This window comes from Inquilinus limosus (genome assembly GCF_051487185.1).
Taxonomy (GTDB): Bacteria; Pseudomonadota; Alphaproteobacteria; order DSM-16000; family Inquilinaceae; genus Inquilinus; species Inquilinus limosus_F.
In genome coordinates, this window is the sequence record NZ_JAHVDK010000028.1 from 57036 (window position 1) to 113418 (window position 56383).

Genomic DNA, 56383 nt, shown 5'->3' on the forward strand with positions numbered 1-56383 from the left:
GCGTGCCATGGGCCCAGGCTGTCGATGAGGCCGCGATGCCGGACACGGCGAGCGCCGCGATGGACAGAATTCTCACTCGAACATCTCCCCCATAAGACAATGCAAGGCGAGGGCCCAAGCGCCGTGGGAACGGGATCCGCAGCCCCGCCGCGCCGGAAATGCGTGCCGGAGGAACAGGTTCCAAATTGTTTTTTCGGAGTACGAAAATTTTTCTGGGAATAAAATGCTCGCTCCTCACGGACCGAGGATGAAGGCGGTCAAGAGGTGCGCATTTGTTCTCCCGGCCGAACACTTGTCAATTTGTCTGATCAATCTCATAGTGCGGCCCGCCGGAGGTGATTCCGGACAGAAAATTTCGGGAGGATCTGGTCCATGGGTGGTGTGAGAAGCTGGGCTCTGGCCGCGCTCCTGTGCGGCGTCGCGGCAGTGCCGGCCCAGGCGGCGGAGGGCGCCGCCACCGGCGACACCTCGGGCAAGACGATTGCGCTCAGCAACAACTACGCCGGCAATTCCTGGCGCCAGGCGATGCTGAAGAGCTGGGACGAGGTCGGCAAGACCGCGGTCGAGAAGAAGCTGGTGGCCGAGGCGCCGGCCTTCACCACCGCCGACAATTCGCCGACCGACCAGGCGGCGCAGATCCAGAACATGATCCTGCAGGGCTATGACGCGATCGTGGTCAATGCGGCGTCGCCGACCGCGATCAACGGCGCGGTCAAGGAGGCCTGCGACGCCGGCATCGTCGTCGTCTCCTTCGACGGCATCGTCACCGAACCCTGCGCCTGGCGCATCGCCATCGATTTCGAAGGCATGGGCCGCGCCCAGATGGACTATCTCGCCGGCAAGATGCAGGGCGGCAAGCTGCTGGAGATCCGCGGCCTGGCCGGCGTCTTCGTCGACGACGAGATCCACAAGGGCATCGAGGCGGGGGTGAAGGCCCATCCCGGCTTCTCGATCGCCGGCTCGGTGCATGGCGACTGGACCCAGACCGTGGCGCAGCGCGAAGTCGCCGGCATCCTGCCGACCCTGCCGCAGATCGACGCGGTGGTGACCCAGGGCGGCGACGGCTACGGCGCGGCCCAGGCCTTCCAGGCGGCCGGGCGCAAGGTGCCGCTGATCATCATGGGCAACCGCTATGAGGAGCTGAAGTGGTGGAAGGAGCAGACGGCGAACGGCTATGAGACGATGAGCCTGTCGATCGCCCCGGGCGCCGCCCAGGTCGCCTTCTGGGTGGCGCAGCAGATCCTGGCCGGCAAGGAGGTGCCGAAGGACCTGCGGCTGCCGACCGTGGTGGTGGAGCAGGCGAAGCTCGACTACTGGCTGGCGCAGACGCCGGAAGGCGGCGTCACCAACGCCACCTATCCGCAGGACTGGGTGGTGAAGCTGATCGACGCCGTCGCCGCCGGCAAGGAGCTGCCGCCGACCCCGACCGCGGGGTGAGCGGAAAGGCCGAGTGATCCTCATGCAGCCCGATCGTGTCGCCGTACCGATCGTCGACTTCGCCGGGGTGGCCAAGAGCTTCGGGGCGGTCAAGGCGCTGGACGGGGTCGACCTCGCGGTCGCGCCCGGCGAGTGCCTTGGCCTCGCCGGGCATAACGGCGCCGGCAAGTCGACGCTGATGAACGTGCTGGCCGGCACGCTGGCGCCGGACCGGGGGCGGCTGACCGTGCTGGGCGAGGACCGCACCGGCCGCTACGCCATCGGCCCGGCCCAGGCGCTCGGCATCCGCTGCGTGTTCCAGGAGCTGTCGCTCTGCCCCAACCTGACGGTGGCGGAGAACGCCCGCATCAGCCATCCCGGCCTGACCGGGCCGGGATGGCGGCGGCGGGCCGGCGATCTGATCATCGGCACGCTCGACCGCATCTTCCCCGGCCACGGCATCGCGCCGGAGGCGGAGGTGGCGGATCTCTCCATCGGCCGGCGGCAGATGGTGGAGATCGCGCGCGCCTTCAGCGTGACGGACGCGCCGCTTCACTTGGTCATCCTGGACGAGCCGACCTCCTCGCTCGACGTGGTCGCGGCCGGGCAGTTGCTGGATTTCGTACGTCGGCGGGTGGCCGAAGGCCTGTCGGTGATCCTGATCACCCATATCCTAGGCGAGCTGTTGTCGACGGCCGGCCGCATCGTGGTGATGCGCGACGGCCGCGTCGTCGGCGCCTGGAGATCCGGCGAGATCGACAAGCCCGGCCTGGTCGCGGCGATGGGCCATGCCGCCTCCACGGCGGCGGAAGCGGCGAGGGCGGCGGATCGCTCGGCGCCGGTCCGGGTGCGCGTGCCGGCCGGGCCTGCGACGGGGCTGGAGCTGGTTGCGCGGGAGGGCGAGATCATCGGCCTCGCCGGCCTGGCGGGGCACGGCCAGAGCCGGCTGCTGCAGCGGGTCTACGACACTGCCAGCGGGTCCCGCTTCGGCCTGCGGCGTGGCGGGGCGGAGGTGCGCGGCCGCGTCGCCTTCGTCGCCGGCGACCGCCAGACCGAAGGCGTGTTCCCGCTGTGGTCGATCGAGCGCAACATCACCATCCGCTCGCTTTCGGCGCTGCACCGCGGCGGCCTGATCTCGCCCACCGCCGAGGCGGCGCTGGGGCGGGAGTGGAGGGAGCGGATCGGCATCCGCGCCCCCGACCTGTCGGGTGGCATCCTGACCCTGTCCGGCGGCAACCAGCAGAAGGCGCTGTTCGCCCGCGCCCTCGGCTCCGACGCCGAGATCGTGCTGATGGACGATCCGATGCGCGGTGTCGATGTCGGCACCAAGCACGAGGTCTACGGCCTGATCCGGGCCCAGGCGCAGCAGGGCCGCAGCTTCCTCTGGTACACGACGGAGATGGAGGAGCTGGAGCACTGCGACTATGTCTACGTGTTCCGCAACAACCGCATCGTCGCCGACCTCAACCGGTCGCAGCTGACCGAAGCCGCCGTCCTCCAGGCCTCCTTCGCGGAAGAAGAGCGCCGCGCCTCATGACCGATCTCGCCTTGACCCGCCCGCGGCCGAACTGGACCGCGCCCCTGACCCGCGCCTCCACCTGGCGGGCGCTGCTGCCCTTCCTGTCGCTGGCCGCGATCCTGCTGCCGATCTTCCTGATCAACCCGAGGACGATGAGCTATCTCGGGCTGAACCTGATGCTCGGCCTGGCGATCCCGATCGTCTTCGCCACCTTGGCGCAGATGTGCATGCTGACGGTCAACGACCTCGACCTCGGCATCGGCGCCTATGTCGGCTTCGTCACCTGCGTCGCCGCCACCTGGCTGGTCGAGACGCCCTGGCTCGGCGCCGCGGTGTTGCTGGGCGGCATTCTCGCCTATGCCGCGGCGGGCGCGCTGATCCATTGGCGCAACGTGCCGTCGCTGGTCGTCACGCTGGGCATGAGCTTCGTCTGGCTCGGCCTCGCCATCCTTGTCCTGCCCTCGCCGGGCGGCGCCAGCCCGGCCTGGCTGCGCGCGGCGATGGGCTGGAAGCCGCCCTTCGTGCCGCTGCCGATCCTGGTGGCGGTCGCGCTGGCCCTGCTGGTGCATCTGTTCCTGATGCGCTCGGCCCTCGGCGCCGTGCTGCGCGGTGCCGGCGGCAACCCGAAGGCGATCGCCCGGGCCGGCTGGTCGCTGCTCAAGATCCGGGTCGGGCTCTATGCGCTGGCCGCGGTGTTCGGCCTCCTCTCCGGCCTGTCGCTGCTCGGCCTCTCCAGCTCGGGCGACGCCAACATCGCCCAGCGCTACACCTTGCTGTCCATCGCAGGCGCCATCCTCGGCGGCTGCGACTTCGTCGGCGGCCGGGTGTCGCCGGTCGGGGCGGTGGCCGGCGCGCTGGTGCTGACGCTGGCCGGCTCGCTCCTCACCTTCCTCCGGATCTCGCCCGACTGGCAGATCGGCGCCCAGGGCGCGATCCTGATCATCGTCCTGGCCCTCAGGGCACTGACCAGCCGGAGGCGGCCGCGATGACCCGGATCTCGAGTTGGACCACGGACCGGCCCTGGCTGTGGTCCTGGGCCGGCGCCGTGCTGCTGTGGCTGGCGGTGGTCGTCCTCGCGGCGGGCGAGGGGGCGGGGCAGGTGCTCTCCGCCGCGCTCAGCTTCGGCGTGTTCTTCGTCGTGGTCGCGATCGGCCAGATGTTCGTGATCGCGATGGGGCCCGGGAACATCGACCTGTCGATCCCGTCCAACATCGCCCTCTCCGGCTCCGTCGCCATGATCGTGATGGCCGGGCAGGACGGCATGATCCTGCCGGGCCTGGCCGCGGCGCTGGCCGTCGGCCTCGGCGTCGGCATCGCCAACTGGGCGCTGATCCGCGGCTTCGCCATGCCGCCGATCATCGCCACCCTGTCCTCCAGCCTGGTGTTCCAGTCGGTTGCCATCGCCTATGGCCGCGGCCTGCGGATCTCGCCGCCCGAGAGTTTCGCCGCCTTCACCACGGCGCAGGTGGCGGGCGTGCCGGTGATGGCGGTCGCGGGCTTCGCCCTGGCCGCGATCATGGCCGTGGTGCTGCAGCGCACGATCTACGGCCGGTCGGTGCTGGCGGTCGGGCAGAACCCGCGCGCCGCCCATCTGGCCGGGGTGAAGGTCGAGCGCACCCGGTTCGCGACCTACGCCCTGTCCGGTGGCTTCGCCGGGCTGGCCGGGGCGCTGATGGCGGGCTATTTCGGCGGCGCCTCGCTCGACATGGGCAAGGACTACCTGCTGAACTCGATCGCCGTGGTGGTGATCGGCGGCACCAGCGTCGCCGGCGGCCGGGCCAACCTGCCCGGGCTGTGGGGCGCGGCGCTGTTCCTGTTCCTGCTGGTGACGATGCTCAACACGCTCGGCACCGGAACCGGGTTGCGGCTGGTGCTGACCGGGCTGATCATCATCGCCGTGATCGTCGCGGCGGGCGGCGAGAAGTCGCGCTGAAGCGAGCTCTTGGAGGAGAGACCCTGTGGCTAAGCACAAGATCGCCGTCATCGGCCTGGGCAAGATCTCGCAAGACCAGCATCTGCCGGTGATCGACAAGAGCGGCGAGTTCGAGCTCGCGGCCGTGGTCAGCTCGCGCGGCCTAAGCCACGGCGGGGTGCCGAGCTTCCGCACCCCGGCCGAGCTCTACGCCGCGCGGCCGGAGATCGGCATCGTCGCCATCAACACGCCGCCGGAAGTGCGTCACGCGATTGCCCATGAGGCCCTCCTCGCCGGCAAGGACGTGCTGCTGGAGAAGCCGCCGGCGGCGACGCTGACCGAGCTCGCCGATCTCGAGGCCCTGGCCGCCGATCGCGGCCGCGTGCTGTTCGCCACCTGGCATTCGCGCTTCAACCCGGCGGTCGAGGCGGCGCGGGCGCTGCTGGCCGAAGGCGGCGTGCGCTCGGTCCGGATCGAATGGCGCGAGGATGTCCGCAAATGGCATCCGGGCCAGGACTGGGTGTGGCAGCCAGGCGGCTTCGGCGTGTTCGACCCCGGCATCAACGCCCTGTCGATCTTCACCCGCATCCTGCCGTTCACGCCCTTCGTCCGCAGCGCGGAGCTGACCTATCCGGCGAACCGGCAGACGCCGATCGCGGCCCAGCTCGTCTTTGCCAGCGCCGAGCCGGCGGCGCCGACGCTCACCGCCGATTTCGACTGGCGCGAGCAGGGCGACGAGAAATGGCACATGACGATCGAGACGGCGGACGGCCGCTCGGCCCGCCTGTTCAAGGGCGGCGCGGCGCTGTCGGTCGGCGGCACGGTCGTGGCCGAGGCACCGAGCGAGGAGTATGAGCGGATCTACGCGCATTTCGCCGAGCTGCTGGACGCCCGCCGCAGCGACATCGACGGCTCGCCGCTGCGCCTGGTCGCCGACGCCATGCTGGTGGGCAAGCGGCTGACGACCGATCCTTTTGAGTGGTAGGGGGTCGGGCGATTGCCTGGCCATTCCCCCAACGGGACCGTTTCAGTAATGCCTCGCCGTCATTGCGAGGAGGCGAAGCCGACGAAGCAATCCAGGGGCCACGTCAAACGGCCCTGGATTGCTTCGCTGCGCTCGCAATGACGATATTGGGGATTCCAAGAAGGGCTCCGCGCTGGCCCGGCGACCGGCGCGGAGCTGTCCATCAAGCCAGATCCGTCTCGCCCATGGCAGGGTCGGAGACGCTGGGCACGCCGTCCTCCATCCGCCCGGCGAAGCGGCGGGTGAACAGGGCGTCGCCCTCGATCCGCGCGGTGAAGTCGTACCACTTGCCCTGCAGCAGCAGCGGCAGATAGGCGGTAGTCCGGCCGTGCGGCGGCACCATCTGCCGCCAGGGCAGATCGAACAGCTTGTAGGCATTGGCTTTGAGCGTGAACACGCAAGGCGCGTTGCCGCTGTTGGTCAGCCGCACGATCAGCCCGCAGGCGCGCTTGTCGTAGAAGACCGCGATCTCCGGCACCGGCTTGCGGCCGCCGGCGACGACGGTGCCGGTGAAGTGCCGATGGAAGCCGTTCGGCCCCAGCACCCACAGGTCGTATTTGCCGAAATCGGGGGCGGTGTTCCATTCGCCCTCCAATTCCTTGCCGGCCTCGACCGAATAGCGCCGCGGCACCCGGTCGAGATGCAGCCGGTCGTAGACATGGAACACGGCGCCCGCCTTGCCGGTGTTGGCGAAGTTCAGCCGGATGCGGTTGCCGGCGGCATCGGTCTCGGCGCCGACATTCAGCTCGTAGGGCAGGGCCCGCGACGGGCGGATGCCGCGTGTCTGGCGCGGCGCGGCCTGGGTCGTCTCCGCCGGCACCGGCACCTGCGGCAGCGCTTCCTGCTGCGCCCGGATGGCATCGGCCGAGGCCTTGGTCCGGCTCGGCAGCCGCGGCGGCTGCTCGCTGTTCGGGTTGAAGAAGTTGAAGGCCGAGGTCAGGTCGCCGCAGACCGCGCGGCGATAGGGCGGGATGTTCGGCTCCGCCACCTCGAAGCGCCGCTCCAGGAAGCGCAGCACCGAGGTGTGGTCGAACACCTCGGAGCAGACCCAGCCGCCGCGGCTCCAGGGCGAGACGATATAGCAGGGCACGCGTGGGCCGGGGCCGAAGACGCGGCCGTCCGGCTTCGGCTGGCCGGTGGTGCCGGGCGGCACCGGGTAGTTGAAGCGCTCGAAGGCGATCGACTGGTCCGGCAGGGTCGAGGCGCCGGCCGGGCTGCCGTCGGGGTTCAGCGAATGCACCGTCGGCGGCGGCACATGGTCGAAGAAGCCGTCATTCTCGTCGAAATTGACGATCAGGGCGGTGCGGCTCCACAGGTCCGGATCGGCGATCAGCGCCGCCAGCACCTCCTGGATGTACCAGGCGCCCTGCACCGGGCTGGACGGGCCGGGATGCTCGGAATACGTGGCCGGTGCGATCACCCAGGACACCTGCGGCAGCTTGCCGGCCTGGATATCGGCCCGGAACTCCTCCAGCCGGTTGCTGGCCGGGGTGGTCAGGCCGCTGCGCGGCATGGTGTTGCCGACGCCCTTGTAGAGGGGCTGGGCCTGGTCGTGGGCTTCCTGCCAGGGGATATAGGGCTGGCCGTTCGGGCCATTGCCGATCGCCTCGCTGGCGCGGCGGTACTGCCGGAAGCCGACCAGCGCATTGTCGCCGAAATTCTCCGGCAGGTTCTGGTAGACCTTCCAGGTGACGCCGGCCTTCTGCAGCCGCTCCGGATAGGTCGTCCAGGTGTAGCCCTGGCTGGACGGGCCGAAATCGTCCCACTCGTTCACCACGGCGGCGACGCCGGCGCCGGTCGGGCCGTTGGTGCCGGTCGCGTGGTACAGCCGGTTCGGGTTGGTGCCGCCGTGCAGCGAGCAGTGATAGGCGTCGCAGAGGGTGAAGGCGTTGGCGAGGGCGAACTGGAAGGGGAGTTCCGCCTCCTTGTAGTAGCCCATCGACTGGTTCTCTTTGTAGCGCGGCCATTCGAACATCCGGCCGTTCGCCCAGGCGTCCTGCGCATCGTTCCAGCTGTGCGGCGTGCCGGTCACGCGCTGGGCGTTGCCCTTCCTGGCGTCGAGGTGATAGGGCATCACCACCCGGCTGCCGTTCGACTGCTGGAACACCGTTCGCCCGTTCGGCAGCGGGATGGTGAAGCGATCGCCGAAACCGCGGACGCCTGGGAAAGTCCCGAAGTAATTGTCGAAGGACCGGTTCTCCTGCATCAGGATGACGACATGCTCGACATCCTTGATCGAGCGGGTGGCGTTGTGCGCCGGGATCGCCAGGGCCTGGCGGATCACCGGCGGGAACACCGACATCGCCGCGGCCGCACCGGCCAGGGCGCCGGCGGTCTTCAGGAAGTCGCGCCTGCTTTCGGATGTCATCTCGGATCCTCGAAGAGAAACTCGACGCTCCGGTCGCGTCGGGGCAGTGGTCGCCGGACATGCACAAGGGACAGCGCCACCCTGCACCATGAATCATTGGGATTCCGGCGTGTGGTAATGCGCTGATCAAAAAGATGGCCGGACCCTAATCGAGGTTTGTTGCAGGCAGATGTCGCTTCGCTGGGTTTTCTTGAGAATGTTGTGGACGATTTCTCTTGCCGAAGGCGCGAAAGGTTCCGTGGAAGCTTTTCGAATCTGATTTCGTGCTGAAAGAGATGAGATTGAGAATTATTTGCAGAATATTGTTGACGTTCGGTTTCCGCTGCGGATAACTCACAGCCGGATCGGGCGGCGCCGAGATCAGTCGGACGCCGCGCCGTCCAGTCCCGGTTCAGCCAGGTCGGATCGCCCCCAGCCGCCGGAATCCATTCGCGGAGCGGGGGTTCATTCATGGTTGATGGGTATCGCGGTGCGCTACGCCTGGGCGTGGCGCTGGGCGCCCTGAGTCTCGGCGGCGGGGCCGCTATCGCGCAGTCGGCGCCTGCCGTCACGTCGGCTTCGCCGGCCGCGCCTGTCCAGGCGCCGCCGTCCGAGCCGACGCTGCAGCTCGATCCGATCCCGGTCACCGGCGCCGCCGTCGAGGACCAGCCGGCCTGGACCGACAGCACCGACCGGCAGGAGCTGGACCAGCGTTTCGTGCGCAGCTGGCAGGATCTCGGCCGCCGCGTCGATGCCGGCGTCAACTTCAACCGGCAGAACGACAGCATCAACATCCGTGGCCTGGACGGCGACCGCGTCCTGACCACGATCGACGGCATCCGGCTGCCCTATCTCGACGACGGCGCCCGTGACGTGCGCGGCGGGCTGCGCAGCTTCGATTTCGACTCCCTGGCCAAGATCGACATCATCCGTGGCGCCGATTCCAGCCGCTACGGCTCGGGCGCGCTCGGCGGCGTGCTGGCGCTCCGCACCTTCGATCCGGAGGATCTGCTGAGCGACGGCCGCGACTATGGCGGCCTCGCCAAGTTCGGCTATCAGGGCGACGACGACAGCGTCGGCGGCAGCGCCGCGGTTGCCGGCCGCATCGGCGGCGACACCTATCTCATGCTGCAGGGCGGCTTCCGCATCGGGTATGAGCTCGACAACCGCGGCACTATCGGCGGCTATGGTGCCGACCGCACCAAGCCCAACCCGGACGACTACGACCAGCAGAACATCCTGGTGAAGCTGGCGCATCATTTCGAGGGCGGCCACCGCCTGTCCTTCACCGGCGAGTATTTCCGCCGACAGGACAACATCGACATCAAGACCGACCAGGGGCCGGGCGAGAGCTACCTGATCGGCCACGATGACGGGCTCGAGCGCAGCGAACGCAAGCGGGTCTCGCTCGACTACGACTACGAGGCGCCGCAGCCGGGTGGGCTGCTGGACCGGGCGCATCTGACGCTGTACTGGCTGGAGACGGAGCGGGTCGACGGCAATGACGGGCTGCGCAGCGTCGATTCCCGCGCCTTCATCATCCCCGGCGACCCCTTCCTCTACGGCTATCCGAGCGGCCTCTACAAGCGCAAGAACCGGATCGAGGAGACGCTGTGGGGCGCGACCGGCGAGGCCGAGAAGACGGTCGACATGGCCGGCCTGCCCAACCGCCTCATCCTCGGCGGCGAATACTATCATGTCGGGATCGACCAGCATTCCAGCGGCGTCGACAACTGCCCGACGACGACAAGGCGGGCGATCTTCGGCCCGCGGCTGTGCGATTTCCTGCATTCCAACCAGGCCGACATGCCGGAGGTGCGCGGCAACACCGTCGGCCTCTATGCCGAGGACGAGATCGCGGTGCTCGACGGCCGGGTCAAGATCACGCCCGGCCTGCGCTTCGACTGGTACGAGCTGACCCCGCATGAGACCGCCGCCTATCGCGATAATCCGAATGCCGGCGACCTGCCGTCCTCCTCTTCCGACAGCGCGCTGTCGCCGAAGGTGCTGGTGTCGTGGCAGGCGCTGGACCAGATGACGTTCTACGCCCAGTGGGCCAAGGGGTTCCGGGCGCCGAGCGCCTATCAGCTCTATCTGAACTATGGCGGGCCCGGCACCTATCTCAGCCTCGGCAACCCCGACCTGAAGCCGGAGACCAGCAGCGGCTACGAGATCGGGGCCCGGCTCGGCGACGATGATCTCGGCGGCTCGATCACCTGGTTCGACACCTGGTACCGCAACTTCATCGACCAGATCGGCGTCGATCCTGAGAGCGTCGGCGCGCCGTCGGGCAGTTATCCGCTTGGCGTCACCTCCTATGTGAACCGCGGCCGGGTGCGGATCTACGGCATCGAGGCCGCGGCGCATTGGCGCTTCGGCGACGGCTGGCGCAGCTGGGCGTCGCTGGCCTGGACCGTCGGCCGCGACGAGGGGGCGGAGACCTGGCTGAACTCGGTGCCGCCGCTGCGCGCCATCCTCGGCCTCGGCTACGACACAGCGAGCTGGGGCGCGGACGCCTCGGTGACCATGGCGACGCGGCGGGACAAGGTCGAGGACCCGGCGGTGGACTTCAAGGCGCCGGGCTACGCCATCGTCGACCTGACCGGCTGGTGGGAGCTGGAGCGGCTGAACGGTGTGCGCATCCAGGCCGGGGTGTTCAACCTGTTCGACCGGAAGTACTACGACGCGCTCAACGTGCCCGACAACCCGACCCAGCCGCTGCGCTACTACACCGAGCCGGGCCGCAGCGTGCGGCTGAACCTGACCTATCAGTTCTGAGATGAAGGCCTGGGACGACGCCGTTTGGGCCGGCGTCGTCCCTTGGGTCAGAGGATGAAATCGGCGCCGACAAGGGTAGGGGCGCCAGTGAGGCCAGTGAGAAGGATCTGGAGATCCGCCGTGCCGTCACCATTGGTGTCGGCCTCGACCAGCGTGTCGGCGCCGGAGGCCGCCGCGCGCAGCTCGCCAGCCTTGTGCGAGAAGGCTGCGGCGCCGATGAAGGTGAAGGCTTGGTCGCCCGACAGAGCGGCGTTCGCGTCGATCCGCGCCAGGTCGATCCGGTCGCCCTGGGCATGGCTGAAATCGGCGATCCGGTCCCGCGCCGCCCCGGCGCTGTCCGTCGCCGCGGCATAGACGAAGCGGTCGGCCCCGGCGTCGCCGTACAGCGTATCGGCGCCGCCGCGGCCGGAGAGAACGTCATTGCCGCTGTAGCCGCGTAGGATGTTGACTTGGCCGTCACCGGCCAGGCTATCGGCAAAATTGGTGCCGGCGACATTCTCGATCGAAATCAGAGCGTCGCCCTGGGCGGTGCCGCCCGTCGCGGTGCCGGCGGCGAGATCGACCGAGACGCCCGTGGTGCTGTCGGTGAAGTAGACGGTGTCGTTGCCGTCGCCGCCGTCCAGCCGGTCCGGCCCGGCGCCTCCGATCAGGGAATCATTGCCGGCATCGCCGTAGAGATAATCGCTGCCGCCCTCGCCCCGCAGCATGTCGCCGCCGAGATAGCCGCGCAGGATGTTGTTCTGGCCGTCGCCACGCAGCGTGTCGCTCAGATTGCTGCCGGCCAGGCGCTCGATGCCGATCAGCGTGTCGCCCTCGGCGTCGCCGCCCGCGGCGGTGCCGGCGGTCAGGTCGATCCGCACCCCGGCGCTGCTGCCGGTGTAATAGGCGGTGTCCACGCCGGCGCCGCCGTCGATTCGGTCCGCGCCCGCCCCGCCGATCAGGGTGTCGGCCCCGTCGCCGCCGGCCAGGCCGTCCAGGCCGCTGCCGCCGTTAATCAGGTCGTCGCCGGTGTCGCCGAAGAAGTAATTGTCGTCGACGCTGCCGGTGAGGCGATCGTTCCAGTGGCTGCCATAGGCGATCTCGATGCTGCGAAGGACATCCCCTTCGGCCTCGCCGCCGCTGCCGGTGCCGGCGGCGAGATCGACCGTGACGCCGCTGGCCGAGCCGAAATAGTAGACGGTGTCGCGCCCGGCGTCGCCGTCCAGGATGTCGGCCCCCAGCCCGCCGGTCAGGGCATCCATCTGGTCGCCGCCTTCGAGGACGTCGTCGCCCGCGGCACCACTGAGGGAATCGACGCCGCCGCCGCCCTGCAGCCAGTTGGAGAGAGCGTCGCCCTGAAGAGTGTCGTTGAAGCCAGATCCGACCAGCGCTTCGATGCCCGTCAGGATGTCGCCCGCCGCATCGCCGTCATTGTTGGGAACGACCGCGGAGAGGTAGACCCGCACGGCGGAGGCGCTGGTGCCGTAGTCGGCGGTATCGTATCCGGCGCCGCCGTCGATCGTGTCGGCTCCGGACCCGCCGCGAAGCACGTCGTCGCCGTCGCCGCCGGCCAGCAGGTCGGCCTCGGCGCCGCCATCCAGCCGGTTGGCTGCGGCATCGCCGGTGATCTCGTCGCCATAGTCGCTGCCAACGACGTTCTCGATGCCCTGATAGGTGTCGCCGGTGTCGTCGTAGAACCCGCCGCCGCGACCGGCCGAGAGGTCGACCAGAACATTGCCGACCGAGGCCGCGTAGCTGACGGTGTCGCTGCCGGCGCCGCCATTGATCGCGTCGGCGCCGAAATCGCCGTCGATGACGTCGTCGCCGTCGCCGCCGATCAGCGTGTCGATGCCATTGCCACCCTCCAGCCGGTCGTTGCCGGCACCGCCGTCGAGAACGTCGTCGCCATGCAGGCCGGCCAATCCGTTGGCGGCGGCATTGCCGGTGATGATGTCGGCGCTCCAGGTGCCGGTCACATTCTCGATGTCGATCAGCGTGTCGCCGGCTGCCATGCCGCCCTGGCCCTGGCCGGTCAGGAGGTTCACAGTGACGGGAAAGCCCGCGGGGCTGTCGGCATAGGAGACCGAATCGATGCCGGCCCCACCGTCGAGCACATCGGCCCCCGTGCCGCCGTTCAGCATATCGTCGCCACCGGCACCGACCAGGACATCATTCCCGCCGCCGCCGGTCAGGGAATTGGCCGCGCCCGTGCCGGCAAGCCGATCGTTCCACTCGCTGCCGACCAGGTTCTCGATCGCGGTCAGCTGGTCGCCTTCCGCATCGCCGCCGGACGCGGTGCCCGCGGCCAGATCGACGACGATGCCTGCGGCCGAGCCATAATATCGGGCCGTGTCGATGCCCGCGCCGCCGTCCAGCGCATCGGTGCCCGCGCCCCCGGTCAGGCCGTCATTGCCGTCACCGCCGAATAGCGCATCGTTGCCGCCGCGGCCGTCGAGATAATCGTCGCCCTCGAGGCCGAGAATGGTGTCCGCCTCGTCGTTCCCGTCGATGACATCGTGATCCGGCGTGCCTTCGAAATAGCCCATATCGAAATCCTTCCCGGCCCCAGGCCGCAGTCCTTTTCAATGCGGCAGGCGTATAGGCAGGGACGGGGGCAACACTGTGGCCGCATATCGGGCGAATTGAGGCGGCCGGCTAAGGCTGGCTCGTCTGTTCCAGCAGGATGACCGGGTGGTCCTTGTAGGTGAGGCGGCGGATCTCGCGATAGCCGCAGGCCTCCGCCAGGCGCAGTGACGGGGTATTTTCCGGGTCGATGATGCAGACGCTGCGGGCCCAGCCCCGGGCGTCGCCCCAGGCCAGGGCGGCGCGGACGGCCTCGCCGGCCAGGCCGCGGCCCTGGGCCCAGGGGGCCAGGATCCAGCCGGCCTCCGGCGCGCCGTCGAAATCCGGCCCCAGGCCGCGCCGGAAGTCGGCGAAGCCGACCTCGCCGACGAAGCGGCCGGAGGCGCGGTCGCGCACCGCCCAATAGCCGAAGCCGAGCAGCGACCACAGCCCGGCATAGCGCAGCAGCCGCGCCCAGCTCTCTTCGGATGTCGAGGGGCGGCCGCCGATGAAGCGGGTCACCTCCGGATCCGCCCACATCGCGGCGAGATCCTCGAAGTCCTCCGTCCGGTGCGGGCGCAGGACCAGGCGTTCGGTCTCGATCGTGCTGTCGGGCATCACTTCTTGGTCACCAGCCGGTAGTAGATCTGGTCGCTGGTGGCGCCGTTGACGTAGCCCTGCACGGACTTCGCCATCGCCACCTGGCTGACCGCCTGGAACATGATCACGATCGGCGAGGACGCCTGCACCTTGCGCTGCAGGTCGATGTACATCGCGTCGCGCTTGGCGGCGTCGCGCTCCTGCAGCGCCGCCTGGGTCTCGGCGCTCAGCTCCGGCACCAGCCAGGCGTTGCGCCAGGTGGCGGTGCTCTGCGGCGCGTCGTCGGCGTTGTTGACGTTGTAGGCGAAGGCGCCGGCGTTGGAATGCGGGTCCATGAAGTCCGGGCCCCAGTACAGCAGCACCGCCTCGTGGTTGCGGGCGCGGTACTTGGTGATCACCTGGCTGCCGGTGCCGGGCACCAGCTCCAGCGTGATGCCGGCCTGGGCGAAGGTCGACTGCAGCGACTGCGCGATCTCGGTGAAGGGCGGGCTGGAGATCACGTCCATCTTGATCGTCAGCCCCGGCTTCACCCCGGCTTCGGCCAACAGGGCCTTGGCCTTGTCGATGTCCAGCTTGAACGGCGTGTCGTTCAGCGCGCCGGGGAACCCTTCGGGCCAGAAGGCCTGGTGCACCTTCATCTGGCCGCGCAGGAAGCTTTTGGTCATGCCGTCATAGTCGACCAGATAGCGGGCCGCCTCCCACAGCTTCGGGCTGCGCAGCGCCTCCACCTTCTGGTTCAGGGCGAAGAAATGCACCGCCGCCTGCGGGTAGGTGCCGATGGCGATGCCGTCCTTGCCCTCCAGCGCCGCCACCTGGTCCGGCGTCAGGTCGCGCGCCAGGTCGGCGTCGCCGGCCTCCAGCAGCAGGCGCTGGGTCGCCGGCTCGGCGACGTGACGGTAGATCACTGACGTCATCGCCGGCGCGCCGCGGAAGTAATTGGGGTTGGCACGCAGCGCGATCGACTCGTTCGGCTTGTAGGCGCGCAGCGAGAACGGCCCGGTGCCGGCCGAGTTCTGGCCCAGCCAGGCATTGCCCAGGTCCCCGTCCCTGGCGTGCTGCATCACCGTCTTCTCGTCGACGATCGAAGCGGGACGGGAGGCCAGGACGTTGAGCACGAAGCTGGGGGAGAAGCCGCCGGTGGTGGTGATCGTGACCTCCGCCTCGCCGGTCTTGCGCACCACCTGCTCGACATTCTCCGGCGTCCAGCCCAGCTGGGTCAGGATGAAGGCCGGCGCCTTGTTCAGCCGGACCGTGCGGGCGAGGGAGAAGACCACGTCCTCGGGTCGCACCGGGTTGCCGCTCTGGAAGGTCACGCCCGGCCGCAGCGTGAAGGTGATGCTCTTGCCGTCGTCGGACACGGTCCAGCGCTCGGCCAGGGCGCCGACCAGTTTCTGCATGTCCTCGGCCTCGTACTGCACCAGCCGGTCATAGGTGTTGGTGACGATCTCGCCGGATGTGAACTCGTAGGCCTGGGCAGGGTCCAGACTGACGATGTCGTCGATGTTCTTGGCCACCACCAACGCGTCGGACGGCGTGGCGGCGACGGCGGGGGCCAGCGGCGCCAGCAAGGCCGCGGCGAGGAGGACGGACGATAGGATGCGCATTCTCTGTCTCCCTGTTCGTCGTTTGCGGTTTCGTCACACGGCGAGGAGGGCCGGGACCAGCAGCGGGGTCAGCCAGCGGCCACGCCCGGCGGCAGCCTCGTCGTAGCGGCCCTCGGCGTCGAGCACATTGACCGTGCCCAGAACCCGCCCGTCATAGACCACCGGGAAGTTCAGCACGGCGCCGCAGCCGAGCGAGCCGATCAGCGCATGGTCCGGGAACACCTCGGCGATCTCCGCGAGGGTGCGGCCGAGGAACACCTCGCGCCGCCCGATCACCTGGGCCGACCAGCGGTTCTCCTGCATCGGCTTGCGGCCGGTGACGGGGTAGGACGCGGCGTCGCTGGTATAGACCCGCTCCGCCTCCGCCGTGTCGGCGCGCAGCGCCATGATCGTGAACAGCCGATGCCCGATCAGCGCCCGGTAGGCGGCGTCGGCGGCGCGGAACAGCGCCTGTGGCTGGCCCGGCTCCGCCTGGGCCGCGATCAGCGCCGCCGCGGCTGCGGCCACCTCCGGCTCGGCCAAGCCGGCCGGTACGACATCACCGGATCGTCCCACCATATCCCCCGCCATGGTGTCGTCATCGCCGGCGAGCCTAGGCGGAATCCCGTCGGCGGCAAACGTCTTCCGGCGGACACCGGCCGTGCGGGAACGTTCCCGGGGAGCGGCTTGACTCCAGCCGGACACGGCTCGGAAGATGGGTCGACCTCGGGCGCCGATGCAGGTCCTGCTGGATGGGATCCGGCGGGGCCGTCGGGCGCCCGGTTCCGTTCCATGGTCGGGAAAAAGACAACAGGGAGGGGTAGACGTGTTGAAGCGTTTCACCCGCAACATTCTCGCCGCGACGATCCTCGCTTGCGCCAGCCTTCCGGCGATGGCCGAGACGCCGAAGGACACTCTGGTCGAGGCCTGGCAGATCGACGACATCATCTCGCTCGACCCGGCCGAGATCTTCGAATTCTCGGCGGCCGAGTACCAGGCCCAGGTCTATGAGCGGCTGATCGGCTACGACGTCAAGGACGTCAGCAAGCTCCTGCCCGGCGTGGCCGAAAGCTGGACCGTCTCCGACGACGGACTGACCTACACCTTCAAGATCCGCGACGGGGTGAAGTTCCACTCCGGCAACCCGCTGACCGCCCAGGATGCGGCCTGGTCGCTGCAGCGCGCGGTGAAGCTGAACCTGTCCCCGGCCTTCATCCTCGGCCAGTTCGGGCTGACCGCTGAGAATGTCGACCAGATGGTCACGGCGCCGGACGACCGGACGCTGGTGTTCAAGACCGACAAGGCCTATGCGCCGACCTTCGTGCTGAACTGCCTGACCTCGGGCGTCGCCTCGGTGGTCGACAGCAAGCTGGTCAAGGAGCACGAGGCGAACGGCGATTTCGGCCATGAATGGCTGAAGACGCATTCCGCCGGCTCCGGCCCGTTCAAGCTGGTCTCCTGGAAGCCGAACGAATCCGTGGTGCTGGAGCGCAACGACGACTATTGGCAGGGCAAGCCGGCCTTCCGCCGCGTCTTCATCCGCCATGTCGCCGAGCCGGCGACCCAGCTTCTGCTGCTGCAGAAGGGCGACATCGACATCGCCCGCAACCTCAGCGCCGAGCAGTTGAAGTCGCTGGACGGCAACCCCGACATCAAGCTCGAGAATTCACCGAAGGGCTCGGTCTGGTACGTCAGCTTCAACACGCTGCACCCGCCCTTCGACAAGCCGGAGGTGCGGCAGGCGCTGAAATACCTGATCGACTATGACGGCATGGCCAACAGCTTCATGCGCGGCATCGGCGTCAAGCATCAGGGCTTCATCCCCGAGGGCATGCTGGGCGAGATCGACGACGCGCCGTTCAAGCTCGATGTCGCCAAGGCCAAGGAGCTGCTGGCCAGGGCCGGGCTGCCGAACGGCTTCAAGACCACCTTCGACGTGTGGAATGCCTCGCCCTCGATGGACATGGCGCAGTCGATCCAGTCGACCTTCGCCCAGGCCGGCGTGCAGGTGGAGATCATCCCCGGCGACAACAAGCAGACCCTGACCAAGTACCGGGCCCGCAACCACGACATGTATATCGGCCGCTGGGGCACGGACTATCAGGATCCGAACTCCAACGCCGAGACCTTCGCCATCAATGTCGACAACGGCCCCGACGCCAAGTCGAAGACGCTGTCGTGGCGCAATGGCTGGCAGGATCCGGAGCTGACCAAGATGGCGCAGAGTGCCGTCACCGAGCGCGACGGCGCCAAGCGGGCGCGGATCTATGAAGATCTGCAGCGCAAGCACATGGAGGTCTCGCCCTTCGCGGTGATGTTCCAGGTCACCGAGGTGCCGGCCATGCGCAAGAATGTCGAAGGCATCACCTGGGGCCCGGCCTTCGACAGCAACTTCTACTGGACCGGCAAGAAGTCCTGAGCGCGTGACTGCTCCCACCACTCTTCAGCCGGTTCCGACCCGGCCCGGCGGCATCCGCCGCCGGCGCCGGCGCGGGCTTGCCCTCCGCGTCGCCGGAGTGGTCGTCTCGCTGGCGACCACCTTCTTCGGCCTTCTCCTCGTCACATTCCTGATCGGCCGGGTGGTGCCGATCGACCCGGTGCTCGCCGTGGTCGGCGACCGGGCGCCGCGCGACGTCTATGAGAAGGCGCGGCTGGAGCTCGGCCTCGACAAGCCGCTGTGGGACCAGTTCGGCCGCTATGTCGGGGACGTGCTGTCGGGCGATTTCGGCACCTCGGTGCTGACCTCGCGGCCGGTGCTCGAGGATATCGGCCGGGTGTTCCCGGCGACGCTGGAGCTGGCGACGCTCGGCGTGTTGTTCGGCGTGCTGATCGGGGTGCCGGCGGGGGTGTTGGCGGCGGTTTATCGCGGCCGATGGCCCGACCATCTCGTCCGGGTGGTCGGGCTGATCGGCTATTCGGTGCCGATCTTCTGGCTCGGCCTCGTCGGCCTGCTGCTGTTCTACGCCAAGCTCAGCTGGGTGGGCGGGCCCGGGCGGCTCGACGTGTTCTATGACGGGCTGGTCGAGCCGGTGACCGGCGTGATCACGCTCGATGCTGCCATGGCCGGCGAATGGGAGGTGTTCTGGAACGCGATCGACCACCTGATGCTGCCGGCGGCGCTGCTTGGCTATTACAGCCTCGCCTATATCAGCCGGATGACGCGGTCCTTCATGCTCGACCAGCTGCGCCAGGAATACGTCACCACGGCGCGGGTCAAGGGCGTGTCGGAGCGGGCGGTGATCTGGCGCCATGCCTTCCGCAACATTCGCGTGCCGCTCCTGACCGTGGTCGCACTGTCCTATGCCGGCCTCCTGGAAGGGGCGGTGCTGACCGAGACGGTCTTCGCCTGGCCCGGCCTCGGCCAGTACATCACCAACTCCCTGCTCAACGCCGACATGAATGCGGTGCTCGGCGGCACCATCGTCGTCGGCACCGTCTACATCGGCCTCAACATGCTGTCCGACCTCTTGTACCGGGTGCTGGACCCGAGGGCGCGATGATGAGGTGCCTGGGTTTAGCGAGATCGCACCTTCCTTGTCCCCCCTCCCCCCGCGGGAGGGGGGTAGGGGGAGGGGGTTGTCGACTTGGCAGCCGGCCTTCCAAGAATTGTAGGGATCGATCCGCTGTGACGGGGGATCGCAGACGACTGTCAATGGCTCTGCGGCGCGAACCCCCTCCCCCTACCCCCCTCCCGCGAGGGGAGGGGGGACTCAGAGTGCCGGGCGGAGGCGAGCAATGACGCAATCCTTCGAGATCCTGCCGAAACCCGACACCTGGCGCGCCTGGCTTCTTTCCGACACGCCGCGGTCGCGCGGCCAGGCGCGGCTCGGGCGGCTTTATCTGCTGTGGCTCGGCCTCGTCCGCAACCCGCTGGCGATGATCGGGCTCGTGATCGTGCTGGCGCTCCTGGTCGCCGCCGCGATCGCGCCGCTTCTGGCCCATCAGTCGCCGATCGAACAGAACCTTGCCGCCCGGCTGCAGCCCTTCAGCGCCGAGCACTGGCTCGGCACCGACGAGCTCGGCCGGGACATCTGGTCCCGCATCATCTACGGCACCCGGCTGACCCTCCTGATCGTCGTGCTGGTGGCGGTCACCGCCGCACCGGTCGGGCTCCTGATCGGCACCGTGTCCGGCTATCTCGGCGGCTGGGTCGATGCGGTGCTGATGCGGATCACTGACATCTTCCTGGCCTTCCCGAAGCTGATCCTGGCGCTGGCCTTCGTCGCCGCGCTCGGCCCCGGCATCGAGAACGCGATCATCGCCATCGCCATCACCTCCTGGCCGCCCTATGCCCGCATCGCCCGGGCGGAGACGCTGACCATCCGCAACGCCGATTTCATCAGCGCGGTGCGGCTGCAGGGCGCCTCCAGCGCGCGCATCGTCGCCCGGCACATCGTGCCCTTGTGCCTGTCCTCGGTGATCGTCCGGGTCACGCTCGACATGGCCGGCATCATCCTGACCGCGGCGGGCCTCGGCTTCCTCGGCCTCGGCGCCCAGCCGCCGCTGCCGGAATGGGGGGCGATGATCTCCAAGGGCCGCAGCTTCATCCTCGACCAATGGTGGGTCGCGACCATGCCCGGCATCGCCATCTTCGTGGTCAGCCTGGGCTTCAACCTGCTGGGCGACGGGCTGCGCGACATCCTCGACCCGAAGCAGGAGGGGCAGTCTTGAACCGCCCCCTGCTCGAGGTCGAGAACCTCTCGGTCACCTTCGATACGGCCAAGGGGCCGGTCCGGGCGGTGCGCGGCCTCGGCTTCACCCTCGGGCGCGAGAAGCTGGGCATCGTCGGCGAAAGCGGTTCCGGCAAATCGATGACCGGCCGTTCGATCCTGCGGCTGGTCGGCCCGCCCGGCCGGGTCCAGGCCGACCGGCTGGTGTTCGACGGCATCGACCTGCAGCGGCAGAGCGAGCGGCAGATGCGGGAGATCCGCGGCCGCCGCATCTCCATGGTGATGCAGGACCCGAAATTCTCGCTGAACCCGGTGGTCACGGTGGGCGAGCAGGTGGCCGAGGCCTACCGGATCCACAAGCGCGCCTCCGGCCGCGAGGCCAAGCGGCGGGTGCTGGAGATGTTCGAGGCGGTGCGCATCCGCGACCCGGAGCGGGTGTGGGGCCTGTACCCGCACGAGGTCTCGGGCGGCATGGGCCAGCGCATCATGATCGCGATGATGCTGATCCCCGACCCGGACCTCTTGATCGCGGACGAGCCGACCTCGGCCCTCGACGTCACCGTGCAGATGCAGGTGCTGGCGATCATCGACGACCTGGTGACCAAGCGTGGCATGGGGCTGATCTTCATCAGTCACGACTTGAACCTCGTCGCCAGCTTCTGCGACCGGATCCTGATCATGTATGCCGGGCGGGTGGTGGAGAGCTGCCGCGCGGCGGAGCTGCACCAGGCGAAGCACCCCTACACCCGTGGGCTGCTCGAATCCCTGCCGCAGATCGGCGACACCCGGCCGTTTCTGCCGGTGCTGCAGCGCGACCCGGCCTGGCTGGAGGCGTGAAATGGACGCGATGATCGCGATCGAAGGTCTGGACGTCGTCTTCGGCGACACCCATGCGGTGCGCGACGCCTCGCTGGCCGTGGCGCGGGGCGAGAGTTTCGGCCTGGTCGGCGAAAGCGGCTCCGGCAAGTCGACGATCCTGCGCGCGCTGTCCGGCCTGAACCCGGAGTGGACCGGCCGGATCGCGGTCGACGGACGGGAGCAGGGGCGGCATCGCGACAAGGGCTTCTTCAAGCTGTGCCAGATGGTGTTCCAGGACCCCTACGGCTCGCTGCATCCGCGCCAGACGGTCGACGCGACGCTGATGGAGCCGCTGGCGATCCACGGCTTCGACAACCGTGATGCCCGGGTCGAGCGGGTGCTGAAGGAGGTCGGGCTCGGCCCCAGCTTCCGCTTCCGCTACCCGCACCAGCTTTCGGGCGGGCAGCGCCAGCGCGTCGCCATCGCCCGGGCGCTGATCCTGGAACCGCGAGTGCTGCTGCTGGACGAGCCGACCTCGGCGCTCGACGTCTCGGTGCAGGCGGAGATCCTGAACCTGCTGAAGCGCCTCAGGGCCGAGCGCGCGCTGACCTATCTGCTGGTCACCCACAACCTCGCCGTTGTGTCGGTGATGTGCGACCGGCTCGCGGTGATGAACCGCGGCCGTATCGTCGAGACGCTGACCGCGGCGCAGCTGCATGACGGCACCGTGACCCAGCCCTACACCGCCCAGCTGCTGCAGGCCAGCCGCGGCTACGACCGCGCCGCGGCCGACCGGATCGAGGATTTCGCCGCGTAGCGGAGCGTCACGGGGAGAGCAGGCCGAGGCTGAGGGCGTTGGCCACGGCCTCGCTGCGGCTGTTTGCCCGCAGCTTGCGCCTGGCCGAGGCGACGTATTCGTTGACGGTGTGGACCGACAGGGCCAGGCCGCGGGCCGCCTGCTTGCTGGAGGCGCCGCGGGCGATCCAGGCCAGGCAGTCGCGCTCGCGCGGCGTCAGCAGCGGGGCCGGTGCATCGGGGCCGCGGGCCGAGGCGGCAGCGAGCCGGAGCTGGATCTTCAGCGCCCGGCCGAAATGCGGGCCGAGATGCTGCAGCAGCCGGATCTCCTCCTGCCCCCATTCGGGGCGGCGTCGCGACCGCCACAGCGACAGATGGGCGGCGAGGCCGCGCCGGTCGACATCGACCCAGTAGAGACCGCTGTGCCGGCCCTGCGGCTTGGCATAGTCGTTGTAGAACTCGGTGCGGGTGAACTCGGCCGCCGGCACCAGCATGCGGTCAACGAAGACCGAGCCGGCCGTCAGCCCCGGAAGCTTCGGCAGCACCGGCCAGGCCTGGTGGTAATAGGCGTTGTAGAGCGGGATATAGGCGGGGTCGGACTGGATCCGGATCGCCGCGTCGGTCGGCATCGGCGCGCCGGTGGGATGCAGCGTGACGGCGGAGTCGCTGGCGAGCAGCCGCGACAACCCACCCATCACCGCTTCCCAGTCATCCTCGCCCAGCGCGGCGTCGTAGATCCGGCTGATCAGGTCGGACAGCTCGCGCCCGCCGGCCGAGGGACGAAGCTCAGGCATCGAGCAGGCCGAGGCTGACGGCCGTGGCGACGGCCTCGCTGCGGCTGGTCGCCCGCAGCTTGCGCATCGCCGAGGCGACGTATTCGTTGACGGTGTAGACCGACAGGGCCAGGCGCTGGGCGGCCTGCTTGCTCGAGGCGCCGCGGGCGACCCAGACGAGGCAGTCGCGCTCGCGCGGCGCCAGCAGCGGCGGCGCGGCGCCGCTGCGCGCTCCGGCCGCGGCCAGCCGGTCCCGGATCTTCAGGGCCCGGCCGATATGCGGGCCGACAAGCTGCAGCAGCCGGACCTCCTCGTCACCCCAGTCGGGGCGGCGCCGCGACCGCCAGAGCGAGAGATGCGCCCCCAGCCCGTGCTGGTCGAAATCGACCCAGTAGAGGCCGCTGTGGCCGCCCTGCGGCCGGGCATAGTCGTTGTAGAATTCGGTCCGGATGAACTCGGATTGCGGCACCACCATGCGGTCGATGAAGACCGGCCTGGCCTGCAGCTGCTGCACCATCGGCAGGATCGGCCAGGTCCGGTGGTAGTGGACGTTGTAGAGGGGGATGTAGGCGGGGTCGCAGCCGACGCGGACCGCGACATCGGTCTGCATCGGGGCGCCGGTCGGGTGCAGCGCCGCGGCCTCGCCGCCGACCAGCGCCAGAATCCGGCGCAGCACGACCGCCCAGTCCTCGTCGCCGAGCGCGGCGTCGTAGGTCTGGCCGACCAACTCGGCAATGGCGCGGTCATCCGGCATGGCGAGGCGGGGCAGAAACACGACAAGACCGCCAGCGCAGCGCCGGCGGTCAGGGTGGACTGTACCAGATTCGTGGGTTTTGGGGAGCGGCCGGTGGATCGGGGACCCGAGGCGGGCCGACAGGCCGGCACGCCGTCGCCCGGCCGCGGGGATCAGTGCAGGGTCAGGAGGAGCGCCGCCGCCGACAGGGCTGTGCCGCCGGTGACGGCGGCGAAGCCCGGCCCGGCGCGCCAAAGCAGCACCGCGATCAGCCCGAAGGCCGCGATCAGAACCGGATTCATCTATCTACCTCCCCCGATGGCGTCCCGCGACGCACCCGGCCGCCGTCTTCACAATGAAACGGAATTTGCGTCGAATTGTTTCCTTCTCGACGCAGAAAAGCCGGAATCGCCGCGGGCACGCCGCGTGACTCTCCGGGTCGGAGAGTCACGTATCGCGGGTTGCGCCTCAATCCCCGAGGATTAGGGGATCAGTCGCGGAGCAGGGGCATGGTTGCAGCGCGGCCGCCATTCCCGGCGGCGGGGGCAAGCCCGGATCGCAGCCGCGCCCTGCCGAAGGCGACGCCGCGCTGCTCCGGCCCGAAGGCGATCAGGAGCGCGATCACCACCGCCACCACCCCGGTCACCAGCGCCATGGCGAGGGCATAGTCGTTGCCGTTGGTGACGGCGATGTGGGTTTGCACCGTCAGGTTTATGGCGGCGAGCAGGTTCCCGGTCTGGTAGACGAAGCCGGGGAAGGTGCCGCGCGCCTCCTCCGGCGACAGCTCGTTCAGATGCGCCGGCAGAGCCTCTGCGATCCCCTCGGCCGGAGCCGCCCCCTCACCCGAAATCGCTGCGCGATTTCGACCTCTCCCCAAGGAGAGGTATGGAGGTACAGCTCCTATTTCCCTCTCCTCAGGGAGAGGGAGGGGCCGACGCCGAAGGCGGCGGGAGGGTGAGGGGGAGAGCCGCCCATCAGTCCGTCGGCATCTTGTCGATGCCCCCATGCGCGGCCGACCAGGAGACCGGGTCGTGCAGGAACTTCTCGACCTCGTCCAGCGTCTTCGGGTCGAAATGGTTGCCGGACTTGCAGAACTCCAGCACGTCCCACCAGGTGGCGAGCGCATGCAGCTCGACCCCGATCGATTCGAAGAACTTCGGCGTGTCCTTGAAGATGCCGTAGTTGAAGACGACGAAGACGTGCTCGACCACCGCGCCGGCGTCGCGCAGCGCCTGGCAGAACTTGGCCTTGCTGCGGCCGTCGGTGTTCAGGTCCTCGACCAGCAGCACCCGCTGGCCCTCGGTCAGCACGCCCTCGATCTGGGCGTTGCGGCCGAAGCCCTTCGGCTTCTTGCGGACATACTGCATCGGCAGCGCCAGCCGGTCGGCGATCCAGGCGGCGTAGGAGATGCCGGCGGTCTCGCCACCCGCCACCGCGTCGATGCGCTCGAAGCCGATCTCGGAGAGGATCACCGAGGTGGCGAAGTCCATCAGCGTGCCGCGGATGCGGGGGAAGGAGATCAGCCGCCGCGTGTCGGTGTAGACCGGGCTGGCCCAGCCCGAGGTGAACTTGTACGGCGTCTCGGCGTTGAAGCTGATCGCCCCGGCCTCGAGATACGCCTTGGCGGTCAGGCGGGCGATGGTCTTGCGGCCGGGGAAGCTGGTCGAGAGGATCATGGCGGGCTCCGCAGATTTGAGGCGTCTTAGGGCGGGGCCGACGATCTGGCAAGCAAGCTTGCGTCCTAAAGGACGCACGGCCATGATCCGCCCGCCGCTGCAGGACACCGCCATGACCGATCGCCTCACCCTCCGCCGCCCCGACGACTGGCACCTGCATCTGCGCGACGGCGCCATGCTGCGCGCGGTGCTGCCGCACACCACGGCGCATTTCGCCCGCGCCATCATCATGCCGAACCTGACGCCGCCGGTCGTGACCACCGCCGATGCCCGGGCCTATCGCGACCGCATCCTGGCGGCGTTGCCCGAGGGCGCGCGCTTCACCCCGCTGATGACCGCCTATCTGACCGAGGGCACCGACCCGGACGACCTCGCCCGCGGCAAGGAGGAGGGCGTGCTGACCGCGGCCAAGCTGTACCCGGCCGGCGCCACCACCAACTCGCAAAGCGGGGTGAAGGATCTCGCCAGGATCGGCCCCGTGCTGGAACGGATGCAGGCGATCGGACTGCCGCTGCTGGTGCATGGCGAGGTGGTCGATCCGGCGGTCGACATCTTCGACCGCGAGGCGGTGTTCATCGAGCGTCACCTGCAGCCGATCCGGGCCGAGTTCCCGGAGCTGCGCATCGTGTTCGAGCACGTCACCACCCATGACGGGGTTGATTTCGTGCTGGACCAGGAGGACGGCCGGGTCGGCGCCACGATCACGCCGCACCATCTGGTGCTGAACCGCAACGACCTCTTGGTCGGCGGGGTGCGGCCGCACTACTACTGCCTGCCGGTAGTGAAGCGCGAACGGCACCGTCAGGCGCTGCGCCGCGCCGCGATCTCGGGCGATCCGCGCTTCTTCCTCGGCACCGATTCCGCGCCGCATCCGGTGCATGCGAAGGAGGCCGCCTGCGGCTGCGCCGGCGTGTTCAACGCCCGGGCCGCGGTCGTCTGCTACGCCCAGGTGTTCGAAGAGGAGGGGGCGCTGGACCGGCTCGAGGCCTTCGCCTCGCTGAACGGCCCGGCCTTCTATGGCCTGCCGGTGAACGCGGAGACGATCACCCTGGTCCGCGGCATGGAGGAGCTGCCGGAACGGCTGCCGGTCGATGGCGGCGACGACGTCCATGTCTTCCGCGGCAAGACCGCGCCGGGCTGGCGGGTGGAGGGCTGAGCCCCGCCCGCCGGTCTCATCGCGGCCAGAAATCCAGCCCGACATCCTCCCTGAGGCTGTCGGGAAGCGTCTCGAATCGACGTGACTTGCGGGTCGGCCCGGACCGCCGGTCCGATCGCCAGCCCAGGATGGCGCGCAGGCACGTCAGGCTGGTCATGCGCGCTGCAGCCAGGATGAACATGATCGTACCCATAAATGCGGCCGGGCCGCCGAAGCGCCGGCCCGGCCGCGATGCGTTCGAGGACATCCCGATCGCTACAGGTGGAAGTAGGGGTCGAGCACGCGCACCTCGGTGATGCGCTCCACCGGCAAGCCATTGCGGATCGCGGCCTGGCGGATCGCTTCCGGCGAGGGGGCATCGTAGATGCAGTAGGTCCGCTTCCGGTCGGGGGTCACGTAGGAATTCACCCAGGTGACACCTTCGCGGGCGTTGTTGGCGATGACGGTGGCGGCCGCCTGGCGACCCTCCTGGTTCGGGACCAGGCCGAGGCCGTCGGGGAACTGGCGTTCGATCAGATAGCGCGGCATGGCGTCGTTTCTCCCTGTGCGGTCTGAAACGGTTTCACTTCGCCACGCTATGCGCTGCGCGAGTTCCGCGCATCGGGAGGACTGCCCTATTTTGCGGCCGGCGCCTCCCCATTTTTCGCCAGCAACTGCAGCTCGAGAGCCATACGGGCGGCCTCGCCGCGCGTGCAGGCGCCGAGCTTGCCCAGCACCGACGACACATGGTGGTCGACGGTCTTGGGCGAGACATGGAGCCTGGCGCCGATCTGGCCGTTGCTCAGCCCCTGGGTCAGGCAGCCCAGGATCTCCACCTCGCGCGCGGTCAGGCCGAGCGGGTTGCGGCGCGTGGCGGTCCTGGGGCCGCGCGGGACACTGCGAACCCCCTCGCTACGCATGCGCTGGCGCAGCGCCGCGGCGGCCGGGGCGGCGCCGAGCCGGTCGAAGATCTCGAGCGCCGCCAGCTTCGCCGGCATGTCGCCATCGGCCAGGGCGCGGGCCTGCTCATAGGGGCAGCCCAGCCTCTCCCAGATCTCGGCGGCGCCCCGCCAGCCGCCCCTGATCTGCAGCAGGAAGGGTCGCGCGGCCCAGCTTGGCGGATCACTGCGGTCGCCAGCCCGCCAGCGCCAGAAGGAGAACTCGCCGGCATGCCAGCGATGGCCGTGCCGGATCGCGAGGTCGTAGGCCGCGGCCGCCTCCGCCATCGTGCGTTCGGGCTGATCGGCCAGCCAGGCGGCCTCCGCCCGGGCGGCCCGGGCCGGCGCCAGGCGCTGCAGCGTGTCGGTCTGCAGCACCAGGTCGAGAGCCTCATCGAGCACCGCGACCGCGCCCGGATCGCCGCGCCGGGCACGCACCCGTCCGAGGGCGACCAGGGCCATGATCCGGCTGACGGTGGCGACATGGGGGCGCTGGACCAGCGCCGTCGCGATCTCGGCGGCCTCGTCCCAACGACCCTGATAGAGCCGCGTCAGCGCGAGCCAGGACCGCATGTAGTGGTTGGAGTGGTCCAGGTCGCGTTCGGCGGTATAGGCGATGCCGGCCGCGAGATGGCGCTCGGCCTCGGCGAAGCGGTACTGCTCGCCATAGCAGGACCCGAGATCGGAATAGGACAGTCCGGCCAGCGCATCCAGCCCGGCCTTGCGGCCCAGGGCGAGGCCGCGCTCCAGATGCAGCCGGCCCCGCTCGTTGCCGAAGACCAACATGGCCGCGCCGACGACGTTCTCCGCCGCGGCGACGATCGCATCGTCGCCGAGCCGGGTGGCCAGCTCGATCGCCTTGCGGCCCCAGCGCACGGCCGGCCGGCGGTCGCGATGCAGCATACGCAGATGCGCCTGGATCCGGTAGGCATTGGCCAGTTGCTGGCTTGGCGGCATCGATTCCAGCACCTCGATGGCGTGCCGGCTGGCCTCCTCGGCGGCGGCATTCCGGCCGCTGCGGACCAGAGGCCAGGCCAGAGCGGCCAGGTTCTCGCCTTCCTTCAGCCGGTCTCCCGCCCGGCGCCACAGCGCGATCGCTTCGTCGCGGGCCCGGCAGGCCTCGGCGAGGTCGTCGATGATGGCGCATTCCTCGGCATAGGCCTCGAGCAGCTGCGCCCGGCCGATCGGAGCCTGGTCCGTGGCAAAGGCCAGCACGCGCCGATACTGGTTGGCCGCCGTGCTATGGGCGCCGGCGGCGGCCGCGGCGCGGGCGGCGGCCGGACCGAATTCCAGGACGGCCGCGCGATCCTCCGCACCTTCGGCGAAATGCGCCAGCTGGGCCAGGTCGCCGCGCCCGGCACCGGCAGCCCTCATGCGGTCGAGGGCCGCCCGGCAGATCTCCCGCCGTCGGCCGGGATCGAGGCCGGCCAGCACCGCGTCCCGCACCAGCTCGTGCCGGAAGGCGAGGCCGCTGTCGACCGGCGCCAGCAGCCCCGCCGCGAGACAGTCGCCCAGGCCGTCGGCCGCACCGCGCTGCGCCTGCTCCAGCATCGCGGACTCGACCCGGCTGCCGATCACGGCGGCGGCCTCCAGCACCGCCTGGGCGGCCGGCCGCAGCTTCGCCACGCGCGCTCGCACCGCATCGCACACGGTCTGAGGGACGCCATGCCTGGCATGGGCCAGGACCTCGGCCAGGAAGAACGGGTTGCCACCGGTCTGCCGGTGCAGCGTCGCGGCGTCGAACGGGCGATCCGCGATCAGCCGCCGGACCGCATCGACCGTCAGGCTTCGCAGCTCGATGCGGCGGACCGCCCGCGACGTCGCCAAGTCGCCCAGAAAGAGGCGGAGAGAATGCCGGGCACCGATCTCGTCGTCGCGATAGGTCAGGAGGACCAGGACGGGGTTCTCGGCGATGCGGCGGCAGAGATATTTGATCAGGTCGAGCGTCGCTTCATCGGCCCAGTGGATGTCCTCCACCAGCAGGATGACCGGCTGCGGCTGGCCGCGCAGCAGGTCGAGCATGGTGGAGAACAGGGCGGCGCGCGGCGCCTCGGCTTCGAGCTGGGCCAGCAGCCGGCCGCCGGTCTGGCGGGCGATGTCGTAGAGCGGGCCGAGCGGCGACGGGGTGAACAGCGAATCGCACTGGCCCTTGAGCAGCCGCGCCGTCCGGCCGGCGGTGGCCAGGAAGCGATCGACGAAGCTGGTCTTGCCGATGCCGGCCTCGCCGCTGACAAGCACGATGCGGCCCTCGCCGGAGGCTGCCCCCTCGAGGGCGGCCGCCAGCGCCTGCAGCTCGTGGTCGCGTTCGAGCAGTTCCATGGGCACGGCCCCAATCGCGGGAATGGGCCACTGTGCTGGAGCATCTGGGCGAGAAGATGTTGATGCTGCCCGATACCCGCCGCAAACTTGTCTATGAGCGTCGCCGCTCAACCGTAGGTTGGGCTCGCGGAACGCCGATCCAACAGCAGGCCGCTGCCTCCATGTCGGGTTCTCCTGCCGGCGAACCCACCTTGCCTTCGGGTTCGGACATCACGCGGAGAACGCCCATGCCTCGCGCCACGATCGATGGATGCCGCCTGCACTACCGCCTGCGGGCCGGAGGATGGGCCGCCGCTGCTGCTGCTCCACGCGCTCGGCGTCGATCTCGACATGTGGGCGCCACAGGTGCCGCGCCTCGCACGGCGCTTCCGCGTGCTGCGCGCCGATCGTCGCGGCCATGGCGGCAGCGACGTGCCGCCCGGGCCTTATACCCTGGACCGGCTGGGGCGCGACGCCGTCGGGCTGCTCGACGCACTCGGGATCGCTCGCGCCGATGTCGTCGGCCTGTCGATGGGCGGGATGGTGGCGCTGTGGCTGGGCATCCACGCGCCGGATCGGGTCGGCCGGCTGGTGCCCTGCTGCACCACCGCCTATGCCGGCGGCCCCGAGATCTGGGACCCGCGGATCGAAGCGGTGCGGCAAGGCGGCATGGCGGCGCTGGCCCACGGCATCATCGACCGCTGGTTCACCCCGGGGTTTCGCGAGCGGTCGCCGGAGGCGGTCGACGATATCCGGCGCAAGCTCCTGGCCGCGTCGCCCGAAGGCTACGCCGCCTGCTGCGCCGCGATCCGCGACATGGACCAGCGCGGCGCGATCGGCCGGATCCGGGCGCCGATGCTGGTGCTGTCGGGCGCGCAGGACCAGGGCACGCCGCCGGAGCGGGGGCAGGAGATCGCCGCCGCAGTGCCGGGCGCGCGCTTCCTGGCCCTCGACGCCGCCCATATCGCCAATATCGAGCAGGCGGACGCCTTCACCGCGGCGGTCGAGGGCTTCCTCGGTTAGCTTGCCGGCCGGCGGGAGGCGGCGAGCAGCAGGCCGAAGCCGATCATCAGCCCGCCGGAGATCCGGTTGAACCAGCGGAACGGCCGGGCGCCGCGGAAGAAGCGGCCGAGGCGGGCGCCGATCAGGGCATAGATCGTGATCGCCACCCCCTCCAGCACCAGGAAGCTGGCGCCGAGCAGGGTGAAGCTGGCGGTGTAGTCTTGCGGCACCACGAATTGCGGGAAGAAGGCGGTGAAGATCAGGATCGCCTTCGGATTGCCGGCCGCGACCCAGAATTCCTGCCGGATCAGCGTTGTCAGCGGCTGCGGCCGCAGGGCCGTGGCCTGGTCCGGCGCCGGGGCGTCGGCGCGCAGGAGCTTGATGCCCAGCCAGATCAGATAGGCGGCGCCCAGCCACTTCACCACGGCGAAGGCGACCTCCGAAGCAGTCAGCAGCGTGCCGAGGCCGAGCCCGGCGATGGCGATCATGATGGCGAAGGCGACCAGCCGGCCGGAGGCGGCGGCCACGGCGCGCAGGGTGCCGTCGCGGGCGCCGTTCGACAGCGACAGCAGGTTGTTCGGCCCGAACGCCATGTTCAGCGCGAAGCAGGCGGGCAGGAAGAGGAGGTAGTGGTCGAGCGTCATGGTCCGGTCTCCGCCGGCGGCGCCGGCGGACGCAGCCTGCCAGAGATCGGGCGTCGGCGGAACCGTCGGAAACGGCGGTCCGCGCAGGCGCAGCCGTCCCTTGGGTTTCGCGGATTCGAAGAGTTTATGGCGACTCCGAAAGGATTTAATCTCGGATACGTTGATCGGAGGCGGAATTGGTTGCCATAATCGGAACCATCCAAAAGGTTTCGAGGTGAGGTCCCGTGCCGATCTCTGTTTCCGCCATCGCGATGCGGGCCTATCTCGGCAGTGTCGAGCCGGTGCTGTTCCGGCTGCGGAAGGAGCAGCGGCTGCGCATCTGGGGGCTGGGCGCCGCCGACCTGCCGGAGGCGGCGCTGCGGCTGGAGGGCGAGGGGTGCTCCGGCGGCGAGCTGTGCCGCCACATGGTATCGGCGCATCGCGACTATCTGGCGAAATACACCAGGCGCGGTCCGGACGGCATCGCCCGGCTGTGGCAGGGCACGCCCTGCCTGCTCGACCTCGGCGCCTTCGCCGACGCCGAAGCCTATGAGAAGGAGATCCGGAAGAACTCCTTCGGCTACATCCTGCGGGAGACGCGCAAGGCGGCCAAAGCCGGCTATCATTGTCGGATCTTCGACCGCTTCGCCCAGGGCGACGACATGCGCGACATCGAGGCGTCGAAGCTGTTCCGTTCCGGCGGGCCGGTGCCGCAGGCCTTCGCCCAGCGCTTCGGCCGCGGCAGCAGCGTGAAGGGCGACCCGTGGCTCGACGCCGAATGCCCGGAGCATTGGGCGGTCGACTGGGGCGTGTTCATCGAGGATGGCGGGCGGGACCGGATGGTCGGCACCATCGTGCTGCGCCGGATCGGCAACATCATCCGCATCGTCAGCTTCCTCGGTCATGCCGACCACCTGTCCGCCGGTGCGATGAAGCTGCTGTTCGTCGAGATCGTGCGCTGGCTGCTGCGCCGCGAGGATCCGCGGGTGCGGGGCGTGCGCTTTCTGCTCTACGGCGCGCTGGAGCAGGGCGGGCTGGGGCTGCTGCACTGGAAGCGGCGGCTGCTGGTCCGGCCCTTCGTCTTCGCCGACCCCGCCTCCGCCGAGGCCGCTGAGTAACGCCGGGTCGATGCCACGATTGTGGCGGCGGGCGACCCCGGATCGGCCCGATGACGCCATCTTCTCCGGTTGAACTGGCTGCGACCGATATCACCGGGGAATGATCATGGATCAGGACAGCTCGGCTGCCGTGCGGCCAGGCTTGGATGACGAGACCTCGCGGGCGCTGTCCCGGCCGCGGCCGGTCAGCCGCTCGGCCGAGAACGAGGCGCGGATCGTTGCCCATCTGCGCTCGGTCCTGCTGAGCTGCGACCGCTCGCCGGTCTGGGGCTAGCTCCGCCCCAGCACCGCAGCGCTCGGCCGGGCGGCGATGCGGTCCCACCAGGCGGCCAGCTTTCCATGGCGCGCCAGCAGGTCCCGCCCCTCCGGCGCCATGCGGAAATAATCGAGGATCGGCGCGGCATGCAGGTCGGCGAGGCTGAGCGCATCGCCCAAGAGCCAGGGGCGGTCGCCGAGAAAGCCCTGCAGCACCTCGAGGCAGAGTTCGGCCCGGGGCAGGGCCGCGGCGATCCGGGCCTCGTCGCTGGCGCCGCCCTCCCGCGGCTTCGACACCCGCTCGACATAGATGTCCCAGACCAGCGGGCGGTAGGCGTAGCTGTCCAGGATGCCGATGATCTGGGTCAGCCGGGCCCGGCCGCGGGCGTCGGCGGGCTGCAGCGCCGGCCCCGGAAACGCCTCGTCGACATAGCGGGTGATCGCCGCGGTCTCGTAGAGCGCGAAGCCGTCATGCTCGAAGGCCGGGATGCGACCGAAGGGGTGGCGCTCGAGATAGCCCGGCGGCGGCCCCTCGGCCGCGAAGATGTCGACCTCGACCAGGTCGAAGGCCACGCCCTTCTCTTGCAGCGCCAGCAGGGCGGTGCGGACATAGACGCTGTAGCGGGCGCCGTAGAGGACCGGTGTCATGGTCACGGAATCTCCATGAGTCGCTCGGTGTCGATCACCACGCCGCCTCGGCGTTCCAGCCGATAGCGACCGGTATAGATGCCCGGGCTCCAGCCGCCCCCCGGCGCACGCCGGCCGCTGAACGCGAACCAGAGGTTTTTCGATTCCACCAGCGCCTTCTGGTCCTGGTGCACCGGTTTGCCGTCCGGACCGGTGATGGTGAAGGTCTGGATGTCGCCGGCCCGGCCGCCGAAGCTTTCGGCCCACAGCGCCAGCGGCGCTCCACGGTCGCCCTTGGTGTCGATATAGTCACCGCGTCGTGCAGCCTCCCAGTCGGGCCGGCCGGCGGTGAAGCCGGCGATCAAGAGCCCGGTCGGGATGTAGGGCACCTCCACGGCCCAGAGCGGATGGCCGGACGCCTGACAGCCCGAGCCGATCGGGAGGGCGGTGAACGGGTCGATCCAACTCTCGCCTTTATGGACGCTGAACTCCAGGGCGGAGAGCACAGTCCTGCCGGACAGGCCGATTTGGCCCAGCGGCTGACCGGTCCGGACCGTGTCGCCCAGCTTCACCCTGATGCTGCCCCGCTTCAGATGGGCGTAGCGCGTCTGCCAGCCGCCGCCATGGTCGATCATGACGCCGTTGCCGGCCTCGCGACCCTCGATCGCGTCGGCCCCACGCTTTTCGACCGAGATGTCCGGCTCGCCGTCGCGGACGCCGATCACGGTCCCGTCGGCCGCCGCGAGCACGCTGACACCGCGACGCATGGCTGCGAGGTCGCGCAAGCGGATGTCGATGCCGTTGTCGCCGTCATAGCCCAGACGGTCGCAGCGGAAATTGGCGAAGCCCGGACCGGGGTCGGTATCGACGTAGTTCTGGATGAAGCAATCCCGGCTCAGAGTACAGGCCACCGGCCAGGCGAAGCGCGGCTCCGGTTCCTGCGCCGATGCGGTGGGTGCGACGAGCAGGATGAGTCCGATCAACCGCCACCGCATCGTCCGCCTCCCAAGGATAGCGCCACTATCCGGCCCCACCGGCCCACGCGCTCACGGCATCTCCACCTTGCGCTCGGCGTCGATCACAATGGTGCCGGAGCGCTCCAGCTGGAAGCGGCCGGTGTAGGTGCCCGGCTTCCAGCCCTCTTGCGGCGCACGCCGGCCGCTGAACATCGACGCGAGATTCTTCGATTCCGGCAGAACCGTCCGGGTCTGATGCACCAGTTTGCCGTCCGGGCCGGCGATGGTGACGATCTGGATGTCGCCGCCACGCACGCCGAAGCTCTCGGCCCACAGCACGAGCGGGGCATTCCGGCCGCCCTTGAGGTCGGCGTAGTCGCCGCGCCGGGCGGCCTCCCAATCGGGCTCGCCGGCGGCGAAGCCGGCGGTCAGCAGGCCGGTCGGGATATAGGGCACGTCCGCCGCCCACATCGGATGGCCGGCGGTCCGGCAGCCCGAGCCGATGGGCAGCGCGGTGAAGGGGTCGAAGAAGGTCTCCCCCTTCATCACGCTGAACTCGACATGCGGGAACACGGTGTTGCCGGACAGGCCGATCTGGCCCAGCGGCTGGCCGGTCTTGACCGTGTCACCCGGCTTCACCCGGACGCTGCCCTGCTTCATATGGGCGTAGCGCGTCATCCAGCCGCCGCCATGGTCGATGGTGACGCCGTTGCCGGCCTGGCGGCCCTTGACCGCCTCGACCCCGCGCTCCTCGACCGAGATGTCGGGCTCGCCGTCCCGGACGCCGATCACCGTCCCGTCGGCTGCCGCCAGGATGTCGACGCCGCGGCGCATGGCGGCGAGGTCCTGCAGGCGAATGTCGGTGCCGTTGTCGCCGTCATAGCCCAGGCGGTCGCAGCGGAAATTGGCGAAACGCGGGCCGGGGTCGGTATCGATGTAGTTCTGGATGAAGCAGTCCTGGCCCAGGGTGCAGGCCGCCGGCCAGGCGAAGCGCGGCTCGGTCTCTGACGAGGAGGTGGTAACGGGAGGCGGCACGGTGGCCGGCGGCGGCTCAGTCGCCGGTGGGCTTGCGGGGGCAGGCTGAGCCTGCGGTGCCGGGGGCGGCACGGCCTCGGGCTGAGGGGATGGCGGCGCTGGTGCGGGCTCGCTTTGGACGGCTGGTTCACCCGGCGGTGGCACCTCGGCCTCCCGAGTGGACAGCAGCAGATACGCGCCGACCGCAACAAGCGCGCCGACGGCAATGACGGTCGCGACGGTAACAACCCACCATGCGCGTCGCATCTTTCCCCCTACAGCGTCACCACCCGGATCCGCCGGCCCTGCACCGCCAGCGCGATGCCGCCGCGCTTCAGCGCCAGCGCATCCTCGCCGAACAGCTCGCGCCGCCAGCCGTGCAGCGCCGGCACCTGGGCTTGGTCGTCCATGGCGATGGCCTCCAGGTCGTCGCTGCCGGCGACCAGCTTCTGGGCCACGCCCTCATCCTCGCATTTCATCTTCAGGAGCACGCGCATCAGCTCGACCAGCGGCGCGATGCCGGGCGGGGTCGGCGGGCGCTGCACCAGCTTCGGCGCCTGGTCCGGCGGCATCGCCAGGCCGCGCTCGACCGCCGCGATCAGCCCCTGGCCCTGCCAGCCTTCGGCCATGTTGCGGCTCATGCCGCGGATCCGGGCCATGGCCTCGATGTCGCGCGGGCTGTGCGCCGCGATCTCCAAGAGGGCCTCGTCCTTCAGGATGCGGCCGCGCGGGATGTCGCGCTTCTGCGCCTCGCGCTCGCGCCAGGCCGCGACCTCGCGCAGGATCGACAGGAACTTGGCCGAGGCGTTGCGCGGCTTCAGCCGCAACCAGGCCTGCTCCGGCTCGGTGCGGTAGGTGGCGGGATCGCACAGGATCCCCATCTCCTCGTCCAGCCAGGATTCGCGGCCGGATTTGGTCAGCTGGCGGCGCAGCGCCTCATAGGCCGGGCGCAGATGGATGACGTCGGCCAGGGCATAGTCGATCTGACGCTCGGTCAGCGGCCGGTGCGACCAGTCGGTGAAGCGCGACGACTTGTCGATCCGGGCGTTGGCCAGCTTGCCGACCAGGTTCTCGTAGCTGACCGATTCGCCGAAGCCGCAGACCATGGCCGCGACCTGGGTGTCGAACAGCGGCGTCGGCACCCTGCCGGTCAGATGGACGAAGATCTCCACATCCTGGCGGGCAGAGTGGAAGACCTTCAGCACCTTCGGATTGTGGACCAGCGTGAACAGCGGCGCCAGGTCGATGTCGGGCGCCAGCGGATCGATCGCTGCCGCTTCGTCCAGCCCGGCGATCTGCACCAGGCACAGCTTCGGCCAGAAGGTGTGCTCGCGCATGAACTCGGTGTCGATGGCGATGTAGTCGGCCGCTGCCATGCGGTTGCAGAAGGCGGCGAGCTCGGCGGAGGAGGTGATCAGAGTCATCTCCAGCGTTGTAGCGGATGGCCTCTCTGTTGCCGAGTGCTTTGCACCGAGCGTGAAGCGAATGTCACTCGTAGCGAATCCGGCTAGTCTCGGGCCGGGAACCGGGGGTGGGGCCGGCTCCGAACGAGGCCATGCTTTTGCCATGGCCGTCCGGGAGCGTGGAGGCGACGGCAAGGAGGGCCGCATGAGACGATCCCTGGCATCCACAGCGGTCGCCGCGGTGCTGGCGGCGACGGCGCCGCTGGCCGGCGCGGCCGCCCAGGAGGAGGCGCCGTCCAGCCTGTTCCGGGTCGGCGACACCGGAATCCGCTGCCTGAAGCAACCCTGCCCGTGGCGCGGCGTGGTGCCCGTCGATGACGAGAGCGTCGCGGCCGGGACCGTGCCCCCGGCCTATGCCGGCGACGCGCCGCCGGCGATCGCGGCGCCGCCGGATCTCCTGGACCAGGCCCGGAACGAGATCTGGCGCGCTTGGGCCTCGGGCGGCTGCCTCTTGGTCCGCGGCCGGTTCGACCGCCGCGGCGCAACTGCGGCGCCGGTGCTGTCGGTCGACCGGATCATCGGGCCGTGCGGCCGCTGAGGGCCGGACCCGCCATCACCCCTCCCAGTCGAGGCCGAGGTCGAGGATCGGGGCGCTATGGGTGATCCACCCGGCGGAGATCAGGTCGACCCCCGCGGCCGCGATCGCCGGCACGGTCTCCACCGTCACCCGGCCGGAGGCCTCGGTCACCGCCCGGCCGCCGACCCGGCGCACAGCCTCGCGCAGCTGGTCCGGCGTCATGTTGTCCAGCAGCACGGCGTCGACGCCCTCGGCCAGGGCCTCGTCGAGCTGGTCGAGCGTGTCGGCCTCCACCTCGATCTTCACCAGATGGCCGACCGCGGCCCGGGCCCGGGCGATCGCCGGCCGCACCCCGCCAGCCACGGCGATGTGGTTGTCCTTGATCAGCACCGCGTCGTCCAGGCCGAAGCGGTGATTGACGCCGCCGCCGGCCCGGACCGCGTGCTTCTCCAGCGCCCGCAGCCCCGGCGTGGTCTTGCGGGTGCAGGCGATGCGGGCGCGGTGGGGCCGGGCGGCGGCGACCAGTGAGGCCGCGGCGGTGGCGACGCCGGACAGGTGGCACAGCAGGTTCAGCGCCACCCGTTCCGCCGCCAGGATCGGCCGGGCCGGTCCCTCGATCCGGAGCACCGCGTCGCCCGGCGCCACCCGGCTGCCGTCGGGCTTCAGGATGGTGACGGCGATGGCAGGGTCGAGCAGCCGGAAGGCCAGCGCGGCGGCGTCGGTGCCGGCCACGGTGCCGGGCTGGCGTGCGGCGATCACCCCGGCCATGCGGGCCTCCGCCGGGATCACCGCGGCGCTGGTGATGTCGCCGGCGCGGCCGAGATCCTCGGCCAGCGCGGCGCGGACGATCGGCTCGACCAGCAAGGTGGGGAGGGGCGGGAGTTCTTCCATATTCGGCCTCATGGGCGGGCAACGCCGGCGCGGGGCGCGTCGCCCTCCAGCACGTCGGCGAGGGTGAGGAAGGAGGGCGCGGAGGCCGGGTCGGCCTCGGGGACATCGCTGCGGCATTGCGCGCCGCGGCTCTCGCGCCGGCGCAAGGCGGCGGTCGCGATCAGGAGACCGGCGAGGGCGCGGTCGGACAGGGCCGAGGGCGCGGCATCGGCCAGGGGGCGCAGCGCCGCGATCGCAGCGACCAGGCCGGCGCCGTCGCGGACCACACCGACATGGCGCTCCATCAGTGCCCGCAGCCCGGCGACGATCCCGGCGTCGGGGGTGGGGCGGTTGGCGGAGCCGAGCGGCAGCGGGCGCAGCGGCGGCCGGGTCGTTTCGTTCCGGATGTCCTCGGCCATCCAGCCGGCATAGGCCAGCGCCTCCAGCAGCGAGTTGCTGGCCAGGCGGTTGGCGCCGTGCAGTCCGGTCGCCGCCACCTCGCCCGCGGCCCAGAGGCCGGGCACGGAGGTGCGGCCGCTGCCGTCCACCGCCACGCCGCCCATGTGGTAATGCGCCGCCGGCCGGATCGGGATCGGCTGCCGGGCCGGGTCCAGCCCGTCCTCGCGGCACAGCGCCGTCACCCGGGCAAAGCGCTCCAGCCTGTCGCCGAGGCTGCGCGCATCCAGGAACACCGCCTCGCCGGATGCGACCCGGCGCCAGACGGCGCGGGCGATCACGTCGCGCGGGGCCAGGTCGCCCTGCGGATGGTCCGCCATCACCCGCTCGCCTGCGGCCGTGACCAGCACGGCGCCTTCGCCACGCAGCGCCTCGGTCGCCAGCGGCATCGGATCGCGGCCGACCGCGATGGCGGTGGGATGGAACTGCACGAATTCCAGGTCGCGCAGCACCGCCCCGGCCCTGGCTGCCAGGGCCAGGCCGGTGCCCGCGGCGCCGAGCGGGTTGGTGGTGTGGGCGTAGAGGCCGCCGATGCCGCCGGTCGCCAGCACCACGACCCGGGCCGGGATCGCGATCGAGGCGCCGTCCTGCCGCGCCAGCACGCCGGCGATGCCAGCTTCGTCGCGCAGCAGGGCAGTGGCGCGAGCGTGGCGGACGGTGATCCGGGATTCCGCCTCGACCGCACGGGCAAGGCTGCGCAGCACTGCGGCGCCGGTGCCGTCGCCGCCGGCATGGACGATCCGGCGGCGGGAATGCGCGGCTTCGAGGCCGAGGGCGAAGCGGCCATCCTCCGTGCGGTCGAAGGGCGCGCCCAGCCCGGCCAGCCAGGCGATGCAGCCCGGCGCCGCCTCGGCCACGCGGCGGGCCACCTCCGGGGCGCCGAGGCCGGCCGCGGCGGCCAGGGTGTCGGCGGCGTGCAGCGACGGCTCGTCGTCGGGTCCCAAGGCTGCTGCGATGCCGCCCTGGGCCCAGCCGGTGGCAGCCTCGGCCCCGACCGGGGCGGCGGAGAGCAGCAGGACCGGCAGCGGCGCCAGCTTCAGCGCCGTGGCCAGGCCGGCGATGCCGGCGCCGATCACCACGACACGATCCTGTGGGCGAGGGGAGATCGCATCCATCACCGGACCTCCAGCATGCGTTCGACCGCGGCGCGGGCGCGGGCGGCCACCGCCGGGTCCAGCACCACCTCGTCGGTCATCGTCTCCAGCGCGTGCCGGATCTTCGGCAGGGTGATCCGCTTCATGTGCGGGCACAGGTTGCAGGGCCGGACGAAGTCGATCTCCGGGAACCGCACGGCGACGTTGTCGCTCATCGAGCATTCGGTCACCAGCACCACGCGGCCAGGCCGCTCGCGCGCCACATAGTCGCTCATCGCCGCGGTGGAGCCGGCGAAATCCGCCTCCGCCACCACCTCGGGCGGGCATTCCGGATGGGCCAGCACGACCACGCCCGGATGGGCGTCGCGCAGCCGGCGGACATCGTCCGGGCCGAAGCGCTCATGCACCTCGCAAGCACCTTGCCAGGCGATGATCTCGACCTTGGTCTCGGCCGCGACATTGGCCGCCAGATAGCCGTCCGGGATGAAGATTATGCGGGGCACGCCCAGGCTCTCCACCACCTTCACGGCGTTGCCGGAGGTGCAGCAGATGTCGCTCTCCGCCTTTACCGCCGCCGAGGTGTTGACATAGGTGACGACCGGCACGCCCGGATAGCGTCGGCGCAGCAGGCGCACATCCTCGGGCGTGATCGAAGAGGCCAGGGAGCAGCCGGCCGCGGCATCCGGGATCAGCACCGTCTTGCCCGGGTTCAGCAGCTTCGCGGTCTCGGCCATGAAATGTACGCCGCAGAGCACGATCACCGAGGCCTCGACCCGCGCCGCCTCGCGCGCCAGCGCCAGGCTGTCGCCGGTGATGTCGGCGACGCCGTGGAAGATCTCCGGCGTCTGATAGTTGTGCGCCAGGATCACCGCGTCGCGTTCCCGCTTCAGCCGCAGGATGGCGTCGATGTCCGGGGCGAAGCCCGGCCAGTCGAAGGCGGGGATGACGCGGGACAGCCGGTCGTACAGCGGCGCGGTGCGCGCGGCGATGGCGGGGGTGTAGTCGGTCAGGACGGACATCGGGTTCTGCTCACTTCGAGAATTACGGGAACAGGGCGGCCCCGAATCGGTGTCGCTCCGGTTACACTAATTCTCAGAATAAGAAAATCAAGGCCAGCGATGCTGTGCCGGCGCTGCGCGAGGTGTTGCCGCCGGCCTCCCGCGTGATCATCTCTCCACGAGCCTGCACGAGACGAGCCGGCGAGGCTTCGAGAGAAAAGGCGCCATGATCTCGACCAATTCCTTCGCCGGGCCGATTCCCGTCCGCCGGCCCCGATGCCGATGACAGCCGCCCCAATCGCCGGGCTTCGGCCGAGTCTCGTCTCGCGGGCCCGGACCGGGCGCGTGCGGCTCTTGCCGCTGCTGACCGCGGTCCTCGCCCTCGCCATCTTCCTGTTCGACACGTTCAGCTCGATGAAGATCGCGGTGGCGGTGCTGTACGCCATCGTCGTCTTCATGTCGGTCGGCTTCCTGGACCGCCGAGGTGTCCTTCTCGTGGCGTTCGGCTGCGGCGGGCTGACCATTATCGGCTTCGTTGTCGGCCTGCGGCAGACCGGGGCCGAGGCCCATCTCCTGCGCGGCATCGTCAGCCTGTCGGCGATCGCCATCGCGGCCCTGCTGGCCCAGCGCAGCCAGGCGGCGACGGCGGTGCTGCGCGACAGCGAACGGCGCTGGCGCGGCATCTTCCAGTCGGTCGGCGTGGCGATCTGGGAGGAGGACTTCACCCAGGTCCGGCGCCTGTTCGATGATCTGGCACGGCAGGGCGTCACCGACCTGCCGCGCCGGCTCGAGGAAGATCCCGACCTGGTCGAGCGCTGCATCGCGCTGATGCGGACCGTCGACGTCAACGACGCCGCCATCCGGCTGGTCGGTGCCGCGGGTGCCGCCGAGGCCATCGCCGAACGCCGGCGCATCTTGTTGCCCGAGACCATCCGGACCTATCGCGACCTGCTGATCGCCCTGGCGGAGGGCCGGCCGTCCTTCGCCGGCGAGACGGTGCTGCGGACCATCGCCGGCGAGCGGCGGTCGGTCCTGATCGCGGTGACCTTCCCGGCCGACGGCGCCCGGTCCACCGGCCTCTTGAGCGCCGTCGACATCACCGAGCGGAACCGGGCCGAGCGGGCGCTGGCCGAGACCCGGGCGGAGCTGGCGCATGTCTCCCGCATCGTCACTCTGGGCGAGCTGACGGCGTCGATCGCCCATGAGGTGAAGCAGCCGCTGGCCGCGATCGTCACCGACGGCCAGGCCTGCCTGCGCTGGCTCGACCGGCCGGTGCCGGATCTGGGCGAGGCCCGGGCCTGCGCCGGCCGGATCGTCGGCGAGGCCAACCGCGCCGACAATGTCGTGCAGAGGCTGCGCGACCTGACCCGCAAGGCGGCTCCGGAGCGGGCCGCGGTCGACCTCAACGCCGTGGTCGAGGAGGTGGTCGAACTGATGCGGCGCGAGATCGCCGACCACCGCGTGGCGCTGCACACCCGGCTCGCGCCCGGGCTGCCGCCGGTATCGGCCGACCGCATCCAGCTGCAGCAGGTCCTGATCAATCTCATGGTCAACGCCATCCAGGCGATGGCGGAGACGCCCCGCCGCGACCTCGCGATCGAGACCCGCGGCGATCCCGCGGGGGAGGTGCTGGTCCTGGTCGGCGACAGCGGCATCGGCCTGGAGCCCGAGGCGATGGAGCATCTCTTCACCCCTTTCCGCACGACCAAGCCCGGCGGCATGGGCCTGGGGCTGTCGATCTGCCGCTCCATCGCCGAAGCCCATGGCGGGCGGATCTGGGCATCGCGCAACGCCGAGGCGGGGGTGACCTTCCATGTCGCCCTGCCGGCAGCCGGGAAGGTGGCATGATGGAGACCGCAGCCGAGGCGCCGCTGGTGCTGGTGGTGGACGACGAGGCCGCGGTCCGCACCGCGCTGGACAGCCTGCTGCGCTCGGTCGGCTTCCGAGTGGCCTGCTTCGCGTCGCCGGAGGAGTTCCTGCGCAGCAACCAGGCGCCTTCGGCCAGCTGCCTCGTGCTCGACATCCGGCTGCAGATCGCGAGCGGCCTCGACTTCCAGGCGCAGCTCGCCCGGGACGGGATCCGCATCCCGGTCGTGTTCATGACCGGCCATGGCGACATCCCGATGAGCGTCCGGGCGATGAAGGCCGGCGCGGTCGACTTCCTGACCAAGCCGTTCCGCGACCAGGACATGCTCGACGCCGTTGCCGAGGCGGTCGCGCGCGACCGGGAACGGCGGGCGGCGGAGCAGCGCGCGGCGGAGATCGCTGGTCGCTACGAGACCTTGACCCCGCGCGAGCGGCAGATCATGGCCCTGGCCGCATCCGGGCTGATGAACAAGGAGATCGCGGGGCGGCTCGGCCTCAGCGAGATCACGGTCAAGATCCACCGCGGCCACGTGATGCAGAAGCTGGCGGTCCGGTCGGTCGCCGATCTGGTGCGCATCGCCGACGCGATGGATCGCCGGCTCAGCGAGAGCGGCGGATGACCACCGGGATCGATTTGTAGGTCGGCGTGCCGCTGCGCTCGTCATAGGAGTCGAGCGCAACCAGGCCGTTGGCCTCCGGATAATAGGCGGCGGCCGAGCCCCGAGCGATGTCGTGGGCCACGGCGGTCACGCCGCGCAGCACCCGCGGCGGTTCGCCGGGATCATTGGCCACCGCCTCGACATCGACCACGTCGCCATGGCCGAGGCCGAGCGCGGCGAGGTCCTCCCGGTTCAGGAACACCACGTCGCGGCGGCCGGTGATGCCGCGGTAGCGGTCGTTCAGCCCGTAGATCGTGGTGTTGTACTGGTCGTGGCTGCGGATGGTGGTCAGGACCAGTGCGTCCGGCCTGCCGGAGCGCGGATCCTCCTCCACCCCGGCGCAGACCAGGAAGTTGGCCTTGCCCGACGGCGTCCGCCATTCGCGCCGCGACGCCGGCACGTCCAGCCGGAACCCGCCCGGATTGGCGACGCGGGCGTTGAAATCGAAGAAATCCGGGAACACCGCCTCGATCTTGTCGCGGATCCGGGCATAGTCGGCGACGAGCCAGGCCCAGTCGACCTTGGTGTCGGGCAGCGTCGCCAGCGCCAGCCCGGCGATGATCGCCGGCTCCGACCGCAGTAGGCCTGAGGCCGGGGGCAGGGCGCCGCGCGAGGCGTGCACCATCGACATCGAATCCTCGACCGTGACCGACTGGGCGCCGGTCTCCTGCAGATCGCGCTCGGTCCGGCCCAGGCAGGGCAGGATGATCGATTCGCGCGCCAGCAGCAGATGCGACCGGTTCAGCTTGGTGGCGATGTGCACCGCCAGGTCCAGCTTGCGCATGCCGGCGAACACCGCGTTGGGGTCCGACATGGCGACGGCGAGGTTGCCGCCGAGGCAGATGATCGCCTTGGACCGTCCGTCGATGATCGCCTCCACCGCCTCCACCGCGTTGTGGCCCTTCTGCCGCGGCGGGGCGAAGCCGAAGACGCGCTCGATCGCGTCGAGGAACGGCTTGGACGGAATCTCGGTGACGCCGACGGTGCGGTCGCCTTGCACGTTGGAATGGCCGCGCAGCGGGCAGATGCCGGCGCCCGGCCGGCCGATATTGCCACGCAGCAGCAGCAGGTTGGCCAGCTGCTGCACATTCGAGGTGCCGTGCCGGTGCTGGGTGAGACCCATGCCGTAGCAGACGATGACGTTCTTCGCCTTGGCATAGACCTGCGCGGCGGTCTCGATATCCGACCGGGGCAGGCCGGATTGAGCCTCGATCACCTCCCAGGACACCGTCTCGAGATCCGTGACCAGCGCCTCGAAGCCGGTGGTGTGCTCGGCGATGAAGGCGCGGTCGAGCAGCCCAGGCCCGCCGGCGGCGAGATCCGCGGCATCGGCCGCCAGCAGCGCCTTCATCATGCCCTTCAGCACGGCGACGTCGCCGCCGACCTTGACCTGATGGTAGGCCGAGGCGATCGGGGTCGAGCCGAGGGTCAGCATCTCCATCGGGTTCTGCGGCGCGGCGAAGCGCTCCAGCCCGCGCTCGCGCAGCGGGTTGAAGACCACGATCGGCACGCCGCGCTTCGACGCCTCACGCAGCGTCGTCAGCATGCGCGGATGGTTGGTGCCGGGGTTGTGGCCGATGCAGAAGATCGCGTCGCAGTGGTCGAAATCCTCCAGCGTCACCGTGCCCTTGCCGACGCCGATCGATTCCGGCAGCCCGACGCTGGTGGCCTCGTGGCACATGTTCGAGCAGTCGGGGAAGTTGTTGGTGCCGTATTCCCGGACGAAGAGCTGGTATAGGAAGGCGGCCTCGTTCGAGGCCCGGCCGGAGGTGTAGAACTCGACCACATTGGGATCAGCATAGCCGCGCAGCGTCGTCCCGATCCGCCGAAATGCCTCGTCCCAGCTGATCGGCAGGTAGCGGTCGGTCGCCCGGTCATAGGCCATCGGGTGGGTCAGCCGGCCCTGGTCCTCCAGCGCATGATCCGACCAGGTCCAGAGCTCGGAGACGGTGTGCTCGGCAAAGAATTCGGGCGTCGTGCGCTTGCTCGTGGTCTCCCACGACACCGCCTTGGCGCCGTTCTCGCAAAACTCGAAGGACGAGGTGTGCTTCGGGTCGGGCCAGGCGCAGCCCGGACAGTCGAAGCCCGAGGGCTGGTTCATCCGCCTCAGGGCACGGGTGTCCTCGGCGATCGCCATCTGGTCCTTGATCGCCCGGGCCACCGCGCCGAGCGCGCCCCAGCCGCCGGCCGGGCCGCCATAGGGCTTCACGCCCGGGACGTCGTTGTCTCTCGACATTGGGTGCTCCTCGAACCGGGGTTAGGCCCGCGGCAGGGCGTTGGACGGCTGCGCGACCGGGGCAGGGGCTTCGGCCTGCCGGCCGGCGTCGCGCTCCTGCAGCCAGTAGCCTAGCCCGACCATCAGGCCGCCGCCGACGAGATTGCCGAGCGTCACCCACAGCAGGTTGTGCACGGCGCCGGACAGCGTGACGGTCTCCGGATGCTCGCCTATGAGAGCTAGGGCGAAGACGAACATGTTGGCGACCGAATGCTCGAAGCCGCAGGCGACGAAGATCGCGATCGGCCAGAAGATCAGCGCGATCTTGGCGGCGTCGTTCTCAGTGCGGCCGCACATCCAGATGGCCAGGCAGACCAGCCAGTTGCACAAGAGGCCGCGAGCGAACAGCTCGTAGCCGGGCGCCGCCATCTTGGCGGCGACGACGGTGAAGAACTCGCTGCTGCCGTCTGTCAGCAGCACGCCGCCGCCGGCCATGCGCAGCAAGGCCGCCAGCACCACCGCGCCGACCAGGTTGCCGACCCAGCAGGCGATCCAGACGCGCAGCATGTCGCCCACGCCGCTGTCGCCGCGCAGCGCGGCGAAGGGCATGTACATGGCGGTGCCGGTGAACAGCTCCGACCCGGCGAAGACGACGATGGTCAGGGCCGAGGCGAAGACCGCGCCCATGACCAGATGCGACCAGGACGGGTCGGCATGGGCGCCGACGGTGAACATGAAGATGTCGCCGAAGCCGATATAGGCGCCGGCCAGGGCCGAGCCGATCAGGAAGCTCAGCAGATGGGCCCTGACCATGTCGGCCTTGTGCGCCCCGGCCTCGGCATATCTGGCAATGGTGTCGCGGTACATCGCCGGTCTTCTCCTTCACGGTGCCGGATGTTGCGTCCAATCCATCCCTCGCCGGGCCCCCGCGTCTGGTGCAGGGGCCCGGCGGCGGGGCCGCCGGCTCAGCCGGCGACGACCGGGGTCTTGTCCTTGCGCAGGGCGTCCATCACCGCCTTGTCGAGGTTGAGATGGCCCTGCACCAGCTCCGGCGGGGTCAGCGCCAACCACTGGTCGAGCGAGACGTCGGCGTAATGGTCGCTCTTGAACATCTCGAGGAAGCGCAGCGTCGTGCTGCCGGTGTTCTCGATGTAGTGGCCCATGGCGAAGGGCACGAAGCCGACATCGCCGGCCGTGAAGTCGAAGGTTCGGGCGGTGCCGACGGCGCCGAACACGCCCATACGGCCCTGGCCCTCGATGTAGTACTGCCACTCGTCGGCGTTCGGGTGCCAATGCAGCTCGCGCATGCCGCCGGGCTCGATCTCGACCAGCGCCGCGGCGATGGTCTTGGAAACCGGGAACACCGAGGAGTCGGTGATCCGGACGGTGCCGCCCTTGGTCTTGATCGGCGTCTGGGCCAGCATCCGGTGACTGAAGCTCTGCGGCACTGGCGTCGCCCCGGCGATCTTGTCGCCGGCCAGCGGACGGGGCACCGGCAGGTTGAAGATGTAGCGCTCGCGCGGGTCCGGCGTGTGGCCGAAATATTTCGGGTCGACGCCGAAGTTCTTGCCCAGCACCGCGGACGGCACGTGCTTGAACCAGTCGCTCAGCAAGAAGGTGCTGTCCTCGTCGAACTCGCCGTCATCGAAGACCAGCAGGAACTCGCAGCCGTCCCTGCCGAGGCCCTGGATCGAATGCGGAATGCCGGAGGGGAAGTACCAGAGGTCGCCGACGCCGACATCGTCGACGAAGTTGTTGCCGGCGGCGTCGACCGCGGTGATCCGCGCCTCGCCATACAGCATGTAGGCCCATTCCGCCTGCTTGTGCCAATGCAGCTCGCGGGTGCCGCCGGCGTTCAGGCGCATATTGACGCCGGCGATGGTCTTGGAGATGCCGAGCTCGCGCACCGTGACCTGGCGGGTCCAGCCGCCCTCCTCCTGGCGCACATGCGAGTCGGAGAAGGAGAAGCGGAGATTCGGCAGCGTGCCGCTGTCGGTCCGCGGCGGGTTCAGGATGTCCGGGTTCTCGCCGGCGCGCAGCAGATCGTGCGGCCCCGGATCGGTGCCGCCGCGGCCCGGGGTCATCGGCTGCGGCACAGCGGTGCCCTGGGCGTTCGCGCCGGTGGCGGCGACGGCGAGGCCGCCTGCGGCCATGGTGCCGAGGGCGGCGCGGCGGGTGAACAGGGTCATTTGTTCCTCCAGTCCTTCGTGGTCCCGGCTTTTCAGGAGCCGGACCGCACGCCGCGAGCCACGGGCCGACGCGGCGGCGTCATCAGATCCACGCGTCGATCGTCTTCCCGGGAGGCGGCGAGGTGGAGGTCGGGACGACAGGGCGTCGGGGCCTCGCCTGCGCCTTCGGCCGAGGCCGATTGGCACGCTGGCTCGGCGGTCGGGTGGGCCGTTGCCGTTCCGACCGTCGATGCCTCGGAAGAGAACGCGCTTTGCGCGCCCGGCACCATCATATTGACGGTTGGGCTCGTAACCGCGAGCGGTGCGATGAGCCATACCTTGGTATAGGCAAGCCGGCCGGCCTGCCATCGCAGGCGTTGAGCGTCGGCCGTCCCGATGCCTAGAGTGGGGAGGGGCAGAGGGCGCCGCGGCACGCCCGGCAATGGCCGCAGGAGTCCGGCCGGACCGCAGGAGTGACCGCCGGACGCGATCGTGGGAGTAGAGACCGTGGAACTGCGCAATCTCGGCCGGTCCGGCACCCAGGTCGGGCCGCTCGCCCTCGGCGGCAATGTCTTCGGCTGGACCGCGGACGAGGCCGCCTCTTTCCGGGTGCTCGACGCCTTCGTCGACGCCGGGCTGAACCTGATCGACACGGCCGATTGCTATTCCTCCTGGGCGCCCGGCAACCAGGGTGGCGAGTCGGAGACCATCATCGGCCGCTGGCTGAAGCGCAGCGGCAAGCGCGACCGGGTGGTGATCGCCACCAAGGTCGGCTGGGAGATGCCGGGCCGGCCGCAGCGCAAGGACCTGTCCGCTGCCTGGATCCGCGAGGAGGTGGAGAACTCGCTGCGCCGGCTGCAGGTCGACGTCATCGACCTGTACCAGTCGCATCACGACGACCTGGAGACGCCGCAGGAGGAGACGCTGGCGGCGCATGCCGAGCTGATCCGGGCCGGGAAGGTGCGGGCGATCGGCGCCTCGAACTTCTCGGCCGAGCGGCTGGCCTCGGCCTTGAAGATCAGCGCCGAGAAGGGCCTGCCGCGCTACGAGACGCTGCAGCCGCACTACAACCTCTACGACCGCTCGGGCTATGAGGGGCCGCTCGAGGATCTGTGCCGGCGCGAGGAGATCGGCGTGATCACCTACTTCTCGCTCGCCGCGGGCTTCCTGACCGGTAAGTACCGCAGCGAGGCCGACCTGTCGCAGAGCGCCCGCGGCGGCCGCGGCATGAAGGACCGGCTGAACCCGCGCGGCCTGCGCATCCTCGACGCGCTCGACCAGGTGGCGAAGGCGCATGGCGTCCGCCCGGCCACGGTGGCGCTGGCCTGGCTGATCGCCCGGCCCGGCATCGCCGCGCCGATCGCCAGCGCCACCAGCCCGGAACAGCTGCAGGACCTGGTCGCCGCCACCCGTCTGACCCTGACGGCCGACGAGATCCGGCTGCTGGACGAGGCCGGCCGGTAGCGATCACACTATCCAGGCCGGCGCGACAGCGGCAGCCTCACCCCCGGCTCGGGCAGCTCCTGCAGCACCTCGCGGCGGAAGCGGACCAGCCGGGCCGGGCGGCCGCCGGTGCCGCCGGCCACCTCGCCGGTTTCCTCCACCAGCCCCTGGCTGTCGACCAGGCGGCGGAAGTTCGGGGCGTGCAGGCGCAGCCCCGCCAGCGCCTCGACCGTGCGCTGCAGCTGCGACAGGGTGAAGGTCGGCGGCATCAGCTCGAACACCACCGGCCGGTACTTGATCTTGCCGCGCAGCCGGCCGATCGCGGTCGCCAGGATGCGGCGGTGGTCAGCCGCCATCGGCGCGCCCTCCGCCAGCGCCGGGCAGGCGGGGCCGCGGCCGTCCCGATGCGCCTCGGCGGCGAGGCCAGCCTCGTACATCAGCTCATAGCGCTCCAGCACCCGCTCCTCGCCCCAGGGCAGGCCGCCCAGGCCGAAGGCGATGCGCAGCCGGGCCTCGCGCCGCCGCCGCTCGGCGTCGCTGCCGGCGGCCGCGGCCCAGCCCGCCAGCGTCGTCTCGATCCGGTCCAGCAGCTCCGGGCGGCCGCCGCGCCGGTCCTCCCAGGGGAAGTGGTGGTACCAGTCGCTCCACAGGCTGTCGCCCCAGCCGGCCGGCGCGGCCTCGCGCAGCAAGGCCAGATAGCCGACCGACAGCACCCGGCCCGGCCCGGCGAGCTGCCGGTCGCGGTCCCCGAAGGTGTAGAGCTGCTCGACATAGCCGAGCGGCTGGCCGGTCTGCGCCTCGACCCAGGCGCGCAGCCCCAGCTCCAACGTCCGGTGCTGCGGCTCCAGCGGGCCGGCGGGCAGGGTCGGGATGCCGTCCGGCCCGCGCAGGGCCAGCACGCGCGGCGTGTCGCCGGTCACGGCGACGACCACGGCCGACAGGTCGACTGTCACCCGGTCCTGGGCGGCCCGGTTCTGGGGGGCCCGGCTCGGGGGGGAATTTGGCGCCCGCGGCGCCTTGGCCGTCACGCCGGCCATCGCGGATCCGAAGCCTCGACTCTCATGCCGCCAGGATAGCATGCGCGGGCGTCGGTTCGGTGACTCTCCGGGAGGCACGGCGGGGATATGCCGACAGAAGAGGGCAGGGACGTCGAGCCGCGGCTTGACAGGCCGGGGCGGGCAGTGTCACTGACCGGCGTTTCATGCCAAGGTCCGAGAGCGATCCCATGCACCCCTACCGCACCCATACCTGCGGCCAGCTTCGTCCCGAACAGGCCGGCGAGACCGTCCGCCTGTCGGGCTGGGTCCATCGCAAGCGCGACCACGGCAATCTGCTGTTCCTCGACCTGCGCGACCATTACGGCGTGACGCAATGTGTGGTCGATACTGACAGCCCGCATTTCGCCGGGGCCGAGGCGGCGCGCGTCGAGAGCGTTGTCACCGTCACCGGCGCCGTGGTTCGGCGCAGCCCCGAGACCGTCAACGACAAGCTGCCGACCGGCGGCATCGAGGTGCGGATCAGCGACTTCGCGCTGCAATCCGCCGCCCAGGTGATCCCGCTGCAGGTGGCGTCGGACGAGGAGGCGGGCGAGGACATCCGTCTGCGCTACCGCTTCCTCGACCTGCGGCGGCAGAAGATGCAGCGCAACATCATGCTGCGCAGCGAGGTCATCGCCTCGATCCGCCGCCGCATGATCAGCCAAGGCTTCCACGAGTTCCAGACGCCGATCCTGACGGCATCGAGCCCGGAGGGCGCGCGCGACTTCCTGGTGCCGGCGCGGCAGCACCCCGGCAAGTTCTACGCCCTGCCGCAGGCGCCGCAGCAGTTCAAGCAGCTGCTGATGGTGGCCGGCTTCGACCGCTACTTCCAGATCGCACCCTGCTTCCGCGACGAGGACAGCCGCGCCGACCGGTCCCCGGGCGAGTTCTACCAGCTCGACTTCGAGATGAGCTACGTCACCCAGGAGGACGTGTTCCAGGCGATCGAGCCGGTGCTGCGCGGCGTGTTCGAGGAGTTCGCGGGCTTCACCGGCGTCAGGAAGGCTGTCACCCAGGGGCCGTTCCCGCGCATCCCCTATGCCGAGTCGATGCTGAAATACGGCAACGACAAGCCGGACCTGCGCAACCCGCTGGTGATCTGCGACGTCACCTCGGTGTTCGCCCGCGAGGACGTGACCTTCCGCGCCTTCAAGGGCGTGATCGAGAAGGGCGGCGTGGTGCGCGCCATCCGCGCGCCGAAGGTCGCGGACCGGCCGCGCAGCTTCTTCGACAAGCTGAACGGCTGGGCGCAGGAGCTGGGGGCGCCAGGCCTCGGCTACATCGTGTTCGAGGCCGGCGCCGGCAAGGGCCCGATCGCCAAGTTCCTGGAGGCGGGCGCCCAGGAGGCGCTGCGCGAGGCGACCGGCGCCGAGGACGGCGACGCCGTGTTCTTCGTCGCCGACCTGGAGGCCGCGGCCGCCAAGCTGGCCGGCTTCGCCCGCACCAAGATCGGTCAGGAGCTGGACCTGATCGACCCGAACCGCTTCGAGTTCTGCTGGATCGTCGACTTCCCGATGTACGAGCTGAACGAGGAGACCGGGCAGATCGACTTCAGCCACAACCCGTTCTCGATGCCGCAGGGCGGGCTGGAGGCGCTGGAGTCGCAGGACCCGCTGACGATCAAGGCCTACCAGTACGACATCGTCTGCAACGGCGTGGAGCTGTCCTCGGGCGCGATCCGGAACCACAAGCCGGAGATCATGATCAAGGCGTTCGAGATCGCCGGCTACAGCCGCGAGGTGCTGGAGGAGAAGTTCGGCGGCATGCTGTCGGCCTTCCGCTTCGGCGCCCCGCCGCATGGCGGTTCGGCCCCCGGCATCGACCGCATCGTCATGCTGCTGGCGGACGAGCCGAACATTCGCGAGGTCATCGCCTTCCCGATGAACCAGCGCGCTGAAGACCTGCTGATGGGCGCCCCGGCCGAGGTCGACGCGGCCCGGCTGAAGGAGCTGCACATCAAACTGGACCTGCCGAAGAAGGCGGGCTGAGAGACCACGGCGCCGCGGCGCTTGCATCCGCCCGCGGCTTCGGGCTGAGATGGCGCATGTCCCGCATCGCGCCATCCGCCGCCCTTGCCCTCCTGCTGCTATCGTCCGGCACGGCCCAAGCCGCGCCGGCGGTGGCGCTGCAGCCGCACCGGGCGGTGTATTCCCTGACCCTCGACATGACGCGCGGGCAGCGCAGCGTGATCGCGATCCAGGGCCAGATGGAGTATCGCTGGGCCGCCGCCTGCGACGGCTCCAGCTTCGAGCAGAACTATCAGGTGGCGATGGTCTACGCCTCGGGCGACACCATCACCCGCAAGACCCGCTACGCCGGCTGGGAATCGGCCGATGGGCGCGAGCTGACCTATAATCTCAGCTCCTCCACCAACGGCGAGGCCAAGGAGGACATCCGCGGCACGGCGCGGCTGGACGACGTCGGGGCCGGCGACGCCGTGTTCAAGGCGCCGTCCGATCTGAAGCAGGCGCTGCCGCCGGGCAGTCTGTTCCCGACCACGCATATGCAGCGGCTGGTCGAGGCGATGCGCCAGGGGCAGCCGATCTTCACCGCCGGCTTCTTCGACGGCAGCTCCACCGACGGGCCGCAATATGTCAGCGTCGCGATCGGCCGCGCGCAGCCGGGCGACCCTGCGGCCGACGCGCTGCGGCGCGGCCCCTCGCACCCGATCAACATGGCCTTCTTCAAGGTCGGCGAGGCCGAGAAGGGCAAGGGCGAAGGCGCCGAGCTGCCCGAATACGAGCTGCGCCAGCGCCTGTTCGAGAACGGCATCGCCGACCGCATCGTCATCGATTACGGCGACTTTGCCATGGCGGCGACGCTGGACACGCTGGAGCCGATCGCGCCGCCGCGCTGCGAGTGATATCAATCCTTATTGAGACCGACGCTCCGGCCCTTCCTCGTCATGGCGAGCGAAGCGTGGCCATCCAGTTCCGCAGCCAGGACAAGCCCAACCCGCCTGGATGGCCACGCCCCTTCGGGGCTCGCCATGACGATGAGAGGCATGGGTCGACGAGGGCTCGTAGGGGCGCCCACCTCAAGCCCCGAGCCGGTCCGACACCACCGACCAGTTGACCAGGGTCTCCATCACCGCCTTGACGTGGTCGGCGCGGCGGTTCTGGTAGTCCAGATAGTAGGCGTGCTCCCACACATCGATGCCGAACAGCGGCTGGCCGCCATGGGCGAAGGGCGAATCGGCGTTCGAGGTGCCGACCAGGCTCAGCTTTCCGGTATCGGCCACCAGCCAGACCCAGCCGCTGCCGAACACCTTGCCGGCGGCCTCGGTCGTGGCCTTGACCAGCCCGGCCTGGTCGCCGAAGGCCTCGGCGATCGCCTCGGCCAGCCGGCCCTGCGGCGCCTTCGGGCCGCCGGGGACGAACTGCTCCCAGTACAGGTTGTGGTTCCAGGCCTGGCCGGCCTGGTTGAAGATCGCGGCGTCCTTGGCCTCGGCGGATTTGACCACGACCTCGGCCAGCGTCATCGACTCGTAGGGCGTGCCCGCGGCGAGCTTGTTCAGCTGGTCGTAGTAAGCCTTGTGGTGCTTGCCGTAGTGGAGGCCGACGGTTTCGGCGCCGATCGTCGGGGCCAGCGCGTCTTCCTTGAACGGCAGCGGCGGCTGCTTGAACGGGCCGGTCGGGGCCGCCGCGGTCTGGGCCGCAGCCGGGCGTGGGGCGCCGATCCTGGCGGCGGCGGCGAGGGCGGCGGCGCCGCCCAGCGTCAGGGCTTCACGTCGGTTCATCGCAGGCTTCCTCGTTTGGCCGGCCGGGCCGGCAGATCGCGTCGAAAGCAGATGGGACGGGAGTCTCCCCTCGACCAGTGCTCGGCGCCCAGTGGGATCATGAGGCCGCGACCGAAGGACGCGATCGCCTTCATCCGGAACGCCGCGGCGGGCCGGACCGGCCGCGGGCGATGATGTCCGGCCCCAGCTTGCGGCGCACCGCGTCGACCGCCTCCTCGACCGCGCGGCGGCGGGCGGAGGCGGGGTCCAAGAGGTCGGGCGGGTCGGCCAGGCGACCCTCGACCAGATCGGTGCAGCCGACGCCGATCAGCCGGAAGGCCTCGCCGGTCGCCGCCTGCTCCACCATCGGCGCGGCGGCGCGCCAGATCGTCTCCGCCAGCTGGGTCGGGTCGGGCAGGCGGTGGCTGCGGGTGAGCTGCCGGAATCGCGCGGTCTTCAGCTTCAGCACCACGGTGCCGCCGGCCAGGTCGTGCTTCTTCAGCCGGGCCGCCACGGTCTCGCACAGCGGCCACAGCTCGCGCAGCAGCGCCTTCGGGCGCTGGATGTCGGTGTTGAAGGTGGTCTCGGCCGAGACGCTCTTGGTCTCGCCGTCCGGGTCGACCGGCCGCTGGTCCTCGCCGCGGGCATAGCGGTAGAGGCGCCGGCCGAAGACGCCGAAGCGGCGGACCAGCGCGCTCTCGTCCAGCCGGCGCAGGTCGCCGACGGTGCGGATGCCGTCGCTGAACAGCTTCTCGCGCATCACCTTGCCGACGCCGGGGATGATGCCGACCGGCTTGTCGGCCAGGAAGGCCATGGCCTCGGCCCGGCCGATCACGGCGAAGCCGCGCGGCTTGTCCAGGTCAGACGCGATCTTGGCCAGCATCTTGTTCGGCGCCAGGCCGATCGACAGGGTGACGCCGATCTCGCGCTCCACCTGCCGGGCGATGGCGGCGCAGGTCTCGGCCGGGCTGCGGCCGTGCAGCGCCTGGGTGCCGGACAGGTCGAGGAAGGCCTCGTCCAGCGACAGCGGCTCGACCTTCGGCGTCGCGGCCAGGAACAGGGCCCGGATCTGCCGGCTGACCGCGGCGTATTTGGCCATGTCCGGGCGCAGCACCACGGCGTCGGGGCAGGCCTCCAGCGCCTTGAACATCGGCATGGCCGAGCGGACGCCGTAGAGCCGGGCGACATAGCAGGCGGCGGAGACCACGCCGCGGGTGCCGCCGCCGACGATCACCGGCCGGTCCTGTAGCTCCGGCCGGTCGCGCTTCTCCACCGTGGCGTAAAAGGCGTCGCAGTCGAGATGGGCGATGGCAAGCGCGTGCAGCTCGGCATGGCGGACCAGGCGCGGCGACCCGCAGCGGGTGCAGCGCCGCGCGCCCGGCGGCGGATGAGCGCCGCAGTCCCGGCACAGGCCGGGCAGCAGCTCGGCCCGGTCCGGCTTCGGGCTCATCGCGACACTGTCGAGAGATCGGCCATGTCGCGATTGTACCTGTTTTGTACCGGACGCGCATCGGGACTCGGATCGCGGCTTTACAACGCGGAAGGCCGGATCGATCTTGGCTGGCCGGGCGGTCTGGCCCCGGTGCTGGGGACCCTGGGCATGCCGAAGACCGTGCTGATCGTCGAGGACAACGAGCTCAACCGGAAGCTGTTCGTCGACGTGCTCGAGGCCAATGGCTACGCCACGATCGCCACCGACAGCGCGTCGGAGGTGATGGCGCTGGCGCGGGCGCATCGGCCCGACCTGATCCTGCTCGACATCCAGCTGCCCGAGATCTCGGGGCTGGAGGTGACGAAATGGCTCAAGGCCGACCAGGAGCTGGCGACGATTCCGGTGATTGCGGTGACGGCGCTGGCGATGAAGGGCGACGAGGCGATGGTGCGCGCCGGCGGCTGCGACGACTACATCTCGAAGCCGATCAGCGTCGCGGGCTTCATCGCCACGGTGCGGCGTCACCTGGATTGAAGCCGGACGGCAGGCATGCGAAAGGCCCCGCCGAGGGCGGGGCCCGGTGCGGACAGGCGGAGAAACGGCGCCCGGTCGGCCGACCGGGGCGCGCCGCTTACTTGATCTTGCCTTCCTTGAACTCGACGTGCTTGCGCGCGACCGGGTCGTACTTGCGCAGCGTCAGCTTCTCGGTCTTGGTCTTCGGGTTCTTCTTGGTGACGTAGAAGAAACCGGTGTCCGCAGTGCTGTTCAGGCGGATCTTGATGGTGCTCGGCTTGGCCATGATGCTGGTTCCAATATGACTCCGCTCGGCGCCGCATCACGGGCCGGGAAGCGCGCACCATAGCGTCCGCCGCGCGCGAGTCAAGTGCGGCGGTGTCCCGCCTTCATGCCGACGCCGTGCAGACCCTCCCCCTTGCAAGGGGAGAGGGAGAATGGAAGATCCGGCCTGTGCCGCCGGCCGTCACCCGGTGTCGGGGGCAGGCTTCGGGTCGTCGACATAGAGGCCGAGGCCGAGGGAGCGGCAGAGGCGGTCGGCGGTGGTGGCGGTGGTCTCGGTGTCGAGCCACTCGATCACGTCGGGCTCCTGCAGCCGGACCGCGAGCCCGGCCCGGAGCCCCGGCACCCGGGCGGGGTCGCGGACCTCGGCGAAGGCTCGCGCCATGGCGGCGGCGACCGCCTGCCGGCGCCGGGCCCGTTCGGCCTCGATCGCGGCCGGGCCGCCGGCCGGCTTGGCCGGGCGCGGCGTCGCCGGCCAGCCGAGGGCGCCCCAGCGGGACCACTCCTCCGACAGGCCGAGG

52 protein-coding genes (1 of these 52 running past the window's edge) are annotated in these 56383 nt (G+C 70.1%); 22 read left to right on the forward strand and 30 right to left on the reverse strand.

All coding sequences use genetic code 11. The annotated features are described in order from the left end of the window. A protein-coding gene (locus tag KXR53_RS27210; protein ID WP_437378442.1) for a lytic polysaccharide monooxygenase crosses the window boundary here: on the reverse strand, positions 1 to 76 show its 5' portion. Its footprint begins 1058 nt before the window's first position; the window shows 76 of its 1134 coding nt (coding positions 1-76); it begins with the start codon at positions 74 to 76; the stop codon falls past the left edge of the window. A gap of 296 nt (positions 77 to 372) precedes the next feature. Between KXR53_RS27210 and KXR53_RS27215 the strand changes: the two genes are divergently transcribed. Genes KXR53_RS27215 through KXR53_RS27235 form a run of 5 tightly spaced genes read left to right on the forward strand, consistent with a single transcriptional unit; the run spans position 373 to position 5832 of the window. After that, a complete protein-coding gene (locus tag KXR53_RS27215) occupies positions 373 to 1437 on the forward strand; it encodes an ABC transporter substrate-binding protein (protein WP_437378443.1) in 1065 nt (354 codons plus the stop codon). 22 nt (positions 1438 to 1459) lie between these two features. Continuing rightward, entirely contained in the window at positions 1460 to 2953 is a 1494-nt protein-coding gene (locus tag KXR53_RS27220; RefSeq protein WP_437378444.1) for a sugar ABC transporter ATP-binding protein, read from the forward strand. After that, entirely contained in the window at positions 2950 to 3924 is a 975-nt protein-coding gene (locus tag KXR53_RS27225) for an ABC transporter permease (RefSeq protein ID WP_437378445.1), read from the forward strand. Before KXR53_RS27220 ends, KXR53_RS27225 begins: the two co-directional genes overlap by 4 nt. Further along, entirely contained in the window at positions 3921 to 4868 is a 948-nt protein-coding gene (locus KXR53_RS27230) for an ABC transporter permease (protein ID WP_437378446.1), read from the forward strand. The genes KXR53_RS27225 and KXR53_RS27230 overlap by 4 nt, the downstream gene beginning before the upstream one ends. 25 nt (positions 4869 to 4893) lie before the next feature. Further along, entirely contained in the window at positions 4894 to 5832 is a 939-nt protein-coding gene (locus KXR53_RS27235; RefSeq protein ID WP_437378447.1) for a Gfo/Idh/MocA family protein, read from the forward strand. A 202-nt stretch (positions 5833 to 6034) separates the two neighbouring features. Here the strand turns inward: KXR53_RS27235 and KXR53_RS27240 are convergent, their stop codons facing one another. Next, a complete protein-coding gene (locus KXR53_RS27240) occupies positions 6035 to 8239 on the reverse strand; it encodes a phosphocholine-specific phospholipase C (RefSeq protein WP_437378448.1) in 2205 nt (734 codons plus the stop codon). 450 nt (positions 8240 to 8689) lie between these two features. Between KXR53_RS27240 and KXR53_RS27245 the strand changes: the two genes are divergently transcribed. Beyond that, positions 8690 to 10996 (forward strand): TonB-dependent hemoglobin/transferrin/lactoferrin family receptor, encoded by a 2307-nt coding sequence (locus KXR53_RS27245; RefSeq protein WP_437378449.1) that lies wholly within the window; start codon positions 8690 to 8692, stop codon positions 10994 to 10996. A 47-nt stretch (positions 10997 to 11043) separates the two neighbouring features. Here KXR53_RS27245 and KXR53_RS27250 read toward each other — a convergent pair whose 3' ends face one another. From KXR53_RS27250 to KXR53_RS27265, 4 genes are all read right to left on the reverse strand, one after another. Beyond that, positions 11044 to 13521, reverse strand: a complete 2478-nt coding sequence (locus KXR53_RS27250) for a hypothetical protein (RefSeq protein ID WP_437378450.1) — start codon at positions 13519 to 13521, stop codon at positions 11044 to 11046. Positions 13522 to 13630: 109 nt separating this feature from the next. After that, positions 13631 to 14155, reverse strand: a complete 525-nt coding sequence (locus KXR53_RS27255) for a GNAT family N-acetyltransferase (RefSeq protein WP_437378451.1) — start codon at positions 14153 to 14155, stop codon at positions 13631 to 13633. Then, the gene (locus KXR53_RS27260; protein ID WP_437378452.1) at positions 14155 to 15741 is read right to left on the reverse strand and encodes an ABC transporter substrate-binding protein; all 1587 of its coding nucleotides are present in this window, start codon (positions 15739 to 15741) and stop codon (positions 14155 to 14157) included. The genes KXR53_RS27255 and KXR53_RS27260 overlap by 1 nt, the downstream gene beginning before the upstream one ends. Before the next feature lie 33 nt (positions 15742 to 15774). Beyond that, positions 15775 to 16299: a hypothetical protein gene (locus KXR53_RS27265; RefSeq protein ID WP_437378453.1), complete on the reverse strand. Its 525-nt coding sequence runs from the start codon at positions 16297 to 16299 to the stop codon at positions 15775 to 15777. A gap of 247 nt (positions 16300 to 16546) precedes the next feature. On the opposite strand from KXR53_RS27265, the gene KXR53_RS27270 reads away from it, so the two are divergent. From KXR53_RS27270 to KXR53_RS27290, 5 genes are all read left to right on the forward strand, one after another. Next, positions 16547 to 18139: an ABC transporter substrate-binding protein gene (locus KXR53_RS27270; protein ID WP_437378454.1), complete on the forward strand. Its 1593-nt coding sequence runs from the start codon at positions 16547 to 16549 to the stop codon at positions 18137 to 18139. Positions 18140 to 18143: 4 nt separating this feature from the next. Next, entirely contained in the window at positions 18144 to 19220 is a 1077-nt protein-coding gene (locus KXR53_RS27275; RefSeq protein ID WP_437378455.1) for an ABC transporter permease, read from the forward strand. A 235-nt stretch (positions 19221 to 19455) separates the two neighbouring features. After that, on the forward strand, positions 19456 to 20391 hold the full coding sequence (gene nikC / locus KXR53_RS27280; protein WP_437378456.1) for a nickel transporter permease: 936 nt from the start codon (positions 19456 to 19458) through the stop codon (positions 20389 to 20391). Continuing rightward, the gene (locus tag KXR53_RS27285) at positions 20388 to 21227 is read left to right on the forward strand and encodes an ABC transporter ATP-binding protein (RefSeq protein ID WP_437378457.1); all 840 of its coding nucleotides are present in this window, start codon (positions 20388 to 20390) and stop codon (positions 21225 to 21227) included. Before nikC ends, KXR53_RS27285 begins: the two co-directional genes overlap by 4 nt. 10 nt (positions 21228 to 21237) lie before the next feature. Continuing rightward, a complete protein-coding gene (locus KXR53_RS27290) occupies positions 21238 to 22005 on the forward strand; it encodes an ABC transporter ATP-binding protein (RefSeq protein ID WP_437378491.1) in 768 nt (255 codons plus the stop codon). Positions 22006 to 22012: 7 nt separating this feature from the next. Here the strand turns inward: KXR53_RS27290 and KXR53_RS27295 are convergent, their stop codons facing one another. From KXR53_RS27295 to KXR53_RS27315, 5 genes are all read right to left on the reverse strand, one after another. Then, on the reverse strand, positions 22013 to 22777 hold the full coding sequence (locus KXR53_RS27295) for a response regulator transcription factor (RefSeq protein WP_437378458.1): 765 nt from the start codon (positions 22775 to 22777) through the stop codon (positions 22013 to 22015). Further along, complete coding sequence (locus KXR53_RS27300) at positions 22770 to 23531, reverse strand: response regulator transcription factor (protein WP_437378459.1); 762 nt, start codon at positions 23529 to 23531, stop codon at positions 22770 to 22772. The genes KXR53_RS27295 and KXR53_RS27300 overlap by 8 nt, the downstream gene beginning before the upstream one ends. A 131-nt stretch (positions 23532 to 23662) precedes the next feature. After that, the gene (locus KXR53_RS27305; protein WP_437378460.1) at positions 23663 to 23791 is read right to left on the reverse strand and encodes a hypothetical protein; all 129 of its coding nucleotides are present in this window, start codon (positions 23789 to 23791) and stop codon (positions 23663 to 23665) included. A 188-nt stretch (positions 23792 to 23979) separates the two neighbouring features. Then, positions 23980 to 24366, reverse strand: a complete 387-nt coding sequence (locus KXR53_RS27310; protein ID WP_437378461.1) for a hypothetical protein — start codon at positions 24364 to 24366, stop codon at positions 23980 to 23982. 97 nt (positions 24367 to 24463) lie between these two features. Beyond that, positions 24464 to 25165 (reverse strand): orotate phosphoribosyltransferase, encoded by a 702-nt coding sequence (locus tag KXR53_RS27315; RefSeq protein ID WP_437378462.1) that lies wholly within the window; start codon positions 25163 to 25165, stop codon positions 24464 to 24466. Positions 25166 to 25247: 82 nt separating this feature from the next. Between KXR53_RS27315 and pyrC the strand changes: the two genes are divergently transcribed. Next, positions 25248 to 26321 carry a dihydroorotase gene (gene pyrC / locus KXR53_RS27320; RefSeq protein WP_437378463.1) on the forward strand — a complete coding sequence of 358 codons (1074 nt, stop codon included), beginning with the start codon at positions 25248 to 25250 and terminating at the stop codon, positions 26319 to 26321. 16 nt (positions 26322 to 26337) lie between these two features. Here the strand turns inward: pyrC and KXR53_RS27325 are convergent, their stop codons facing one another. The 3 genes from KXR53_RS27325 to KXR53_RS27335 all read right to left on the reverse strand — a co-directional run bounded on the left by KXR53_RS27325 (position 26338) and on the right by KXR53_RS27335 (position 29557). Further along, positions 26338 to 26502 carry a hypothetical protein gene (locus tag KXR53_RS27325; RefSeq protein ID WP_437378464.1) on the reverse strand — a complete coding sequence of 55 codons (165 nt, stop codon included), beginning with the start codon at positions 26500 to 26502 and terminating at the stop codon, positions 26338 to 26340. Between the two features lie 74 nt (positions 26503 to 26576). Then, positions 26577 to 26849, reverse strand: a complete 273-nt coding sequence (locus tag KXR53_RS27330) for a DUF4242 domain-containing protein (protein WP_437378465.1) — start codon at positions 26847 to 26849, stop codon at positions 26577 to 26579. An 86-nt stretch (positions 26850 to 26935) separates the two neighbouring features. Further along, positions 26936 to 29557: a helix-turn-helix transcriptional regulator gene (locus tag KXR53_RS27335; protein ID WP_437378466.1), complete on the reverse strand. Its 2622-nt coding sequence runs from the start codon at positions 29555 to 29557 to the stop codon at positions 26936 to 26938. 246 nt (positions 29558 to 29803) lie between these two features. On the opposite strand from KXR53_RS27335, the gene pcaD reads away from it, so the two are divergent. Next, positions 29804 to 30559, forward strand: coding sequence for a 3-oxoadipate enol-lactonase (pcaD, locus tag KXR53_RS27340; RefSeq protein ID WP_437378467.1), 756 nt, complete (start codon positions 29804 to 29806; stop codon positions 30557 to 30559). Here the strand turns inward: pcaD and KXR53_RS27345 are convergent. Further along, positions 30556 to 31182 (reverse strand): LysE family translocator, encoded by a 627-nt coding sequence (locus KXR53_RS27345; protein WP_437378468.1) that lies wholly within the window; start codon positions 31180 to 31182, stop codon positions 30556 to 30558. The genes pcaD and KXR53_RS27345 overlap by 4 nt on opposite strands. Positions 31183 to 31406: 224 nt before the next feature. Here KXR53_RS27345 and KXR53_RS27350 point away from each other — a divergent pair, with 224 nt between their 5' ends. Continuing rightward, the gene (locus KXR53_RS27350) at positions 31407 to 32279 is read left to right on the forward strand and encodes a hypothetical protein (RefSeq protein WP_437378469.1); all 873 of its coding nucleotides are present in this window, start codon (positions 31407 to 31409) and stop codon (positions 32277 to 32279) included. A gap of 106 nt (positions 32280 to 32385) precedes the next feature. After that, on the forward strand, positions 32386 to 32553 hold the full coding sequence (locus tag KXR53_RS27355; protein WP_437378470.1) for a hypothetical protein: 168 nt from the start codon (positions 32386 to 32388) through the stop codon (positions 32551 to 32553). On the opposite strand, the gene KXR53_RS27360 is transcribed toward KXR53_RS27355, so the two are convergent. From KXR53_RS27360 to rnd, 4 genes are all read right to left on the reverse strand, one after another. Then, positions 32550 to 33182, reverse strand: a complete 633-nt coding sequence (locus KXR53_RS27360; RefSeq protein WP_437378492.1) for a glutathione S-transferase family protein — start codon at positions 33180 to 33182, stop codon at positions 32550 to 32552. The genes KXR53_RS27355 and KXR53_RS27360 overlap by 4 nt on opposite strands. Before the next feature lie 2 nt (positions 33183 to 33184). Beyond that, a complete protein-coding gene (locus KXR53_RS27365; protein WP_437378471.1) occupies positions 33185 to 34156 on the reverse strand; it encodes a M23 family metallopeptidase in 972 nt (323 codons plus the stop codon). A 51-nt stretch (positions 34157 to 34207) separates the two neighbouring features. Beyond that, a complete protein-coding gene (locus KXR53_RS27370; RefSeq protein WP_437378472.1) occupies positions 34208 to 35152 on the reverse strand; it encodes a M23 family metallopeptidase in 945 nt (314 codons plus the stop codon). A 254-nt stretch (positions 35153 to 35406) separates the two neighbouring features. Next, positions 35407 to 36555, reverse strand: a complete 1149-nt coding sequence (rnd, locus tag KXR53_RS27375; protein ID WP_437378473.1) for a ribonuclease D — start codon at positions 36553 to 36555, stop codon at positions 35407 to 35409. 184 nt (positions 36556 to 36739) lie between these two features. On the opposite strand from rnd, the gene KXR53_RS27380 reads away from it, so the two are divergent. Further along, positions 36740 to 37132, forward strand: coding sequence for a hypothetical protein (locus KXR53_RS27380; RefSeq protein ID WP_437378474.1), 393 nt, complete (start codon positions 36740 to 36742; stop codon positions 37130 to 37132). A 15-nt stretch (positions 37133 to 37147) separates the two neighbouring features. Here KXR53_RS27380 and nadC read toward each other — a convergent pair whose 3' ends face one another. Genes nadC through nadA form a run of 3 tightly spaced genes read right to left on the reverse strand, consistent with a single transcriptional unit; the run spans position 37148 to position 40550 of the window. After that, positions 37148 to 38014 carry a carboxylating nicotinate-nucleotide diphosphorylase gene (gene nadC / locus KXR53_RS27385; RefSeq protein ID WP_437378475.1) on the reverse strand — a complete coding sequence of 289 codons (867 nt, stop codon included), beginning with the start codon at positions 38012 to 38014 and terminating at the stop codon, positions 37148 to 37150. Next, a complete protein-coding gene (locus KXR53_RS27390) occupies positions 38011 to 39552 on the reverse strand; it encodes an L-aspartate oxidase (RefSeq protein ID WP_437378476.1) in 1542 nt (513 codons plus the stop codon). The genes nadC and KXR53_RS27390 overlap by 4 nt, the downstream gene beginning before the upstream one ends. Then, a complete protein-coding gene (nadA, locus tag KXR53_RS27395; RefSeq protein WP_437378477.1) occupies positions 39552 to 40550 on the reverse strand; it encodes a quinolinate synthase NadA in 999 nt (332 codons plus the stop codon). Before nadA ends, KXR53_RS27390 begins: the two co-directional genes overlap by 1 nt. Before the next feature lie 324 nt (positions 40551 to 40874). Between nadA and KXR53_RS27400 the strand changes: the two genes are divergently transcribed. Together KXR53_RS27400 and KXR53_RS27405 are read left to right on the forward strand one after the other, a co-directional pair. After that, a complete protein-coding gene (locus tag KXR53_RS27400; protein WP_437378478.1) occupies positions 40875 to 42377 on the forward strand; it encodes a sensor histidine kinase in 1503 nt (500 codons plus the stop codon). Beyond that, positions 42374 to 43015, forward strand: coding sequence for a response regulator transcription factor (locus KXR53_RS27405; RefSeq protein ID WP_437378479.1), 642 nt, complete (start codon positions 42374 to 42376; stop codon positions 43013 to 43015). Before KXR53_RS27400 ends, KXR53_RS27405 begins: the two co-directional genes overlap by 4 nt. On the opposite strand, the gene KXR53_RS27410 is transcribed toward KXR53_RS27405, so the two are convergent. The 3 genes from KXR53_RS27410 to KXR53_RS27420 form a co-directional block, all read right to left on the reverse strand. Next, the gene (locus tag KXR53_RS27410; protein WP_437378480.1) at positions 42996 to 45290 is read right to left on the reverse strand and encodes an FdhF/YdeP family oxidoreductase; all 2295 of its coding nucleotides are present in this window, start codon (positions 45288 to 45290) and stop codon (positions 42996 to 42998) included. The genes KXR53_RS27405 and KXR53_RS27410 overlap by 20 nt on opposite strands. A gap of 21 nt (positions 45291 to 45311) precedes the next feature. Beyond that, complete coding sequence (locus KXR53_RS27415) at positions 45312 to 46136, reverse strand: formate/nitrite transporter family protein (RefSeq protein WP_437378481.1); 825 nt, start codon at positions 46134 to 46136, stop codon at positions 45312 to 45314. A 98-nt stretch (positions 46137 to 46234) separates the two neighbouring features. Beyond that, positions 46235 to 47458 carry an oxalate decarboxylase family bicupin gene (locus KXR53_RS27420; RefSeq protein WP_437378482.1) on the reverse strand — a complete coding sequence of 408 codons (1224 nt, stop codon included), beginning with the start codon at positions 47456 to 47458 and terminating at the stop codon, positions 46235 to 46237. Between the two features lie 486 nt (positions 47459 to 47944). Here KXR53_RS27420 and KXR53_RS27425 point away from each other — a divergent pair, with 486 nt between their 5' ends. Continuing rightward, positions 47945 to 48901, forward strand: coding sequence for an aldo/keto reductase (locus tag KXR53_RS27425; RefSeq protein ID WP_437378483.1), 957 nt, complete (start codon positions 47945 to 47947; stop codon positions 48899 to 48901). 8 nt (positions 48902 to 48909) lie between these two features. On the opposite strand, the gene KXR53_RS27430 is transcribed toward KXR53_RS27425, so the two are convergent. Beyond that, positions 48910 to 49917: an NUDIX hydrolase gene (locus tag KXR53_RS27430; protein WP_437378484.1), complete on the reverse strand. Its 1008-nt coding sequence runs from the start codon at positions 49915 to 49917 to the stop codon at positions 48910 to 48912. Between the two features lie 188 nt (positions 49918 to 50105). Here KXR53_RS27430 and aspS point away from each other — a divergent pair, with 188 nt between their 5' ends. Both aspS and KXR53_RS27440 read left to right on the forward strand, forming a co-directional pair. After that, entirely contained in the window at positions 50106 to 51905 is a 1800-nt protein-coding gene (gene aspS, locus KXR53_RS27435) for an aspartate--tRNA ligase (RefSeq protein ID WP_437378485.1), read from the forward strand. A gap of 56 nt (positions 51906 to 51961) precedes the next feature. Beyond that, entirely contained in the window at positions 51962 to 52780 is an 819-nt protein-coding gene (locus KXR53_RS27440; protein WP_437378486.1) for an EipB family protein, read from the forward strand. A gap of 174 nt (positions 52781 to 52954) precedes the next feature. Here the strand turns inward: KXR53_RS27440 and KXR53_RS27445 are convergent, their stop codons facing one another. Then, positions 52955 to 53656, reverse strand: a complete 702-nt coding sequence (locus KXR53_RS27445) for a superoxide dismutase (protein WP_437378487.1) — start codon at positions 53654 to 53656, stop codon at positions 52955 to 52957. 130 nt (positions 53657 to 53786) lie between these two features. After that, positions 53787 to 55085, reverse strand: coding sequence for a DNA polymerase IV (locus KXR53_RS27450; RefSeq protein WP_437378488.1), 1299 nt, complete (start codon positions 55083 to 55085; stop codon positions 53787 to 53789). Positions 55086 to 55235: 150 nt separating this feature from the next. Between KXR53_RS27450 and KXR53_RS27455 the strand changes: the two genes are divergently transcribed. Next, positions 55236 to 55601 (forward strand): response regulator, encoded by a 366-nt coding sequence (locus KXR53_RS27455; protein WP_437378489.1) that lies wholly within the window; start codon positions 55236 to 55238, stop codon positions 55599 to 55601. 97 nt (positions 55602 to 55698) lie between these two features. Here the strand turns inward: KXR53_RS27455 and rpmG are convergent, their stop codons facing one another. After that, positions 55699 to 55866, reverse strand: coding sequence for a 50S ribosomal protein L33 (gene rpmG / locus KXR53_RS27460; RefSeq protein ID WP_026872484.1), 168 nt, complete (start codon positions 55864 to 55866; stop codon positions 55699 to 55701). A 180-nt stretch (positions 55867 to 56046) separates the two neighbouring features. Then, positions 56047 to 56383, reverse strand: a 337-nt coding sequence (locus KXR53_RS27465) for a hypothetical protein (RefSeq protein ID WP_437378490.1), incomplete at its 5' end; no start/stop codon positions are given.

Coding starts and splice junctions, on each gene's coding strand:
- rnd (WP_437378473.1), bottom strand. CDS start 36,555: ATGACTCTGATCACCTCCTCCGCCGAGCTCGCCGCCTTCTGCAACCGC.
- KXR53_RS27335 (WP_437378466.1), bottom strand. CDS start 29,557: ATGGAACTGCTCGAACGCGACCACGAGCTGCAGGCGCTGGCGGCCGCC.
- KXR53_RS27215 (WP_437378443.1), top strand. CDS start 373: ATGGGTGGTGTGAGAAGCTGGGCTCTGGCCGCGCTCCTGTGCGGCGTC.
- KXR53_RS27250 (WP_437378450.1), bottom strand. CDS start 13,521: ATGGGCTATTTCGAAGGCACGCCGGATCACGATGTCATCGACGGGAAC.
- KXR53_RS27305 (WP_437378460.1), bottom strand. CDS start 23,791: ATGAATCCGGTTCTGATCGCGGCCTTCGGGCTGATCGCGGTGCTGCTT.
- KXR53_RS27390 (WP_437378476.1), bottom strand. CDS start 39,552: ATGGATGCGATCTCCCCTCGCCCACAGGATCGTGTCGTGGTGATCGGC.
- KXR53_RS27295 (WP_437378458.1), bottom strand. CDS start 22,777: ATGCCTGAGCTTCGTCCCTCGGCCGGCGGGCGCGAGCTGTCCGACCTG.
- KXR53_RS27255 (WP_437378451.1), bottom strand. CDS start 14,155: ATGCCCGACAGCACGATCGAGACCGAACGCCTGGTCCTGCGCCCGCAC.
- pcaD (WP_437378467.1), top strand. CDS start 29,804: ATGGATGCCGCCTGCACTACCGCCTGCGGGCCGGAGGATGGGCCGCCG.
- KXR53_RS27315 (WP_437378462.1), bottom strand. CDS start 25,165: ATGATCCTCTCGACCAGCTTCCCCGGCCGCAAGACCATCGCCCGCCTG.
- KXR53_RS27225 (WP_437378445.1), top strand. CDS start 2,950: ATGACCGATCTCGCCTTGACCCGCCCGCGGCCGAACTGGACCGCGCCC.
- KXR53_RS27430 (WP_437378484.1), bottom strand. CDS start 49,917: ATGGCCGGCGTGACGGCCAAGGCGCCGCGGGCGCCAAATTCCCCCCCG.
- KXR53_RS27365 (WP_437378471.1), bottom strand. CDS start 34,156: ATGCGGTGGCGGTTGATCGGACTCATCCTGCTCGTCGCACCCACCGCA.
- rpmG (WP_026872484.1), bottom strand. CDS start 55,866: ATGGCCAAGCCGAGCACCATCAAGATCCGCCTGAACAGCACTGCGGAC.
- KXR53_RS27345 (WP_437378468.1), bottom strand. CDS start 31,182: ATGACGCTCGACCACTACCTCCTCTTCCTGCCCGCCTGCTTCGCGCTG.
- KXR53_RS27415 (WP_437378481.1), bottom strand. CDS start 46,136: ATGTACCGCGACACCATTGCCAGATATGCCGAGGCCGGGGCGCACAAG.
- KXR53_RS27330 (WP_437378465.1), bottom strand. CDS start 26,849: ATGCCGCGCTATCTGATCGAACGCCAGTTCCCCGACGGCCTCGGCCTG.
- KXR53_RS27230 (WP_437378446.1), top strand. CDS start 3,921: ATGACCCGGATCTCGAGTTGGACCACGGACCGGCCCTGGCTGTGGTCC.
- KXR53_RS27220 (WP_437378444.1), top strand. CDS start 1,460: ATGCAGCCCGATCGTGTCGCCGTACCGATCGTCGACTTCGCCGGGGTG.
- KXR53_RS27445 (WP_437378487.1), bottom strand. CDS start 53,656: ATGAACCGACGTGAAGCCCTGACGCTGGGCGGCGCCGCCGCCCTCGCC.
- nadC (WP_437378475.1), bottom strand. CDS start 38,014: ATGAGGCCGAATATGGAAGAACTCCCGCCCCTCCCCACCTTGCTGGTC.
- nikC (WP_437378456.1), top strand. CDS start 19,456: ATGACGCAATCCTTCGAGATCCTGCCGAAACCCGACACCTGGCGCGCC.
- KXR53_RS27380 (WP_437378474.1), top strand. CDS start 36,740: ATGAGACGATCCCTGGCATCCACAGCGGTCGCCGCGGTGCTGGCGGCG.
- KXR53_RS27290 (WP_437378491.1), top strand. CDS start 21,238: ATGATCGCGATCGAAGGTCTGGACGTCGTCTTCGGCGACACCCATGCG.
- KXR53_RS27420 (WP_437378482.1), bottom strand. CDS start 47,458: ATGACCCTGTTCACCCGCCGCGCCGCCCTCGGCACCATGGCCGCAGGC.
- KXR53_RS27245 (WP_437378449.1), top strand. CDS start 8,690: ATGGTTGATGGGTATCGCGGTGCGCTACGCCTGGGCGTGGCGCTGGGC.
- KXR53_RS27455 (WP_437378489.1), top strand. CDS start 55,236: ATGCCGAAGACCGTGCTGATCGTCGAGGACAACGAGCTCAACCGGAAG.
- KXR53_RS27450 (WP_437378488.1), bottom strand. CDS start 55,085: ATGAGCCCGAAGCCGGACCGGGCCGAGCTGCTGCCCGGCCTGTGCCGG.
- nadA (WP_437378477.1), bottom strand. CDS start 40,550: ATGTCCGTCCTGACCGACTACACCCCCGCCATCGCCGCGCGCACCGCG.
- KXR53_RS27325 (WP_437378464.1), bottom strand. CDS start 26,502: ATGTTCATCCTGGCTGCAGCGCGCATGACCAGCCTGACGTGCCTGCGC.
- aspS (WP_437378485.1), top strand. CDS start 50,106: ATGCACCCCTACCGCACCCATACCTGCGGCCAGCTTCGTCCCGAACAG.
- pyrC (WP_437378463.1), top strand. CDS start 25,248: ATGATCCGCCCGCCGCTGCAGGACACCGCCATGACCGATCGCCTCACC.
- KXR53_RS27360 (WP_437378492.1), bottom strand. CDS start 33,182: ATGACACCGGTCCTCTACGGCGCCCGCTACAGCGTCTATGTCCGCACC.
- KXR53_RS27265 (WP_437378453.1), bottom strand. CDS start 16,299: ATGGTGGGACGATCCGGTGATGTCGTACCGGCCGGCTTGGCCGAGCCG.
- KXR53_RS27440 (WP_437378486.1), top strand. CDS start 51,962: ATGTCCCGCATCGCGCCATCCGCCGCCCTTGCCCTCCTGCTGCTATCG.
- KXR53_RS27405 (WP_437378479.1), top strand. CDS start 42,374: ATGATGGAGACCGCAGCCGAGGCGCCGCTGGTGCTGGTGGTGGACGAC.
- KXR53_RS27410 (WP_437378480.1), bottom strand. CDS start 45,290: ATGTCGAGAGACAACGACGTCCCGGGCGTGAAGCCCTATGGCGGCCCG.
- KXR53_RS27355 (WP_437378470.1), top strand. CDS start 32,386: ATGGATCAGGACAGCTCGGCTGCCGTGCGGCCAGGCTTGGATGACGAG.
- KXR53_RS27240 (WP_437378448.1), bottom strand. CDS start 8,239: ATGACATCCGAAAGCAGGCGCGACTTCCTGAAGACCGCCGGCGCCCTG.
- KXR53_RS27260 (WP_437378452.1), bottom strand. CDS start 15,741: ATGCGCATCCTATCGTCCGTCCTCCTCGCCGCGGCCTTGCTGGCGCCG.